The sequence below is a fragment of the Rhodococcus sp. NPDC076796 genome, assembly GCF_040702765.1.
Taxonomy (GTDB): Bacteria; Actinomycetota; Actinomycetes; order Mycobacteriales; family Mycobacteriaceae; genus Rhodococcoides.
Genome location: NZ_JBFBMS010000009.1, coordinates 1 through 54,645 on the forward strand (window position 1 = coordinate 1; position 54,645 = coordinate 54,645).

At 63.0% G+C, this 54,645-nt stretch carries 64 protein-coding genes and 2 pseudogenes (1 of these 66 only partly in view); 12 read left to right on the forward strand and 54 right to left on the reverse strand.

The window, feature by feature from the left end:
- Positions 1-200: 200 nt before the first annotated feature.
- The 20 genes from AB0366_RS21740 to AB0366_RS21835 all read right to left on the reverse strand — a co-directional run bounded on the left by AB0366_RS21740 (position 201) and on the right by AB0366_RS21835 (position 18,486).
- Positions 201-632: a hypothetical protein gene (locus AB0366_RS21740; protein ID WP_366245779.1), complete on the reverse strand. Its 432-nt coding sequence runs from the start codon at positions 630-632 to the stop codon at positions 201-203.
- A 402-nt stretch (positions 633-1,034) separates the two neighbouring features.
- Positions 1,035-1,289: a hypothetical protein gene (locus AB0366_RS21745; RefSeq protein WP_057473058.1), complete on the reverse strand. Its 255-nt coding sequence runs from the start codon at positions 1,287-1,289 to the stop codon at positions 1,035-1,037.
- 130 nt (positions 1,290-1,419) lie between these two features.
- Positions 1,420-2,037, reverse strand: coding sequence for a hypothetical protein (locus AB0366_RS21750; protein WP_366245781.1), 618 nt, complete (start codon positions 2,035-2,037; stop codon positions 1,420-1,422).
- A gap of 111 nt (positions 2,038-2,148) precedes the next feature.
- The gene (locus tag AB0366_RS21755) at positions 2,149-2,856 is read right to left on the reverse strand and encodes a CPBP family intramembrane glutamic endopeptidase (RefSeq protein ID WP_366245782.1); all 708 of its coding nucleotides are present in this window, start codon (positions 2,854-2,856) and stop codon (positions 2,149-2,151) included.
- 68 nt (positions 2,857-2,924) lie between these two features.
- On the reverse strand, positions 2,925-4,961 hold the full coding sequence (locus tag AB0366_RS21760) for a DHH family phosphoesterase (protein WP_366245784.1): 2,037 nt from the start codon (positions 4,959-4,961) through the stop codon (positions 2,925-2,927).
- 214 nt (positions 4,962-5,175) lie between these two features.
- Positions 5,176-6,480: a WGR domain-containing protein gene (locus AB0366_RS21765; RefSeq protein ID WP_366245785.1), complete on the reverse strand. Its 1,305-nt coding sequence runs from the start codon at positions 6,478-6,480 to the stop codon at positions 5,176-5,178.
- The gene (locus AB0366_RS21770) at positions 6,477-6,758 is read right to left on the reverse strand and encodes a hypothetical protein (RefSeq protein ID WP_366245787.1); all 282 of its coding nucleotides are present in this window, start codon (positions 6,756-6,758) and stop codon (positions 6,477-6,479) included. Before AB0366_RS21770 ends, AB0366_RS21765 begins: the two co-directional genes overlap by 4 nt.
- Positions 6,759-6,841: 83 nt before the next feature.
- The gene (locus AB0366_RS21775; protein ID WP_322544904.1) at positions 6,842-7,093 is read right to left on the reverse strand and encodes a hypothetical protein; all 252 of its coding nucleotides are present in this window, start codon (positions 7,091-7,093) and stop codon (positions 6,842-6,844) included.
- A 47-nt stretch (positions 7,094-7,140) separates the two neighbouring features.
- The gene (locus AB0366_RS21780) at positions 7,141-8,181 is read right to left on the reverse strand and encodes a DUF3560 domain-containing protein (protein ID WP_366245788.1); all 1,041 of its coding nucleotides are present in this window, start codon (positions 8,179-8,181) and stop codon (positions 7,141-7,143) included.
- 3,292 nt (positions 8,182-11,473) lie between these two features.
- Positions 11,474-11,839: a hypothetical protein gene (locus AB0366_RS21785; RefSeq protein ID WP_366245789.1), complete on the reverse strand. Its 366-nt coding sequence runs from the start codon at positions 11,837-11,839 to the stop codon at positions 11,474-11,476.
- A 244-nt stretch (positions 11,840-12,083) separates the two neighbouring features.
- Positions 12,084-13,067: a DUF1524 domain-containing protein gene (locus AB0366_RS21790; RefSeq protein ID WP_366245791.1), complete on the reverse strand. Its 984-nt coding sequence runs from the start codon at positions 13,065-13,067 to the stop codon at positions 12,084-12,086.
- A 321-nt stretch (positions 13,068-13,388) separates the two neighbouring features.
- Positions 13,389-13,610 carry a hypothetical protein gene (locus AB0366_RS21795; RefSeq protein WP_366245792.1) on the reverse strand — a complete coding sequence of 74 codons (222 nt, stop codon included), beginning with the start codon at positions 13,608-13,610 and terminating at the stop codon, positions 13,389-13,391.
- Between the two features lie 171 nt (positions 13,611-13,781).
- Complete coding sequence (locus AB0366_RS21800; protein WP_366245793.1) at positions 13,782-14,042, reverse strand: hypothetical protein; 261 nt, start codon at positions 14,040-14,042, stop codon at positions 13,782-13,784.
- Between the two features lie 147 nt (positions 14,043-14,189).
- On the reverse strand, positions 14,190-14,510 hold the full coding sequence (locus AB0366_RS21805; protein ID WP_366245795.1) for a hypothetical protein: 321 nt from the start codon (positions 14,508-14,510) through the stop codon (positions 14,190-14,192).
- Entirely contained in the window at positions 14,503-14,949 is a 447-nt protein-coding gene (locus AB0366_RS21810) for a hypothetical protein (RefSeq protein ID WP_366245797.1), read from the reverse strand. The genes AB0366_RS21805 and AB0366_RS21810 overlap by 8 nt, the downstream gene beginning before the upstream one ends.
- On the reverse strand, positions 14,946-15,236 hold the full coding sequence (locus AB0366_RS21815) for a hypothetical protein (RefSeq protein WP_057472959.1): 291 nt from the start codon (positions 15,234-15,236) through the stop codon (positions 14,946-14,948). Before AB0366_RS21815 ends, AB0366_RS21810 begins: the two co-directional genes overlap by 4 nt.
- A 144-nt stretch (positions 15,237-15,380) precedes the next feature.
- The gene (locus AB0366_RS21820) at positions 15,381-16,016 is read right to left on the reverse strand and encodes an RES family NAD+ phosphorylase (protein ID WP_366245798.1); all 636 of its coding nucleotides are present in this window, start codon (positions 16,014-16,016) and stop codon (positions 15,381-15,383) included.
- The gene (locus AB0366_RS21825) at positions 16,013-16,537 is read right to left on the reverse strand and encodes a hypothetical protein (protein ID WP_057472961.1); all 525 of its coding nucleotides are present in this window, start codon (positions 16,535-16,537) and stop codon (positions 16,013-16,015) included. Before AB0366_RS21825 ends, AB0366_RS21820 begins: the two co-directional genes overlap by 4 nt.
- Before the next feature lie 94 nt (positions 16,538-16,631).
- Positions 16,632-17,222: a TetR family transcriptional regulator gene (locus AB0366_RS21830; RefSeq protein WP_366245799.1), complete on the reverse strand. Its 591-nt coding sequence runs from the start codon at positions 17,220-17,222 to the stop codon at positions 16,632-16,634.
- A 448-nt stretch (positions 17,223-17,670) separates the two neighbouring features.
- Positions 17,671-18,486: a CPBP family intramembrane glutamic endopeptidase gene (locus tag AB0366_RS21835; protein WP_057472963.1), complete on the reverse strand. Its 816-nt coding sequence runs from the start codon at positions 18,484-18,486 to the stop codon at positions 17,671-17,673.
- Positions 18,487-18,583: 97 nt separating this feature from the next.
- Here AB0366_RS21835 and AB0366_RS21840 point away from each other — a divergent pair, with 97 nt between their 5' ends.
- Together AB0366_RS21840 and AB0366_RS21845 are read left to right on the forward strand one after the other, a co-directional pair.
- Positions 18,584-19,018 (forward strand): hypothetical protein, encoded by a 435-nt coding sequence (locus tag AB0366_RS21840; protein ID WP_057472964.1) that lies wholly within the window; start codon positions 18,584-18,586, stop codon positions 19,016-19,018.
- Positions 19,019-19,073: 55 nt separating this feature from the next.
- Positions 19,074-19,349 carry a hypothetical protein gene (locus AB0366_RS21845; RefSeq protein ID WP_162247514.1) on the forward strand — a complete coding sequence of 92 codons (276 nt, stop codon included), beginning with the start codon at positions 19,074-19,076 and terminating at the stop codon, positions 19,347-19,349.
- A gap of 33 nt (positions 19,350-19,382) precedes the next feature.
- Here the strand turns inward: AB0366_RS21845 and AB0366_RS21850 are convergent, their stop codons facing one another.
- From AB0366_RS21850 to AB0366_RS21880, 7 genes are all read right to left on the reverse strand, one after another.
- A complete protein-coding gene (locus AB0366_RS21850) occupies positions 19,383-19,955 on the reverse strand; it encodes a MerR family transcriptional regulator (protein WP_366245901.1) in 573 nt (190 codons plus the stop codon).
- A gap of 522 nt (positions 19,956-20,477) precedes the next feature.
- The gene (locus AB0366_RS21855) at positions 20,478-21,782 is read right to left on the reverse strand and encodes an ISL3 family transposase (RefSeq protein WP_366245800.1); all 1,305 of its coding nucleotides are present in this window, start codon (positions 21,780-21,782) and stop codon (positions 20,478-20,480) included.
- Positions 21,779-22,369 (reverse strand): cadmium resistance transporter, encoded by a 591-nt coding sequence (locus AB0366_RS21860; protein ID WP_047692498.1) that lies wholly within the window; start codon positions 22,367-22,369, stop codon positions 21,779-21,781. The genes AB0366_RS21855 and AB0366_RS21860 overlap by 4 nt, the downstream gene beginning before the upstream one ends.
- 28 nt (positions 22,370-22,397) lie before the next feature.
- Positions 22,398-23,785, reverse strand: a protein-coding gene (locus AB0366_RS21865) for an IS3 family transposase (RefSeq protein ID WP_094067111.1) whose coding sequence is annotated in 2 segments (ribosomal slippage) — positions 22,398-23,443 and positions 23,443-23,785 — 1,389 coding nt in all. Because the reading frame shifts where the segments join, the coding sequence is not laid out codon by codon here.
- Positions 23,786-23,931: 146 nt separating this feature from the next.
- Complete coding sequence (locus tag AB0366_RS21870; protein WP_366245801.1) at positions 23,932-25,848, reverse strand: cation-translocating P-type ATPase; 1,917 nt, start codon at positions 25,846-25,848, stop codon at positions 23,932-23,934.
- On the reverse strand, positions 25,845-26,204 hold the full coding sequence (locus AB0366_RS21875) for a metalloregulator ArsR/SmtB family transcription factor (RefSeq protein WP_366245802.1): 360 nt from the start codon (positions 26,202-26,204) through the stop codon (positions 25,845-25,847). Before AB0366_RS21875 ends, AB0366_RS21870 begins: the two co-directional genes overlap by 4 nt.
- Positions 26,205-26,290: 86 nt before the next feature.
- Positions 26,291-26,446 carry a hypothetical protein gene (locus tag AB0366_RS21880; RefSeq protein WP_193591235.1) on the reverse strand — a complete coding sequence of 52 codons (156 nt, stop codon included), beginning with the start codon at positions 26,444-26,446 and terminating at the stop codon, positions 26,291-26,293.
- 240 nt (positions 26,447-26,686) lie between these two features.
- On the opposite strand from AB0366_RS21880, the pseudogene AB0366_RS21885 reads away from it, so the two are divergent.
- The 3 genes and pseudogenes from AB0366_RS21885 to AB0366_RS21895 form a co-directional block, all read left to right on the forward strand.
- Positions 26,687-26,812: pseudogene (locus tag AB0366_RS21885) on the forward strand (disulfide bond formation protein DsbA); the annotation flags it as partial.
- A 70-nt stretch (positions 26,813-26,882) separates the two neighbouring features.
- A pseudogene (locus AB0366_RS21890) lies at positions 26,883-27,164 on the forward strand (vitamin K epoxide reductase family protein); the annotation flags it as partial.
- Between the two features lie 482 nt (positions 27,165-27,646).
- Complete coding sequence (locus tag AB0366_RS21895; RefSeq protein WP_366245803.1) at positions 27,647-28,036, forward strand: hypothetical protein; 390 nt, start codon at positions 27,647-27,649, stop codon at positions 28,034-28,036.
- A gap of 93 nt (positions 28,037-28,129) precedes the next feature.
- On the opposite strand, the gene AB0366_RS21900 is transcribed toward AB0366_RS21895, so the two are convergent.
- The 10 genes from AB0366_RS21900 to AB0366_RS21945 form a co-directional block, all read right to left on the reverse strand.
- The gene (locus tag AB0366_RS21900; protein ID WP_057472968.1) at positions 28,130-28,474 is read right to left on the reverse strand and encodes a hypothetical protein; all 345 of its coding nucleotides are present in this window, start codon (positions 28,472-28,474) and stop codon (positions 28,130-28,132) included.
- On the reverse strand, positions 28,471-28,635 hold the full coding sequence (locus AB0366_RS21905; RefSeq protein ID WP_156394464.1) for a hypothetical protein: 165 nt from the start codon (positions 28,633-28,635) through the stop codon (positions 28,471-28,473). The genes AB0366_RS21900 and AB0366_RS21905 overlap by 4 nt, the downstream gene beginning before the upstream one ends.
- Before the next feature lie 59 nt (positions 28,636-28,694).
- A complete protein-coding gene (locus AB0366_RS21910) occupies positions 28,695-29,279 on the reverse strand; it encodes a DnaB-like helicase N-terminal domain-containing protein (protein WP_082519173.1) in 585 nt (194 codons plus the stop codon).
- A 192-nt stretch (positions 29,280-29,471) separates the two neighbouring features.
- Positions 29,472-29,891: a hypothetical protein gene (locus tag AB0366_RS21915; protein WP_366245805.1), complete on the reverse strand. Its 420-nt coding sequence runs from the start codon at positions 29,889-29,891 to the stop codon at positions 29,472-29,474.
- A 266-nt stretch (positions 29,892-30,157) separates the two neighbouring features.
- Positions 30,158-30,346 carry a hypothetical protein gene (locus tag AB0366_RS21920; protein WP_057472971.1) on the reverse strand — a complete coding sequence of 63 codons (189 nt, stop codon included), beginning with the start codon at positions 30,344-30,346 and terminating at the stop codon, positions 30,158-30,160.
- A 78-nt stretch (positions 30,347-30,424) separates the two neighbouring features.
- Positions 30,425-30,658, reverse strand: a complete 234-nt coding sequence (locus tag AB0366_RS21925; RefSeq protein ID WP_155288633.1) for a hypothetical protein — start codon at positions 30,656-30,658, stop codon at positions 30,425-30,427.
- Positions 30,655-30,876, reverse strand: a complete 222-nt coding sequence (locus AB0366_RS21930) for a hypothetical protein (protein ID WP_057472972.1) — start codon at positions 30,874-30,876, stop codon at positions 30,655-30,657. The genes AB0366_RS21925 and AB0366_RS21930 overlap by 4 nt, the downstream gene beginning before the upstream one ends.
- Positions 30,873-31,256 carry a hypothetical protein gene (locus tag AB0366_RS21935; RefSeq protein WP_057472973.1) on the reverse strand — a complete coding sequence of 128 codons (384 nt, stop codon included), beginning with the start codon at positions 31,254-31,256 and terminating at the stop codon, positions 30,873-30,875. Before AB0366_RS21935 ends, AB0366_RS21930 begins: the two co-directional genes overlap by 4 nt.
- A gap of 95 nt (positions 31,257-31,351) precedes the next feature.
- Positions 31,352-32,095, reverse strand: a complete 744-nt coding sequence (locus AB0366_RS21940; protein ID WP_366245806.1) for a hypothetical protein — start codon at positions 32,093-32,095, stop codon at positions 31,352-31,354.
- Positions 32,067-33,344 (reverse strand): hypothetical protein, encoded by a 1,278-nt coding sequence (locus tag AB0366_RS21945; RefSeq protein ID WP_366245807.1) that lies wholly within the window; start codon positions 33,342-33,344, stop codon positions 32,067-32,069. The genes AB0366_RS21940 and AB0366_RS21945 overlap by 29 nt, the downstream gene beginning before the upstream one ends.
- Positions 33,345-34,015: 671 nt before the next feature.
- Here AB0366_RS21945 and AB0366_RS21950 point away from each other — a divergent pair.
- The 4 genes from AB0366_RS21950 (at position 34,016) to AB0366_RS21965 (ending at position 37,679) form a co-directional block, all read left to right on the forward strand.
- Positions 34,016-34,933, forward strand: coding sequence for a ParA family protein (locus AB0366_RS21950; RefSeq protein ID WP_307848892.1), 918 nt, complete (start codon positions 34,016-34,018; stop codon positions 34,931-34,933).
- A 212-nt stretch (positions 34,934-35,145) separates the two neighbouring features.
- The gene (locus AB0366_RS21955; RefSeq protein WP_366245809.1) at positions 35,146-35,475 is read left to right on the forward strand and encodes a hypothetical protein; all 330 of its coding nucleotides are present in this window, start codon (positions 35,146-35,148) and stop codon (positions 35,473-35,475) included.
- Between the two features lie 336 nt (positions 35,476-35,811).
- Positions 35,812-36,231, forward strand: coding sequence for a hypothetical protein (locus AB0366_RS21960; RefSeq protein WP_155289494.1), 420 nt, complete (start codon positions 35,812-35,814; stop codon positions 36,229-36,231).
- A 68-nt stretch (positions 36,232-36,299) separates the two neighbouring features.
- Complete coding sequence (locus AB0366_RS21965; RefSeq protein ID WP_057472977.1) at positions 36,300-37,679, forward strand: hypothetical protein; 1,380 nt, start codon at positions 36,300-36,302, stop codon at positions 37,677-37,679.
- A 120-nt stretch (positions 37,680-37,799) separates the two neighbouring features.
- Here the strand turns inward: AB0366_RS21965 and AB0366_RS21970 are convergent, their stop codons facing one another.
- Positions 37,800-39,635, reverse strand: a complete 1,836-nt coding sequence (locus tag AB0366_RS21970; RefSeq protein WP_366245810.1) for a hypothetical protein — start codon at positions 39,633-39,635, stop codon at positions 37,800-37,802.
- A 307-nt stretch (positions 39,636-39,942) separates the two neighbouring features.
- Positions 39,943-40,149, reverse strand: a complete 207-nt coding sequence (locus tag AB0366_RS21975) for a hypothetical protein (protein ID WP_032373290.1) — start codon at positions 40,147-40,149, stop codon at positions 39,943-39,945.
- A 295-nt stretch (positions 40,150-40,444) separates the two neighbouring features.
- On the opposite strand from AB0366_RS21975, the gene AB0366_RS21980 reads away from it, so the two are divergent.
- Both AB0366_RS21980 and AB0366_RS21985 read left to right on the forward strand, forming a co-directional pair.
- Positions 40,445-40,921 (forward strand): ImmA/IrrE family metallo-endopeptidase, encoded by a 477-nt coding sequence (locus tag AB0366_RS21980; protein ID WP_162247515.1) that lies wholly within the window; start codon positions 40,445-40,447, stop codon positions 40,919-40,921.
- A complete protein-coding gene (locus tag AB0366_RS21985; protein WP_366245812.1) occupies positions 40,918-43,446 on the forward strand; it encodes a cytochrome P450 in 2,529 nt (842 codons plus the stop codon). Before AB0366_RS21980 ends, AB0366_RS21985 begins: the two co-directional genes overlap by 4 nt.
- Here AB0366_RS21985 and AB0366_RS21990 read toward each other — a convergent pair.
- Both AB0366_RS21990 and AB0366_RS21995 read right to left on the reverse strand, forming a co-directional pair.
- Positions 43,425-43,856 (reverse strand): hypothetical protein, encoded by a 432-nt coding sequence (locus AB0366_RS21990; RefSeq protein ID WP_155289493.1) that lies wholly within the window; start codon positions 43,854-43,856, stop codon positions 43,425-43,427. The genes AB0366_RS21985 and AB0366_RS21990 overlap by 22 nt on opposite strands.
- Complete coding sequence (locus tag AB0366_RS21995; RefSeq protein WP_155289492.1) at positions 43,829-44,503, reverse strand: helix-turn-helix domain-containing protein; 675 nt, start codon at positions 44,501-44,503, stop codon at positions 43,829-43,831. Before AB0366_RS21995 ends, AB0366_RS21990 begins: the two co-directional genes overlap by 28 nt.
- A gap of 347 nt (positions 44,504-44,850) precedes the next feature.
- Here AB0366_RS21995 and AB0366_RS22000 point away from each other — a divergent pair, with 347 nt between their 5' ends.
- Positions 44,851-45,162 (forward strand): hypothetical protein, encoded by a 312-nt coding sequence (locus AB0366_RS22000; protein WP_322544924.1) that lies wholly within the window; start codon positions 44,851-44,853, stop codon positions 45,160-45,162.
- A gap of 377 nt (positions 45,163-45,539) precedes the next feature.
- Here AB0366_RS22000 and AB0366_RS22005 read toward each other — a convergent pair whose 3' ends face one another.
- From AB0366_RS22005 to AB0366_RS22065, 13 genes are all read right to left on the reverse strand, one after another.
- Positions 45,540-46,277, reverse strand: a complete 738-nt coding sequence (locus AB0366_RS22005; RefSeq protein ID WP_209912228.1) for a hypothetical protein — start codon at positions 46,275-46,277, stop codon at positions 45,540-45,542.
- A 221-nt stretch (positions 46,278-46,498) separates the two neighbouring features.
- Entirely contained in the window at positions 46,499-46,819 is a 321-nt protein-coding gene (locus AB0366_RS22010) for a hypothetical protein (protein ID WP_366245814.1), read from the reverse strand.
- A gap of 850 nt (positions 46,820-47,669) precedes the next feature.
- Positions 47,670-47,912 carry a hypothetical protein gene (locus AB0366_RS22015; protein ID WP_209912219.1) on the reverse strand — a complete coding sequence of 81 codons (243 nt, stop codon included), beginning with the start codon at positions 47,910-47,912 and terminating at the stop codon, positions 47,670-47,672.
- Positions 47,913-48,608: 696 nt separating this feature from the next.
- Entirely contained in the window at positions 48,609-49,007 is a 399-nt protein-coding gene (locus AB0366_RS22020; protein WP_366245815.1) for a hypothetical protein, read from the reverse strand.
- 94 nt (positions 49,008-49,101) lie between these two features.
- A complete protein-coding gene (locus AB0366_RS22025; RefSeq protein ID WP_052061393.1) occupies positions 49,102-49,446 on the reverse strand; it encodes a hypothetical protein in 345 nt (114 codons plus the stop codon).
- Positions 49,446-49,667 (reverse strand): hypothetical protein, encoded by a 222-nt coding sequence (locus AB0366_RS22030; RefSeq protein WP_209912212.1) that lies wholly within the window; start codon positions 49,665-49,667, stop codon positions 49,446-49,448. Before AB0366_RS22030 ends, AB0366_RS22025 begins: the two co-directional genes overlap by 1 nt.
- A 94-nt stretch (positions 49,668-49,761) precedes the next feature.
- Positions 49,762-50,217 (reverse strand): hypothetical protein, encoded by a 456-nt coding sequence (locus AB0366_RS22035; protein WP_032399774.1) that lies wholly within the window; start codon positions 50,215-50,217, stop codon positions 49,762-49,764.
- 64 nt (positions 50,218-50,281) lie between these two features.
- Complete coding sequence (locus tag AB0366_RS22040; RefSeq protein ID WP_209912210.1) at positions 50,282-50,527, reverse strand: hypothetical protein; 246 nt, start codon at positions 50,525-50,527, stop codon at positions 50,282-50,284.
- Positions 50,528-50,585: 58 nt separating this feature from the next.
- On the reverse strand, positions 50,586-51,029 hold the full coding sequence (locus AB0366_RS22045; protein WP_366245816.1) for a hypothetical protein: 444 nt from the start codon (positions 51,027-51,029) through the stop codon (positions 50,586-50,588).
- A 98-nt stretch (positions 51,030-51,127) separates the two neighbouring features.
- Positions 51,128-52,183, reverse strand: coding sequence for an ATP-grasp domain-containing protein (locus tag AB0366_RS22050; RefSeq protein ID WP_366245817.1), 1,056 nt, complete (start codon positions 52,181-52,183; stop codon positions 51,128-51,130).
- Positions 52,184-52,198: 15 nt separating this feature from the next.
- On the reverse strand, positions 52,199-52,696 hold the full coding sequence (locus AB0366_RS22055) for a hypothetical protein (RefSeq protein ID WP_366245818.1): 498 nt from the start codon (positions 52,694-52,696) through the stop codon (positions 52,199-52,201).
- Positions 52,697-52,794: 98 nt separating this feature from the next.
- Complete coding sequence (locus AB0366_RS22060) at positions 52,795-53,784, reverse strand: DNA cytosine methyltransferase (RefSeq protein ID WP_057472993.1); 990 nt, start codon at positions 53,782-53,784, stop codon at positions 52,795-52,797.
- Positions 53,785-54,308: 524 nt separating this feature from the next.
- Positions 54,309-54,645: the 3' portion of a hypothetical protein gene (locus AB0366_RS22065; RefSeq protein WP_366245819.1), read on the reverse strand. The gene runs 68 nt beyond the window's last position; 337 of the gene's 405 nt are visible here — the last part of the coding sequence; its start codon lies off the right edge, out of view; the stop codon is at positions 54,309-54,311.

Genomic DNA, 54,645 nt, shown 5'->3' on the forward strand with positions numbered 1-54,645 from the left:
TCCACGCCGCCTCACCCGTGCCCGCTGAAATCAACGAGCTCATCGCCCGAATCAAGCAAGCCTGAGTTCCGCACTAAATTGAGCCAAGTCGGGAATGACCCCGCGCACTGAGTTGCGCGGGGTCATTGCTTTTGAAACGCGCGGTACCTATGCCGAATCCATGCTCGGCAGAGGTGAACTCGTCCGACGCGGCGTGACGATCAGGTCCTGTCGTTGATCCGGGTCAATGTGAAGGTGTCTGGCGAGTCTTCGCCGGGGATCACGGTGTAGTCGAAGACCAATTCGGTTTCGAACTCGCCGGCTACCTCCACGTAGTGCTCGTTCAAGTCCGGATCGATCACGGTCCACTGAACGTCGTCAGGCGCGCCGTAATAGGTCGGTTTGTACACTGGTCCACTCCATTGGACGACAGCTGACACACGCACTTCACCGATGGACGTGCCGTCTTCGTACTTTTCCGCTTCGTTGTAATCCATTGTGGATGCGTCGATGTCGACATCATCGATGACAATGGGCCCTTCCTCGATTTCAGGCCCGAGGTTGACATAGAAATCGCTGGGGCCGGTGTCGAGACTGATCTCGAGCTCGTGACTGAGCAACTGTTTGTCACCCTCGACAGCGGCCTTCAGCACTTCGTACACAGTGAGGGGGAGGGGATACGGGCTACCAGTTCCCGCCGACGGGCCGGTGACCGTACTGCCTGTGCTCGGGACGGCGGTGCGTCGCAGAGCCGCGGGGTAGGTGATACCGGGGTTCGCGCTCTTGTACGCGCGAGCAGGCTTCTTACGGTTGTTGTTTCGTGTCATTACAGGATCCATCCACTGGTGGTGGCGACGTCCCGCATCCATCGCACACGGACTCAGTGCACGAACATTTCCTGCTTCGCAGATCCGAACTTCTGAGGACCTTGCCCTCCGGCGTTGTGTCTGTGCGGTGATGCGGGCACCTGATACAACTCGGGGTCAGCCATGCGATACGGCTCTGGGTAAAGCGTACCGCATGCGTAGGTCGGCGGATCGAATCCGAGACCGAGTTCAGACACCCCAGATCAGCAGAAAGACCGACAGCCCACCCAGTAGCACCGCGGCGGTGCCGAGCACGGCTGCGGACAGGCGAGTGTCACCGAACCTGAGATCCTGCGACTTGGCCGCCAGACCGAGAGCTGCGGCGGCGATGGCTGCAACCAGAAGGACCCACCAGACGGGATCGAGATTGCCGACGATGTGTTTGAAGCGTTCTACGAGAGGCGGGGGAGCGACGGGGGTTACGGTGATCTGGGTGCGAATCATGTTTAATGTCAACGGTTTGTCCTCTGGTGGGGTTGAGCTTCATAGCGTATCGAGCGGGCGTCAGTTCGTGTCGACGCACTTACTGACGGATCCGTGATGCCGGCACCGGAACGTATTCTGAACTGCGCCCTCAGGCGGGCCGACTGCGACCCGCCCATACCTCGTACATGGGGTGAAGTGCGCGAAGATGTTCGGGCGCAGTCCGATACAGATCAGTATGTACAAGCATGGTGCCCCCGATGACCTGAGCCACCGTTGTTCCGCGGCGGTAGACCCGGCGAGGCGAGAGACCGTCGAGATGCCCGAGGGCGAAGACACGGCGGGATCCTGGTCCCCACTGCCGCGTCTGGTGGTCCCATAACTCTTGGTAGAGCGGTAGCAGTTCGGCCAGCATCCCCTCGTCCGGGGAGACCACCCAGGGCTGCGGCCGTGGGTGAAGAGCGTTCGCTTTTGTGGGCGACTCTGCTACCTCGTAGATGCAGGGAAAGGCCTCGGGCAGAGTGATTTTCGTCCGCTGACGGAGAATTTCGGCGCGGAGGCGATCTTCCCAGTCGGGGGACTGTGCGAGAGCAGGTAGATCGGCCATCGTGGCCGCGCTCACCCAGTCTTCGGCGAAGCCGCCACGTTCGTCCAGGCGATAGTCTCCGGAATCGATACCTACCGTGTTGGGTTCGTAACGTAGGTCGCGAGGGTGATTCGGGGAACGTTCACGCGCTCCGTCTGCGGGATAAAACCGTTTGTCGTTCATGGCGGATAGGTCTCCTTGTCGGTTGCTGTGGCAGGACCATGGACAGCTCCGGGGACTGCGCACTGGGTAGATGCAACTCCCGATGCGAAGCTCGGTTCGATGAAAGTTTGTTCAACGTCTCCTAAGAGCTGCAGATCGCGCGGCGGCGCTGATCAGCAGTAGGAAAACGACGAGCAGGGCGAGTACAGGGACGGCGGCCGAGCCGTGAGCCAGAGCAGATACCGCGGCCGACGGTACGAGCATCGAAGCTGTGTTCATGGCGACGTGCACCAGAATCGGTGCCGTCATCGTCTCGAACACCTCCCTGGTGATGCCGCCAAGCAAGCCAATGGCGCAAGCCATCACGACATCTCGCGTGTGCGGATGCACGAGAGCGAAGACCGCCGTGGTCAGGGATACCGAGAGAGCAACGGGGGAGACACGGTTCAGCGCACCCTGCAGAAGGCCGCGGTAGAGGATCTCCTCGGTAACCGGGGCTATGGCGAGCACGAACAGCAGTGTGAGCAGGTACGGCTCGACTCCGAGCCGTTGAGTGGAGTTCTCGCCATCGGTGATGAGGAGTCGGGCGACTATGGCACCTATCGACCAGAGACAGACACCGGCGAGCACAGCGGCGGCCACGAGGATTCCCGAGGGTTTGTGGGCATAGCCGGACCGTCGAGCAGGATAAATCCGGAGTGCAGGCGCGTAGTGCCCGATGGCGAGGGAGAGAGCAATCATGCAGGTAGAGGTGGCGATCACCGGACTCACACCGACGCCGCGTAGCAGCAGCTGGGGAACCGTCAAGGACACGCCGACGCCGACGACGGCGACAACCACCAGGCTCCAAGCAGACAACCCCCGGCGGACCGAAGTCCGTCGAGGGTTGCTGTCACGGTGAATGCTCACTAGCTGTTCTGCACGGACGGACCGGAGTGAATCTCCAGGGACGAGACGATCGCCTGAGGTCGGATATTTCCCATGAATTGATTCGTCGACAGGGTGATTGTCGCAGTGACCAGCGCAGCGTCCATGAGCGTTTGATACTGATCCGCCTTGTTCCACCACAGCAGGTCGAGGCCGTGCCCGGTCGTGATCTTCACGTGCTTGTAGTCCGCTGGGTCAGGCTCGACACCCTTTTCCAGTTCGCCGGCCTCCTCCTTCCGGCTCATCAACTTCACCGCCGCGTTGACCGGCTGGAACGTGACCCGAATGTCTGCAGCGGGAAAGCCCTGGCCGAAGGGCGCGAGTTCGCTCAGGCACTTCGCCAGATCGACGAGCTCAGTGGCCATGGGTACCGGAATGTCGGGCTGCAGCCGTAGGAGAGTGTCGGCTGACGCCACATCCAGCCTGGCAAGGGACTCGATGTCCATCATGTGCAGGTCTGCCCGCAGATCCGCCGGGTCCGGCTCGGGGAGTGAACGAACGTAGCCGTCGATGGCCGAGATCAGACCTTCCAACGCCTCGAGCTCGGTCGCTCCGACACCACACGCTTGATGGTGTCCGAGAGCATGGAGGCGAGAGTCGTTCATGTCGGCGACGAATCCGAGCACGTCGAACCATTCTGGAGCCCGCGCGGATCCGGAGAGCGTGTGCGGGTTGACGACCATCGTCGGCATCCCCGTCTCTGTGAGCAGGTTGGATGCGAGCAGTCCGAGCACACCAGGCTTCGCCTCGGAGAACCACAGGTAGGGCGCGTAGGGCTGCTCGGCGAGGTGAATGTCCTCCATAGCGGCCTTGGTCAATTCCTTGCGGTTCTCGTTGTTGAGGAGCAACGTGTCTGCCGCGATGCGGCGGGCCTTCTCGATCTCGGAGTCTGAGGCAAATACATGGGGCATGTAGTCGGGCCGGGAGGCCCGGACAGCCTCCGGGACGAACACCATGAACGAGTCGGCCATGTCAGCGTCGACGCGGCGGGTGGCGTTGAACATCGGTGTCAGTGTGAAGCCGAGGAACGAGACGTCGAGACTGTCGACAGAGCTGACCTTGCCGGCAGCAATCAGTCGAGCCAGTAGCAGCGAAAGACCTCGTAGAGCCTGGCGGTATCGCCGGTCGTGATCTTGTCCGTTGACGATCCGCATGAGAGTGGAGGTGTCGGGATCGATGCGATCCGGCTCTTCGAGGTTCCACTCACCGATCTTGTAGCGCTTGATCGGATTGTCCTCACGAAGAGAATCCTGCTTGGTGTAGACCGGCACCTCGGGCAGGGCCAGCACCAACAGTCCGAGCGCCCGGCGCACCAACGCACGGGTCTGTCCGCGCAACGGCATCACATCGGCGAGACCTCCGATGCCGCCGAAGACCGAGAGCATCGCGATCGCTGGTGACTTCGTCGGATAGTGGGCGCGGGCGTACGCGTCGAGAATGTGGAGCGCGACCTGCGAGCCGCAGATGTCCGGCTCGGGATAGGTGCATCCTGTCCGGTTCGGGTCGACCACAGCGTCGGCCCGGCACGCATCGACGGTCTGGATGTGGTGGTCGGTCACGATGACCTCGATCCCGCGCTGGTGGGCCCGGTCGATTCCGTCGTTGGAGTTGATGCCGACGTCGCAGGTGATGATCAGCGAGGTGGTGGGGTATTGGGCGACCGCCTGGTCGACCTTCTCGGCGGTTATTTCGCGCGGGCCCTCGTAGTGCGGGACGACGAGCTCGACCTGCGCGCCGAGCTCGGCCAGGCCAGCGTAGGTGAGGATGCCGGCAGCAACCCCGTCCATGTCGTAGTCGGTGAGCACAGTGATGGTCCGACCTTGGGTGATAGCGGCATGAATGAGTGCCACGCTGCGTTCCAGGTCGGGCAGAGGCTCGTCGGTGCCGAGTTCGATCTGCTCGATCGCGGCAGTGTCCCAGCCCCGTCGCTCACGAATGATGTCGAAGGGGCGGCGCTTGGAGAAGTTGCGCGCCACGGAGATGACGCTGTCGAGCACGTGTTCGGCCGGAGTGGTCATGGCAGATGATCCGTTCGTTCGATCCGGCGGTACACGTCACGCACGGAAGAGATTTGATGGTCGTGACACGAGTTTAGCATTGTCCGAAAGTTATTGTAATTACCACTTGAGCTGCTGATCTACCGGCTAAAAAAATAGTCGACATGTTTCTCTCAGGAGACGAGGCCCCGGGACGCGATCATGCGTTCCGGGGCCTCGTCGCATGAGCGATGGGTCAGACGATCCGACTGGTGCCGGCTGCAACGAATTGGTCGAGTTGACACTGGGCAGCGGGTTTGTCCGTGCGCTGACGAACGAGCCGCGGTTGCACCAGGCGGGGGTGGCTGGGGTCGGTGACGTACAGGAATGTCACCACCCACACCTCACCAGGGGACAGACTCCCCTTACCGATCGTCGACGCGGAACCGACCTCGACAAGAGTTCCGTGCTCGTCGTGAACCGAGAGGGTCGCGGACTCCTTGGTGGCATGAAGGCCGGAGATGACGACGTCGACGTCCTTGACCAGCTTGTGCTTGAGTAAGCCCGTCGAACGACGTCCCTGCTCGTAAGTTCCGGCCCCTCGACGTGCGATGAGACCTTCTCGCTGCTGCAGTACCGCGTCGGCGAGCATCAGAGTCTTCGCCTCGGGACTTGAGGCGACCGGTGCCAGCACCACGGGCGAGCCTGCGATTCGGTCCGGCACCGGGATCACGAGAAGGTCGGCGATGACCTGCAGCGCCTGATAGCGAGCGATGAAGGGGTCACTCTCGGTGACCCAGGTCCGCAACCCGGATGCGAATGCAAGGTCGAACAGCACGAGAGTGCGGCCTACGACTTCTCCGTCGAACACCCACCGACCCCGACGTAGCGCTGTGAACGGCAACAACTGAGCACGACCTACGTTACGAATCTTGTTTTCGCCCTGCCGATTCAGCACATTGATCCGGCCATCGGTGACCTCGATGAGGACACGGTCCCCGTCGTACTTGAACTGAGTGACCCAGGTATCGGAGTCCATCACCTCGTCGAGATGATCGGGAGACAACGTCGCGGCCAGCATGGGCCGTAGAGGTAAGCCCACTCCAGCTACTGGGTCGGCGGCCGACCCAGTGACGACGGCGGCGAGAGCGGAATCCACGGCAACAGTCAGATCTGGCAGCGTTTCGGGGCCCAGATCGACAGCCGCGGCGGGTGCTTGGGAAACGCCGGCCGCAGCCTTGTCCCTCGAAACGGGTAGCTGCTGCGCCAGCTCGTCGAGAACCCCGAGATCGTCTGGACCCACAGGTCGATCAAGCGTCAGCGAACCGGCCTTGTAGGGGACGTAGCCCTTCTTGACCTTCGAGGTGAACTTGGCGGCAGCAGCTTTCGCGGCAGCGTCCTCGGATGCGACTTCGATCAGCTTGGTGAATGTACCGATGGTGCCGTTGCGTCCGTACTGCGTCACCCAGGTCGATCCCAGGACGTACGTCCGGTAGAACTTGTCGTTGCCCGCTCGCGGGTCGATGTACTGGGCTTCGGTGATGTGAATTGTGGTGCTCATAACAGTCCGTCCCGCATGTGCTGCTCGAAGTCGGCGTTGCTGAGTCCGGCGATGTGGTGCAAAGAGGGCGGTGTGACGGGAACGATGTCGAATTCGTTCTCGGCGAGCACAGAGGTGCGTTCGGCTGGGCTGGCGGGTTGATCCCATTCGACGACGTACTTGCGCACGCCGTTGCTGTACCCAGCGAATCGGGCGACAGTGCCATAACTGGACTCGTGGTCCAGTTGGCTACGGAACGCGATACGCGTGCCGTTGTCGATGATGAGCAAGTCTGTCATCGGAGTCTCAATTCATATTTCAGGATGTTCGAGGGCTTTGAGCGGGGGCTCAAGGCTGTGGGTGACACGAATCGGAGGCGAGCTCAGCCGAAGGAGAAGGTCTCGCCGACGAGATGAGCGTGGTCGGCGCAGTCGACGACTGTGACCTCGTGAATGCCGTCGATGTTGGCGTAGATGGCGTCGCCTTGACCGGTGAACGGAGACAGCTCATCGGCTGCCCAGTCCTCGAGGTCGTCGGTACCAGGAGGCGGAGGGTTGACGGTGACGGTCTCAGTACGGGGCGCGAACTCGTCGCCGTTGGCGTAGGTGTCCTCGATTGTGATGGTGATCTGCATGGGTGGGCTCTTTCAGTTCGGGTGTGGTGGGGGAAGGTCGCCGCCGGTCAGGGCGTCACGGCGGGCTCGTCGGCGGCTTCGTCACCGATGACGCGTGCTCCGTCGACGACGCGGACGGGGACGGCCTCAGCGGTTCGCAGAGCCCGAATTTCCGTGTATGGGATCCGGTCGGTCCAGCTGCCGCCGACGATGGAGCGGATGGCGACGGTCTTCGCGTTGACGCGTACGACCTCGTTCCACTTGCCGATGTAGTAGACGTGGTCACCCTTGGTCACGACGTCTCGATTGAAGGCGGTGACCTTGCCGTCTGCGATGTGCTGAGCTCGGACACCCTCCCAGTAGGCGAGGTCGTCGGTGGTGCGCTCGATTTCTGCAAGAACACGATCGCGGTGGGCGCCCTCTGCCGGAGCGTGTGACTCGAGGTGCTTCTCTCCGGTTTGACTGTTGGTGAACAAGGTGCGGGTGTGGCCGTCGCGGGCACGCTCGTGACCGCGAAGTTCAGCGGCGAGCTTCGCGATTCGGCGGGCTACCGACACCGGGGCGTAGCGGGAATCCGTGGTCCCGGCCGCGGCGTCGGCCCGGCCACGCGCCCGGGCGGCCTCACGTTCGGAGAGCACGGCCTTGCCGAGCTTGTTCCAAGCCTTGTCGACAGCGTTGCGGTGCCGACTCTCGCTGTGGTGGCCGATTTTGATCGGTTCGCCACCCTCCGGCAGTGCGGCATACGCAGCCCGCTCGGCATCCCAAGCAGCCTCGGCTACGCCTGCCTTGCGCTCAGCCTTCGCACCGAGCGCCTCGACGCGACCTTCCTGGCGGGTGATCTTGTCCGACTCGACCTCGGCCGTTGGCCGGTACGTGTCGTCGATCGTGATCTCTACCTCGAACTCGGCGCTGCGCAGCGCCGAAGCCGTCGCGTTGATCTGCGGAAGTTTGGCCAGGCGGTCTCGCGAATGCGGGATGTACCAGGAGCCGAGATTCCTGGACCAGCGCCAGCGCTGCGCTTTCAAGATGTCCGAAGAGCCGTCGCCTCGAACTGTGCCCTCGATGAGGGTGCCTTCGGCATGGGTGTGGGTGATGGTCAGTGAAGTCACGTGAACGTTCCTTTCGGTGAGTGGGGGTCCAGCGAGCGAGCGCGAGAGCAGCACTCCATCCGGGCCGCGTACTAGCGGCCGATTAGGCGATGTCAGTTTGTGGAGAATAAAAACCCGATAATCGAAACGGCTATCTCTTAGTGGACTTCTACGACGCCTTTTGCAGGGCCTAGTTCGCCGTTCTCATGTCGTTGAACACGAGGTTTGGGTCACATCGGTGGCTAAACCACCGACCCTCCGGCAACGGCTCGTTGAACGACGCCACTATTAATCGACAAACCCACGTATAGAGCCTCGCTATAAATGTTCGGGAGTAACTTCGGGGCCCGATGTGCCTCCGCCCGAAGTCGGTACCTCGTCGTCCGGCGACCAGGTACCCACGGGTCCTCCGTGCCGGGCGTGAGCGACCATCCCGTGCCCGTCTCGACTCGGGTCTCGGGCACCGGCCACGGCCGGGGTCCGAGACCGCCGGATGCGGCTGGCCGACTCAATGCCATGAAGCGGAAGGTCGACACGCTCGCTCGGATTTCGGCCACGGCCGGGCCATGCAACGGGAGGGATACGTGGTGTCGGCGGGCTTCCCGCAGCACCCTTCGGGTGCCGGCCACCGGGCTGCCCCGATCGTGCGCTTCCGACCCCAGCGAGGTTGCTTGCGACCTGACACACGGAGGTGGAAATCCCACTCTCTGGCTGCTGCCCAATGAAGCGCGAGCGGAGCCCGTGACGTCACATCTACAGGTCACAGACAGACCTCATTCTCCGATTCGAGCTGTCCCAAGCCGCGCGGTGCAAGAGGTGGTGCAGGACGGCTCCGAGTCCGGTGTGGGCCGCGACCCGAATCGGACACGATGCTCCTCGGCGGCGGCATTTCTGCAATCTCGGATTCCGCAATCACGGTTTGCGAGGTGTCGGAACATCCGACGCTCAGGCCGGTCCGGCCGACACGAACTGGTCACTCCGCGGGTGCCGCGGGCGGCAGCAGCGGTCTCGATTCCGGCCCCACCCGTCACAGCAGCGCGCGCCAGGGGCGCGATACGGGCCGGCAGGACGCAGCAGCAGTCACAGGACACGAGCGAGCGAGTGACCGCCCCGGAACGGGCCGCAGGCGCGCCAGCGCCGAGCACCGCCGGCTACGGAAGCAGCAGCGTCCCCAGGGCACCCCGCAGGGGTCGACGTAGGTGAACGAGGGAGGGCGCGCCAGCGGCCGGAGGAGAGAGCCGAAGGCGATGAGGACCCGAGCGCAGCGAGTGGCGACGAGGCGCCAGCCGAGGAGGTCGTCCCGGCTCTGCCGGGCAAACAAGGGTGTAGTGAGCGAAGCGAACGGAACCCGCCGTGCGTCACGACTCCTTATGCCCTTTTAGTGTGGAGCCACAGCAACCGACCCAGAGCGTTAGCGGCGGGAGGTTGCGGCCGTGGCGATCTGGGGAAACATAGCAGAATCTCCGTCCTTGCGACCGGTCGCAGACCGGCGACAGCCGCCCGGAACGGGTGGTCGCAAGGACGGTATCGATGTCGTGTTTCCCCAGCATGGAGCGGTGACGCCTTGCGCCCTGTGAGCCAGGAGCCTGACGCAGACGGCGCAAACCCCGTTTTTGGGTTTGTGGCGGTCTCAGAGCCGCTGGGAGCGCAGCGACTGGCGGGGCTGCACCCATGGTGGCGTCAGGGTCACACGGGCCGCGCCAGCGGTCCGTCTCAGCACGGTGACGCCGTGCCCGCGGCGTCAGCCGCGGTCCCCCGGTGGGTCTCTATCTCAGAGCAGCAGGCGGCCTCGGCCGCCGTCCCCACCGTCCGCGCAGGTGCAGTGGTCTCGTGGGTCCGATGCCCGCGCGTCAGCGCGCCCGAGAGAGTAGATGGCATCGGTGAGGGCCCCACGAGAACACGGAACCGGAGCGGTCCCGGCGCGAACAGGCCTCGGTGGCCGAAGGCCACTTCGACCCTCGCCGGGTCGGTGAAGTCCCTGTCGTTCCCCCGGTGTGGCGGAGAGTCTCGACCGCGCGTGAGCGCCGGCGGTGCCGCCCTCGGCAACCGCCTCGGGCACAGGCCTGCCGCAGCTCTTCGCGGCAGACCGTCACGGGCGCGCAGCCGCCCGGCCGCAGGCATCTCCCAGACGTGTCACTGCCCCGCTCGACGGGCTCCGAAGCCTCGCCGCAGGCGGCTTCGAGGGGTGATCCGGCCGCCCGGTGACGTCACAGCGTCGGCGGCCGTCCACGGTTCGGCCGCCCGCCTCAGCGGGTGGCGTGATCAGGGCTGCGAACGGTCGCTCCGAGTGGGATCTGACGGCCCGGCAGGGCCGCTCCACAGACTCGTCGAGACCCCGTGCGGCCTGCCAGCTTGACCGGCCGGCCGCACGACAGCAAGGTTGGGTCGGTCTCGCTTCTCGGGGCTGTCGCAGCCATCGGGCTGCGGGGGTCGGCTGCGGCCACAGGCCGCGGACGGAACGGTCACAGGCGGGCTTCTCCGGCGCACGTGGGTGGCGGCCGCAGCGCATTTCTGCGGACGACGGTGGCCCCCGGGCCGCCGGCCAGATCACCGGTATCGCATCGAATATCTGGTGCCCACGTGCGCCGGAGAAGTCTGTTTTATCGGTGTCGCGGAGTATCTCGTCTGTCCGCTTCGACTCGGTTTATCTCGCGTGACTCAGAGACGTCAGTGAAACCTCTTTATGGGTCATAATCGGCAAACTGAGCCGCTCTTATTGGAGTCCGAACATTCACATTCAGTGCGAGAACATGTACTGCTTTTCGGTATTGGACAGTTGTCCGAAATCGAGCGCTCCTATCCGCTGAAAATTCGGTCTCGACTATCTTGGAACAGTATTTTTGTGCGTGCTGCGGGGCGTTGGTGGCGATTCTGGACGTGACGAACGGCCAGGTCAGCGGCTTACGGCATGGGAATCGGCCATGCCTTGCTTCGGTGGGCAGCCTTAAGTCGGAGTGACCGTGCTGTAGCCGGTGTATATCCGTAGTCCCGCCGCTCTACATCCACAGTGCGTCCGTAGCGCCGCCGCACGTGGGCGAGAGCCTGTGGATATCCGTTGTATATCCGTAGTACCGGCTGTTGCACGGAAATACAGCGGCACAGATCGAGTTTGTCGCCGACACGGCGGTGCTTGTCGGCTGTCACCAGTGCGGCCACTGCGTTCGGCGGATATCCGGACTGTGTGGGAAAAAACAGAACCCGCACTCTGCCGGGGGCAGAGTGCGGGTTCGTGCGGTGGACGTGGTCCTTCGATCGGGTTCGTTGTGCTCCGTGAACGTCAGTGTGCGATCTGGTCGAGTTCGTTCACGCCCATTCAGGCGTACACGGGTACGGCGACCGAGACGAGGCGTTCGAGCTGTGTGAGCACGCCGGCTGTACTTTCCAGCGCCATGCCGCCGTCGCCGAGCACCCAGGACATGGCGTCCAGGTCGGTGCCACTCAACGTGACGGTGGTGTTGTGCTGCTCCGGATCCGCGAATTCGACTCCCACGATGGCGAGCTGGTCCGGCGTGATGTCGTTGAGCCAGGCCACGGCATGGAGTGCGTCGCCGATCTCTGCAGCGGATTCTCCGAGATCGATGAGGTAGGCCTGCCACAGGTTGTCGACCGGAAGCGTTCGTGCGGGGAGGACCAGCAAGGTCAGTGCTGCGCGGTCGATCGTGGTGAGGGTGACAGTCATGGCGTTTCTCCTGCTCGGACGGCTCTGTGACGACGGCGGGGGTGCCTGATCGCGTCGATGTTGCTTCGAGGTCGGCTTCGCCGACTCTGACGTCTGGCAGACGAACGGCGATGGCTGCGGCCATCGAAATTGCGGCTGCGCCGTCTGCTGGCGCAGCCGGCGAAAAAGAAGACCCGCACCTGCCGTGGAGGCAGAGTGCGGGTTCTGGGTGAGAGTTCGGTCAAGAACGGTGTCGCCACCGACGCTATTCGCAGCCGACACCGTCGCCGTCACCGTCGAACTTGGTGCTGAAGCCGGGTTCTCCGACGCGAATCGGTGCGGCTCCAGCGGCACGAACAGCAGCGCAGTTCTTGTAGGTGACGTTCGACGGTGCGGGTGCCGGCGGTGCCTCGACCGGAGCCGGCGCAGGAGCCGCCGGTGTCGGCTCAGTGGACGGGGCCGCTTCCGCGACTGCGGCGGCATTGCCGCCGCAGTCGCCGAGAACCCGAACGATGGCATCGTGTTCGGGCGGGGTGACCCACAGCCCGTAGGCGGCTTTGACCTCGACCTGCCGCGACACGTAGGTGCACCGGTACGACTTGTTGCTCGGCAGCCAGGTTGCGGCGTCGCCGTCACTCTTCTGTTGATTCGCGGGGCCGTCGACGGCCTGCAGATTACGGGGATCGTTCGCGAAGTTCTGTCGTGTGGCAGAATCGAGTTGCTGCGCACCGGTTTGCCACGAATTGCTCAGCGACACAACATGATCCAGTTGAACAGCCATCGAGGTATCAGCTCCTCGAACGAAGTCGATGATGGTGCCGGTGTAGGTGTCGGCCAGGGTGCCGGTCAGCACCACGCATCCATTGGATCCTGGCTTGAGGGTGATGTCCGTGAGGTCACGACGAAGCAGATCGTTTCGCTGGTCACAGCCATTCCTCCCAAATTCGACGTCGACATCGTCGGTCCAGGATTGGCCGAACAAGTCACGGTCATAGCCGGTTTTCGGCGCACGCCCCTTGATCGGCAGGGTTGCAAGCATGCCGAGAGCGGCTTGAGCATCGGGCCAGATTTCGGCTGCCGACGCGGGGGTGGGCGCGGGGGCCACAGATACAGCATCGGTACTGGACGCAGGAGGTGAGGCGCTGGTCGCTGTGTCGGTTGCGGAGGAAGCACTCTCGGCGGCAGACGTGGCGTCGCTGGCCGTCGTGGGGTCCACGCAACCGACGATGAGCAGACCGGACAGGGCCATCCCGGTGATCCATGGCCACCGGTGACGACTCCTCGATACGGGTGGTGCAAGCGGCAGGTCGCCGGAATCAGACACAGTGAATCTCCAAGATCGTGAATCGACGAGTCGGTCGACATCGTAGTTGGGCAGTTGTTCAGGAACCGGCTCAGTGGAATGGCCTGTGTTGCTTACTGTTTCGGAGTTTCGAGCTGGCAGCGAGGAATCCGCGCCTACCAGGGAGGTGGGTGCGGGTTCTGGAGTGGAGCGGGCCCCACGTCCACAGGTACTGCGACTGACCGGCGTGATCAAGAGCGGCGAGGACGCCAGCGGTTCTTGTCGGCGTCAGTCTTCCGACGCGAGCCTGCGCCGCACGCGACCGACCGCGTAGATAGCCGCGGCCGCGAGGATCGCCAGCGCTGCGATCAGCTCGCCCCTCAGGTCCATGCCGCGACCGACAACCGGCAACACGAACGCAATGAGCGCGACGAGGAACACCATCCCGAGACCGGGCCCACCGAAGAATGCGCGTGTCCGCGTGTCGAGGGAACGAAGTAAATCAGTCATTACCTTTGCTTATCACGATGCGGAGGTTCTGTCAGTGCCGCCACACGTCGTTGGCAGTGCAGAAGAGGTGTCCCACGGACGGGAGAACCCGCACCTGCCGTGGCAGGTGCGGGTTCTGTGATGGACCGAGATCGAAAGCTCAGCGGATCCGTGTCCGCTGTTCCTACAGCGTCACATCCACCGAATGGTGCTGAAGGTCCATTTCCCGTACTGGAACTTGCACGGGGTAACCGTCGTGCCGCTTCCCTGGAACTGACCACGCGGCTTGGCGGTAGCAGCGGCGCGTCTTACCGCAGCGTCGCGATTGGAGTTGCACGACGACTGCGACGAGAAGACGTACCTCGTGTCGGCGGAAGCAGTTGTTGCCGATGCCAGCGAAATCCCGCTGATGATCGCCCCCGCGGTCAGCACCGATGCGATGGTCCGCTTCATGGTTCTGTTCTTCACATTTCCCCCTGCTATTCGGCCATCCGATCGGGTGGCCCTGACGATGAACGGGGCAAGCATTACACAGCTGAACACTGTTGTATTCCTACAGTTTTCAACTGTTCTCGTGGCGGCATCGCTTCGTTGTATCGCTCACGATGTCCTGCCCTCGGTGGCCGCTATGGCGGCGAGGAGACGGGCCGCGAGAGAGCGTGCCCCTTCGGCGTTCGTGACGACTTCTCCGCTGTGCCGGATCGGGTAACGCTCCATGTCGGTCAGCTCGACCGGGTTACGGAAACCAGGCGGCGCGGGCCACACGCCGGGTTCGGCCGGTGTCGGCAGTTCGACGATGCGGTAGCCGAGATGCACCAGTCGGCCCACGACGATATTCGCTACGACGTCGTGGCTCCGAACCGCCGATGTGTCGCGTAGTGCCTGGGCTACGACCGATTCGATTCGTGCCCGCTCAGACATTGGCGTTCTTCTCCGTTGACGCCGCGGAATGCGGAATCGGGTGGGAGTCCAGGTGGATCGTGTAGCCGTCATTCCGAAGTGATTGGACGGGATCGTCCCGATCGACGGGGTCGAAGTTCAAGACCAGGCAGTCGATGGCCGATTGCTCGCTCGTATGGAGACTGGATGTGGTCGGGGAGGTTCGGTCGTCGACAACCAAGACCCAGATGTCTCCGGCGTGGTCACGATCCTGCGAAGCTCCGAGCGGGAGCGTTTCGACGTGTCGAGCCAGCTGCTCGGCAGCATCGAGCGCGCGACTGGCGTACATCCCGTAGTCGTTGATCTCTGTTGCGCTGCCGGCGAGTTCGGCGTTGGTTCGTACGGTGGCGATCAGGGCCGCCGTGTCCAGCACGGATTTCTCACCCAGAGTCACCGGTGGAAGGGAGTTCGACGAGTTCACGATTGCCGGACCTCTCGGTTGTCATCGGTCTCGCGCTCGGGATGCTCTTTGCGGAGAAGCGATGCAAGGGCGTTTCCGTACTCACCGAGGGCGTTTTCGACAGCGGCCTGTTCCATGAACGTGTGCCGTTCGTCGGACAGGTGTGCGTCGTCGAGAGCGATGATCGCACTCGCCAGTCTCAACCGAGCCTGAGCTTCGGCTCGCTTGAGTTCGGGGCATGATTTGCTGTGCATGGCCAAGCGAAAGGTGGCCTGGATCAGGCCTTCGCCCTCGGGTTGTGAGCTCACGGGTAACTCCTTGTTGTGTAGGTCCTCACGGCCGGCGTGCGAGGTAGCCGATCCCCGAACCTTCGACGTTGGCTTCGCCAACGAAAAGATCCCCGCCAGCAGAGCTGGCGGGGATCGAGGGCGATCAGGTCGGGGATCGCAATGTCACGACGGTTTCGTGGCACCGCCGGGTGTCGGCACGATGCGAACCGATCGCGGCGGGGTCGCCACGGTGAAGCCGTGTCGACGCGCCGCAGTGGTGAATGGCTCCGGATCCGGATCGACCGGCCAGGGCTGCTCCCCCGCGTCGGCGAACAGGGCTACGGCGTTCGGGTTCGGTCCGGTGGTGAACCGTGTCTGGTACTGGATTCCATCGAAGGCGGCATCGAAGGTCGAGGCCCACTCGTGCGGAACCGAGTACGGGGTCATGGACACCAGTTCCCTGGTCAGGCCGTAGTTCGCGGCGTCGTCCGAGCACGTGTCGGCCAGGTGATGATCGTGGGGCACAGTCAGGGCGGACAGGTGCCGCTTCGAGGCGAACTCGGCGCTGATCACTCCGGTTGCGGCCAGTGGAGCACCGACGGTTTCCCGGATCGCGGTGAGCTCGTCGTAGGCGAGGTAGCAGGTGCCGCGCGGTGGGGTGAGGTCGAAGCGTCCACCTCCGGAGGACGCGAACCACCATGGCCCGTTACCGATGCTGTGTCCGCGGTGCAGTGATTGCGCTGCGGTGAGCTCACGGGTGGGGAATCCGTCGAGTGGCCTCGACGGCGGACCGAGTGCGATGTGGTCGCGGCCGCTCACGCCGCCCACCGTCGGGCGTCGGCGCGTGCGAGCTCGAGCACTGGCTCGATGGGGCGCCCTTCGGCGACCCATTGCGCTGCGCTGCGGTCGTCGAGGTCGGCGAGGGGACTGCGCAGCCAGGTTGCGCAGGTCCAGGCATCGGCTGCAGCACGCAACGTCGACCATAAGGTGAGCAGGTCCGGGTACACCGTGCCTGAGTCGGTGAACTGCCAGGTCGGATAGACCCATCCGCCGCCGTCGAGCCGGCAGGCGATCAGCGTGCCGGTGGACGATGCCTTCGCGACGGCCTGCCGGCTCACGCCCCACCACTGGGTCAGACCCGAGGTGTCGTAGAACGGGCCGACGAGCTGGTCGTAGATATGGCTTGTCGGTAGTGCCGACGTCATCGATCGGACAATGGACTCGACGTCGGCGAAGACATCAGCGGGGACACCGGAGGCGCGGGCATCGGCGAATGTCCGGTGGACCGAGTGGGTGAGCAGGTCGAGCAGCTTGCGTTCCTGTTCGGCGAGAGTGCTCATGAGAAGTCCTTTCACGGTCAACCAAGTCAACCCAATTGTGATCATATGCGTCAATGCTGTCAACCCGCATGGGGTTGGCCAGGGCATGACGCTGTCAGATTTGCGACACGTCCTTCACTGTCGCTGCGGCGAGAATGGCTTCCAGCGCCTCGGCGTATCCGCTTCGGATGTCGACATCGACAGCCAAGTGCGCAGTGAGGCGGTGACCGGCGAGAGATGCGGTGAGGAGGCGAAGGAATTTGTCCGTGGCGAACCCCTCGTGAAAGTCGCCTGCGGCAACTGCCTCTTTCGCCAGGTGGAGTGCAGTTGCGTTCCAGACCGCGAGGGTGCGACCAGTGTTGAGTTCCGGTTCGACAGCCAAACGGGCCTCGGCACGTAGCGACACGTCGTCGATGAAGGCTCGTGCGGTGTCGTCGACCAACCCCCTGAGGGCATCGAGCGGGCGGGTGCCGTCTGTGGTCATCCAGCGTTCTGCGACTCCCCCGTAGCCAGCGGCGGCCGTATCGAGGACTGCATCCGCCATTTCTCGTTTGGAAGAGAAGTGGAAATACATTGCACCTTTGGTGGACGCGGTGTTCTCCAAGATCCGGATGACCGACGACGCCGCGTAGCCGTGGCGAGCGAACTCTGTCGCGGCTCCCGTCAGCAGAGCAGCGCGTGTCCGAAGAGCGCGTTGTTGGGTCATCGAACCGCACCGCCGATCACAAGGGTGCGATCGACGTCGGTGCTGGTGCGCGTATCGGCTTTGTTCATTGGTGTGGATTCCTTTTCGCTCGGCGGCTGATCCCGGTGTAGGTCAACCGCGCGGTAGCGCGGCCCGGGTTGCTTCGAGTTGTCCCGATGTTGGCTCCGCCAACTGGTCGGGCAACCTCCACTCGAATTGCGCGTGGTCCGTTACAGGTCTTCGGTCGCTGCAACCTTGGCTGCGCCGACAACACCGCAGATCGCGCAGGGAACGGGGTTCGGTGCTGTTCCACCGTCCACCAGCAGGCTTTGTAGATGAGCTGAGCAGGTTGGTGTCGCGGTCGGATGCACTGCGTGCCCGCACGGCCATGCAGTGGTTACGCCGACGGTGACTGGGCCGTGACATTCGCCGCGCCAGCCACATTCGACGATCCGCGACCGCCGACGCTTCACCAGCCGCCCGCGAGGACGTTGTTGACGCTGTGCCCCACGACGCCAGGTAGCAAGGATCTGGTCCAGATGGCGAGCGCACCCCATACGATCCCGTCGAGGAACGTCGTGGCGAAGTTCAGTGCCGAGAACTGCTCGTGACCGGATGCGAAGCCGTACACGGAGATTCCGGCCCACACGCAGATGACGGCTGCGATGAGGAGCACTTGCTCCCATCGAGGGACCACGACTCCCGGTCGACGTAGTCGTCGCAGCGCGATGGTCGACGCCACGATGACCGGTGTTCTGAAGATCAGCTCTTCGACGATGACGTTGGCTGTCATCGTCACCCCGGTGATGTGCCCGGGGAAGGGCAGATCGTGCATCGCTTCGCGCGCATCCCAGGCTTGTTGCTGCGCACCGGCTTCGGAGGTCGGAAAGTACTCCACCAGCATGCGGAGGACGGGGCCGCTTGCGCGGACGAAGGTGTAGACGAGAACAACGACGATCGCGGCAGCCAGACACCACCAGCGGCGACGGGAAGTGCCGGCGCACCATCGGACTCCGATAAGAGCCAGTGGTTCTCGGAGCATCGACAAGTGTGGCCGGGGACGATCGGGGCCAGAATGACTGAACCACATCAGAAATGCGGCATACGCGGCTGCGAACAGGGCCACTACCGACAAGCCGCAGACTGTCGCTATCTGGATGATGGCCGACTTGCCGTTCGCCACAGTGGAGGTCAGAAGGCTGGGGATCGCGAACAAGATGAACAGCGCCACCCAGAGAGAGAGGCCTGCGAAGAAGGTTTCCGAGGTGAACGTGCGCTCTGGCATGACTACCTTTCTGTATCAGGGAGATTCGGAATGTGAGGGGGGTCGACTCTCGATGGCAGTGGGCGGGCCGAGGGAGCGAGGAATACGATCCCGGGATATGGGCTATTTCAGAGATGCCACTGCAGACGAGATCGAACGCGGAGAAGCGACGAACTGGAGCCTGAAGACTCCAGAGGACGCCATCGATCTCCCCATCGATGAGCGCTTCCGCAGAACAACCGAGGCGGATCTGCGATACAACCACCAAGTGTGGGTCGGCGAACCTGCGGACGATTGGGTCACCGCCGAGGAACTGGTCGCTCAGGGGTTCAGGCCCGAGGCGCTCACGACGCTGTTCGGGCCCGTCTCCGACGGGCCTGACGGCATCAGAGGCTGGTTGGTCGAACACGTCGACACCGTCGAGGAAACGGTCATCGAGACGGCAGCCAAGCTGCTCAAAGACAATGTGGACATGGAATACATCGAAGCCTTGTTTCAACGGATCCCGGATCGCGACCTAACCCCTGACGAGAAGCCGCCGGCCCGAAACTAGCTACGTGATCAGCCGTGACGTCGCCGATCACGGCTTACGATGAGTGATGCAATTCATGGACAAGATCATCAGAGCAATAGAGTTCCTCGAGCAACGTCGCGACCAGCCGGACGAGGGTATGGCCATGGCCGGCGGTCCAGGTTCCGCGCAGGAGACTCCGCCGTCCCGCAGTGAGCGCGATCGGATCGAGAGCGATCTGGACGAGTTGTTCGCGATCAAGGTTGCTGTCGAGCCGCCCAATTCGGTCATGCCAGAGAAGGCGTTACGTCAGAGACTGTGGGACGTTCAGGATCATTGGGGCCTACATGATCCGGCCGAGCTCAGACCGTGAAATAGAGGCCGTGATCAGTGGAGCGGCGGGTAGTCATGCGCTGCGACGCGCACGGCGCACGCTCAGATCATCAAGGAAGTCCTCGGCGGCATCTTTGCTGTGACGGCGGGTTACGTCGTCAGCGACGGTGTCAGCGGCCTTTACGAAGGGTAGGTGGCGAACGACGGCCGCCACATCGGTCGCGGTGTGCCCGATAGCGATCCCGAACACGCCCTGTCCCCCACGCAACAGGTCGACGATCTCTTCATCGGTCGTGCATTCGTAGACGGACACTCCGTCGCAGACCAGCGTGAGTGTCGCGAGGTCGTCCTGACCGCGAGCGCGTAAGTGGTCGACCGCGATCCGGACGTTCTGCAGGCTCACCCCGGTGTCGAGTAGCCGTTTGATCACTCGAACCGTCACGACGTCGGTGAACGAGTACAGGCGCTGAGATCCGCTACCGGCTGCGCTGCGGATGGACGGCTCTATCAGTCCCGTTCGCGCCCAATAGTCGAGCTGGCGGTAGGTCACACCGGCTGCCTGCTGCACCGCCGGGGCACGGTAACCGAGGCCGGCGTCGACGCCGGCGTAGCTGGTGGTTATTGGAACGGTGAACGCCTCGGGCATCCACTCGTCGAACGAGGTCTGTCCGTCTGCCGAGTCTGCCGTCACGATCTCTCCCCCGTTGTCACCTGGCTGCACAGTCGATGATCGTAACGCCCGGAATCGTGGGAGCGGAGGTGCTCAGTGTCGAGGTGCGCTGGGCTGGTGCCCTGAGCTGCTGCTCAGGTCGAAGTTGCCGGTCTGCGGGCGCGGAGCTGGCCTAGAAGCAAGAGCGTCTGCGACGAGCTTTTCCAGGCGCGGATTCGGGCGGCCCGGGCTGTACGCTGCGGTGTCGCACGAGCTGGCCACGCTCATGACGTTTTGGTCCGGACGATGCGGTTTGCCGGTCTCCTCGGTACGGGCGAGCGCGTCGGCGGTTGCGTGCTCACGCAGGCGCCGTGCATGGGCGGCCCAGTCGATACCAGCCACGCAGGACCCCTCTTTTTGATCTGACACGATTCCGTCGCAGCCGGCAAACGTCCCGGCCGAAGCCCATCGGAGCCTCCGGCGTCCAGAATAGCAATAATCGAACATGCGTGGCGCTCCTTACGTTTGTGTGGGTAGTTTGACCTCGATTCCACCGAGATTCAGGTAGATCATTGCTTTGAGTGATTCGGCGGAATGGTGGCCGTAACCGCGGGCATTGATCAGTCTGATTTTCGAGTTGATCCCCTCGATGAGGGCATTGGAAATTCCCAACTCAATTGCTGCACATATCTGTTCGTACTTGTTGTCGATCATGCGAGCCAGTTGTTCGAAGGCTGCGATCCCGCAGGTTCGTGCTTCCTCGATCCAACGCCGCAGGTACCGGGCCGCGTTCGAAGGTGCGATCTTGCGGTAGAGATCTCGGAACTGCTCTTTCAGGCGCCATGCCGTCCCGACCTCGGTATCGGCAGCGGTCACCGTCCGCAGCAGTGACTTGTGCTTTTTGGTGAGCCGATTCTTGCCGAGCCGCAGCACTGTTCGAGCTTTACGCCACTCCGGCGCTTGCATCGACAAGGTTCGACGTATAGACGCCGCGTCGGAGAACACCCGATCCAAGGCCCGGTTCACCCACTGCATCACATGAAAGGGATCCATGCACTGCCGAGCCTGCGGGACGTGATGCTCTGCAGCGACACGGAACGCGGGAGAGCCGTCCATCGACACCACCTGCACCTTGTCGCGTTCGGTCGCGGACTGTTGCTCGAAGAACTCCGCAAACGAGTCCCGCCCGCGACCCTCGGTGATGTAGACGACCTTGCCGCTCTCGTGATCACCGACGATGGTGAGGTACTTGTGTGGGTGTCGATAGCAGATTTCGTCGACGCCGATCCGATACAAATTCTCCAGACGGCGTGAGTCGATCAACGCATCGACTGCTCGCGTGACGATGGAGGTGACCGTCCGCCACGCGCAGCGCATGAGTTCCGACACCGAGGTCCGATCGGTGCGTGTGACCAGCCACAACACCATGTCCTCGAAGTCGCGGAAGAGCCGGTCGCCGGTGTGCGAGGCGGCGGCTCCACCGAGCGCACCGATCACGATCGCCCACCTAGGTCGCCGGACACGCAAGGCGAAGACGACCGCGGTGACCGTAGCAACGACGGCCGCCAGAGCGAACACCGGGGTGGAGCCTTCGCCGAAGGAGAAGGCCGCGCCGGGATTGTAGGCAAGTTGCAAACCCAACAGGTTGCCGATCAAAGGGACGCGTTCGCCCTCGGTAAGTGTGGCTTCGGCCCAAGTTTTGGTCCCCTGGTCGACGAGGACTACCAACGCGCCGAGCGTGAACGCTCCCACGGTGAGTTGCCAGCGCCGCGGCGGGGGAACTTCTCGTGCTTCGGGCTCGTGGCCGGTCTCGCGCGACGTCATGCGAAGACCTCCGAGAGCCGGAGGACGACGCCGGACTCGATCAGGATGAACAGCCCCAGTCCGATGAACACTGCGGGGACAAGCCAATGCTCGACCCGTTCCAACGCATCGGTGACGGCCTCGTGCGTTCCGATCAGCCGTCCCGCGCCGCACCAGACGGCCACGAGGAGGAGGAACACTCCAATCATGACCACGACGTCAGCGGGTGCGCTGGTGCGAAAGATCGGCGTGTAGAGGGAGATGTTGTCGGCACCATTGGCGATCGTGATCCCGGCGACGCCCCACAACCCGACTGCAGTGATCTTTGCTTCACCATCGTCATCAGCCTGGTTGCGGCGTAGCCCCCGCGCGAGCGTCCAGATGCCGATGGTTAGAGGGATCAGCCCAAGGAGCCCGACCCAGGAGTCTGGGATGATCGTCAAGCCCAAAGCGGCCACCACGCTGACCACGACGAGGGTGATGAACCCGAGGTACTGCCCCGCGACGATCTGCCATGGTCTTGGCTTTCCCCGACGAGAGGCGAGGAACAGCACCACGAGCACGACGATGTCGTCAATGTTGGTGGCGGCGAACAGGCCGATCGGAATTTGTCAAGGTAGTTGAGGCCGGTGGGTGTTAGGCGGCTAGCTCGATGCCGGTGTTGTCGGCGGGTTGGTTGATCCAGGCCGTCGGTGGGATGGCCAGGATCTTCGGATCGCGGTTGGTGGCGAATCGTTCGGGGTTGCGGGCGCGGGCGGCGGCCAGGACGAGAGCCCGCTCGCCAGCCTTCGCCGCGGCGAGGCCGTAGTGGACGTCAGCGGGGGTGTTCAGTCCGATGCCGGTGTGGTGGTGGTGATGGTTGTAGCCGGCGACGAAGTCGGCCATGAACGACCGGGCGTCAGTCAGGGAGCCGAAGCGTTCGGGGAACACGGGCGCGAACTTCAACGTCTTGAACCACGCTTCGGAGTAGGGGTTGTCGTTGCTCACCCGGGGCCGGCTGTGTGACTTGGTGACCTCCAGGTCCGCCAGGAGCGCCGCGACGGTCTTGGACGTCATGGACGTGCCCCGGTCGGCGTGCACGACCTGCGGGATGCCGTGGACCCCGAAGATCTCCTTCATCATCTCGGCCGCCAGGACGGCGGACTCGGCCGCGTGCACGTGCGCGCCGACGATGTAGCGGGAGTAGATGTCGATCATCACGTAGGCGTCGAAGTAGGTGCCCTTGATGGGCCCGGCGAGCTTGGTGATGTCCCACGAGTAGACCTGCCCGGGGGCGGTGGCGACGAGCTCGGGGATGGTCCGGGCCGGGTGGCGGGCCAACCGGCGGCGCTCCTTGATCTGCGCGTTCGCGGTCAACACCCGGTAGATCGTGGAGATCGACCCCAGATACACGCCCTCGTCGAGCAGGTGGGCGTAGATCTGGATCGGGGGCAGGTCCACGAACCTGGGGCTGTTCACGACCGCCAGGACCTCGGCCCGTTCCGCGTCGGTGAGCTTGTTCACCGGCACCCGGGCCCTGGTCACCACCGGGGTGCGGGGGCGGCGGGTCGCGGTCGCCCGCGACACCCCGACCAGGATCGCCGCGGCCCGGGTCGGGACCCCCGCACCGGTCAGCTCACGGTAGGTAGCCATCAACGCGTGGTGTGCTCGGAGTCGTCCCGCGATCTCTTGGTAAGCACGTCCAAGAGATCGTGTGCTTTTCCCATGATCACCAGCGCCGCCTCGGTCGTCACCAACCTCCGCTCGGCCTTGTCGAGCTGACGGCGCAACCGGGCGATCTCCGCCTGCTCGGCCGACAGCCGCCCGATCTTCTCCCCAGGTTGTTTCCCCGCGAGGACCCCTGCGTCACGCATCCGGCGCCACTCGCTGACCAGCGAGGAGTACAACCCGTGCTCGCGCAGGTACGCACCGCCCAGGCCGCTGGCGACGGCCACCTCGTAGGCGGCCAGGTGGTCAAGCTTCTGCGCCGAGGAGAACGACCTCCGCGAGGTCGGACCCCCCGAACGAGGTCCGGGACTGGGCATACGACCATCGTCGCGCACCGCGATCAAAGACGAACTCATGATGATTGGACTCCTGGTTCACGCCCCACGCTGGCGGACTTGCTATGAACCACCGGCCTCAACTCATCCTGACCCGTAGGGGATCGCCGACCCGATGGTCGCAAGCATCAGCTGCCGATCTGCGGCGTATGGGTTCGGGCGGCGCGCAGGCCGTTGAGGATCACGATGACCTCGGCGACTTCGTGAACCAGGACCACGGCAGCGAGCCCCAGGACACCGAAGAGGGCGAGTGGGAGCAGCGCGGTGATGATCAACAGAGACAGGATGATGTTCTGGTTGATGATGCGGCGACCCCGACGGGCGTGGTCAAACGCTCTGGGGATGAGACGCAGGTCGTGGCCGGTGAACGCGATGTCGGCGGACTCGATCGCGGCGTCCGATCCGGTCGCGCCCATCGCGATGCCGATGTCGGCTGCCGCGAGAGCGGGCGCGTCGTTGATGCCATCGCCGATCATCGCGACCGGTCCTGCCTCGGAGAACGCTCCGATCGCGGCGGCCTTGTCTTCAGGGCGCAGTTCTGCGCGGACGTCGACGATCCCCGCCTGGGCGGCAAGGGCCTGCGCTGTGCGGGTGTTGTCGCCGGTGAGCATCGTCATTCCGACCCCCTGGCTTGCGAGGGTACGGACGACCTCGGGGACCTCGGGGCGTAGTTCATCTCGGACGCCGATCGCGCCGACTGGCGCTCCGTCTCGGTGCACGATCACGACGGTCATGCCTTGCTCTTCCAGTCCCTCGACCCGGTCGCCGAGCTCACCGGCGTCGAGCCAGCGCGGGCTGCCGACGGTGATCGTCGAACCATCGGCGGTGCCTTCGATGCCGTGCCCCGCCTGCTCAGTCACATCCGCCGCTGCCGTGACGCCCGGGGCGGCGGCGGTGATCGCCGCGGCGAGAGGATGAGTGCTGTGGTGCTCCAGCGCAGCGGCCCATGCGAGCACCTGTGCCTCGGTCAGGCCGTCGACGGTGAGGACCGCGGTGACGGCAGGCTCGTTGCGGGTGAGAGTGCCGGTCTTGTCAACGGCCACGTGCCGGACGGTGCCGAAACGCTCGAAGACCGCTCCAGATTTGATGATCACTCCGAACTTGCTCGCCGCGCCGATGCCGGCGACGACTGTCAGCGGGACGGAGATCGCTAGTGCGCAGGGCGAGGCTGCCACCAGCACCACGAGGGCGCGCGTTGTCCACAGCTCTGGATCGCCCAGCAGCGAGCCGATGATTGCGACCAACGCAGCAAGAATCAGGACACCAGGGACGAGCGGTCGGGCGATCTTGTCGGCTAGGCGGGCACGTTCGCCCTTCTCGGTCTGCGCCTTCTCGACCAGCTCCACGATCGTGGTGAGCGAGTTGTCGGTGCCCGCCGCGGTCGCCTCGACTTCCAGTGCGCCGGTGCTGTTGATTGCGCCAGCCGAGACTGCGTCACCGGGCTCGACCTCGACCGGGATCGATTCGCCCGTGATCGCCGAGGTGTCCAGGCTGGAGCGTCCCGCCCGGACGACGCCATCGGTCGCGATCCGCTCTCCCGGGCGGATCACCATGAGCTGGCCGACGGTCAGGTCTTTCGCCGCGACCTCGACGGAGGCTCCGTCGCGCAGCACGGTCGCGGTGTCCGGCACGAGCTTCAGCAGCGCCCGCAGACCACCGCGGGCGCGATCCACCGCCTTGTCTTCTAGCGCCTCGGCGATGGAGTACAGGAACGCGAGTGCGGCCGCTTCCTCGACGTAGCCGAGGATGACCGCGCCGATCGCACTGATCGTCATCAGCAACCCGATGCCGATCCTGCCCTTGAAGAGCCTGCGGACCGCGCCAGGTGTGAAGGTCGACGCGCCCAGCAGCAGGCCGATCCAGAACAAGACCAGAGCCACGGTCTCAGCCCCGGACCGCTCAGAGATCAGACCACTGAGAAAGGCGACACCGGAGAAGATCGGAACCAAGACACCGCGGTCCTTCCACCATGGCCGCTCCGCGCCCTCAACCTCCTCGCCCGTCGGCGTCGCACTCTCGTGCTCGCACCCACACGCCGCGCTCATGCACCCGCTCCAGTCCCGCAGCAGCCCGGCACCGTGCACGTCGAGTCCACGCAGGGAGCCTGCTCGTCCACGGCGAGTGTCACGTCCACCAGAGCGACGAGGGCCGCAGCGAGATGTGGGTCGGCGATCTCGTAACGAGTCTGCCGTCCTTCGGGCTCTGCGACGACGATCCCGCAGTCTCGCAAGCACGTCAGATGGTTCGACACGTTCGAGCGAGTCAGCTCCAGCTCGTGCGACAGCACAGCCGGGCAGCTCGGGCTATCAAGGAGGGTCATCAGGATCCGGGAGCGCGTCGGGTCCGCCATGGCCCGGCCGAGCCGGTTCATGACGTCGAGGCGCGAAGCAATAGTCAGCATGTGCTGAACTATACAGTGCTCGCTGACCTTTTGTCAGTCTGGCTATCCGCCACGGAACACGCGAGAGGTCGCAACTTCAGCTGCGCTCAGGCGACCGACGACTCCGCCCTGGCAAGGTCGACGCAGCACACCGAGGGCGTGTCGAGCCTGTCTGGGTTGTCCAGGCCTCGCAGATGGCGACGGGTCTGCCCGTGCTCACCGCGCACGTGGTGGTCGATGCCGCGTGCTTCTACGACTGGCACGTCACTTCCGAATCCCTCGGTATAGTTCAGCGAACGTTGACCTATGGGCCTGGCAGAACGCCGGGAACCAGACCTGGAGGCCACTCTGACTCGCAGTCGGCAGATCTCTCTTGCACTCATCGCGGCGGCCTGATCGCTCTCGTCGTCGCTGTACTGCTCACCCGACCGGACTCTTCGTCGCCCGGCGCGGACGCTCCCCAGGGTTCACTCGAGAATCTGGTCCGTCCCGACAGCCCACGCATGACCGATGGTGATCAGGTTCAGCTGGTGGAGTTCCTCGACTTCGAGTGCGAGGCGTGCATCGCCCTGTACCCCCATGTGGAGGACATCAAGGACCGGTACGGCGACCGTGTCGAGTTCGTCGTGAGGTACATGCCTCTTCACGTGAGCTCGGTCAATGCTGCCTTGGCCGCTGAGGCTGCAGGCCGGGGTTACTCTCGCCGCCATCTTCGTCCACTGGCTCATCTGGGTGAGCCTGTATCGGATCGGCGCGTTGTGCCCGTACTGCATGGCCGTGTGGGCGGTCGCCATCCCACTGTTCGTGATCGTCACCCAACGAAACCTGCGCCTGCTGCCAGGCCAGACCGGCTCACGACGGGCCTGTACGGGCACGTGGGTCCACGCCTACCAGACTCCAGCCCTGGTCGGTTGGTTCCTCCTGGTCGCCGCGTTGAGCGCGGTGCGCTTCTGGGACTACTGGATCACACTCCTCGCCTGATCGAGGTCCTTCCTCACGTCCGACATGTCGATGTCCACGTACGTCGAGGTCAACGCGTGCTGCGGGCCGCCGACCTCACTCCAGAGCTCGTCGACGCTGCCACAGAAGCCCTCCTCATGAGCCACCGAAAGTTCTCAGAAACACGCCTCGAAGCGATGCGATTCACACGGCCGCACCCCGGAACTATCTGATTAGCTTCGTGTCCTACCCCAATACGAAGCACATATGTGAAACTATCTCCCCATGACGACAAGTGACGCAGCGGTCCTCACTCCCGAGCAATGGCGCGAGCGTTACCTGTCTCGATATCCCCTAGTAACGGACGACCTGGACTTGGGGGTGTGGCGTGAGCGCCGGGAACGCGCACTCACGCGGCAATACGTCGAGTCAAGCCCGCGCGCCTTAGTAGCTGCCGTGGTGATCGACGTGGACCGCCCGAACGCCGTTCTGCGGGCCTATGAGCGGCCTAGTGGGGGTAGCCGGTGAACGTCTTCAACCTCGCGAACACAGCAAACGCCAAGACTGACATGCGTCGGCTACGAAGCCAACTCATCTCCAACTACACCCGAGAAGACGCGGAACGGTTTCTACACGCAGTCCGCAACTTCCGAATCCAACGGGCCATCGCTCTCAAATACGTCTTCGCGTTCAGCTGCGGCATTTTTGCTGCCGCAGCCGTCGCCAACGCCAACAAGCTACTGACGGGGCGACACCCGTCGATCCTTCTGGTGCTCGCCCTGGGTGTAGCCGCACTCGCAGTCGCTGTCAGCGCCCACACTATGTGGCGGAACCGCAGGGACGGGAGATTCGAGAACACTCTCATCGCAGGAGACAGGGAACTCCGAACAACAGATGACGAGGGCAACCCATAGCCCCTTCTCTGCTGGAACATGCTTCGCCGGGCGGGCGCGCTGCGATGTTGGTCGAGGACGCGGCGCTGGTATGGAGATACCTCGACTGTGAAGTTAAAAAATGGACAGTTGCGCCGGATCGGACTGTGCTCGCCGACGCGTCCGCACAGTGCTGGTGGCGCGGTGACGCTCCGGGGCAGCGGGATCCGCAACCCCCGCGCGTTTGGCGATGAGCGCCCGAAGTTCGGCGCGGCGAGCGCTGCGGAGAACGCGGGTGAGCTCGTCCGGATTGTGAAAGCGACTGCGCCACTGGGGTGTGCCTGGGGCAGGTATCCCCAGCACAGTGTCGGTGACGCGATCGAGGAGCAGATCGAGTTTTTCGCGCACCATCTCCGCAGCCTGTGCGATCGCGGCTTCTTCACCGGTCGCTGCGAGGTCGCGGGTGGTGTGGCCGGTCATGGCAGCAGACCGTCGTCCGCTGCAGGAGCAAAGGTGGAGTGTTCGCGTTGCTCCGCCTCGGCGGCGCCGGTACACGTCATGTGCGCGAGCAGGATCGCACGCACCGTGTCGCGCGCGATCTCGTGCGGGAGCGGTGGGCCGTCGACTGTGCGTATTCGCATATCACGCATCGTGCACTGACCTACCGACAGAGAGTTCCGGTGGACCTGTTCGACGACGCTTACACCTGCGACCCTCCTGCTCGAAAAGTGTTGAGCCGCTTCCATGCTGCCCGCTGAGCAGTACCGAGCTGAACCATGTAGTCGAACAATTCGTCCTCGGGCCCCTGCTCGGCCGCCTGCATGAGTCGCTGCCCAGCGATGTGGAAACTCCGGCGGTAGGCCTGGGACAGGACGATGTCGGCGTAGTGCACTGCGGACACGGCTGGTGCGTCGGCGGTGACTACGTTCGCAAGCGCGCGGCGCAGTGGAGCGTCCTTCTGCCCACCTCCGCCGGATCGGTGCATGACTGCAGCGACCGAAGCCGGGTCGTGCGGTTGACCATCGGTGACCAGCGCGGCGATGAGTGTGAACAGTTCGGCGTAGGCCGGCTCCGTGAAGTCTCCAGGCACCAGCGCCTCGGTGACGCGCGCATCGGCGGCGGGATCAGTGCTCCACATGAGTGCGCAGAGTGTCAGAGACTCGGGATCTGTTCTCGGATGCAAACTGATGACATCGGCGACGGGATCGTCGCCGACTGGATCGGGTACCAAGTCGACGCCGTAGGGCGTTTGATCATCACCGGGGACGGCTCTCAACACGGTCATACCTCCCCACCTTGCCCGCTGATGATCTGGCTGGTGTTCGCCACACGTGCCATAACAGTGCCCCTTCGTGGTGCAAGCAGTCCGCTGCCTGCGGACTCGATGCTCTCTCGCGATGTTCCGACCAGTATTGCGCTGAAGATGGAAAGACCGCACCCCGCCGATGAAGGCAGGGTGCAGTCTTGATCGTCGGTCTCAGCAGTTGGTGGCGATCAGAACCTCGCCCCGGTGGTCGAGAACCACCAGTTCTGCGGCGATCGCCGCTTCGATCAAAGCTTCACTGAGACCGACCGCGAACGCGATCGCACATGCCACTGCGGCCTCCTCGACCGTACCGAGCACTTTCACAAAATGGGACTGCTCGATCATGCCGACACCGGGCACGGTGGCGATCAGGTGGATTGCTCCGGCGAACTCGTCGTCCGGGCCCACCCCGATCAGTGCACGCACGTGGGCGCGCCTCTCGCCCTCGACATCGACGGCGATGGCCGCTTCGTCGGCGACGAACAACGCCGTGGGCAAACTGGTGAGGTTTGCCAGGTCAGAACAGAGTGTGTCCGGGCGGGGGCTGTTGCGGCGGCGGCCGGGCAGAGTCGGTTGCACGGTGATCTTCACGGTCTTCTCCATCGATGGGTGTCGGGTCGAGTCGACGCCGCTCCGCCGTTGGCTCCGCCAATCGCTGCATGCTCACCGCAGTCGGCGGGAGCCATGCCTAAAAGAAGAACCCGGACCCTGCCCTATCGAGGCCGAGTGCGGGTTCTGGCGCATTACTGCGTGCATTACGACATGCATCACAGTGTGCAGTACGAGCAGTGTTAATTTGAGGAGGTCGCAAACAAGAGTGGTCGGGAATCGGTGGTGGCTGACGCGTTGTCATGCGCCTAGCCTCGGTCGATCGATGCACGGCGGCCGCCGGATCGGCCACCCTTCCCCACACCCTTGCGAGCGTCACGATGCCGATTGCGGTGCGGCCGAGCCGCATTGGACTGCCGAAGTTCGAGTCGACGCCGCAGAACCTCGGGAGCTGCCGGCGACGATGTGGTCCCGGTGGTGAGTCGAGAGTTCTGCATGGTGTGTCTCCTCAAGAAAGGCCGGTCATTGTCCTGTCTCTGCCGCAGTCGGCTCCGTCGATCGCAGGGCTGGCTCGCTCAACGACCGTTAGGTGCGTCGTGATCCTGCGAGGAGTTCACCACGTCGTCAGTGCGGCGGATCCCCGAGAACGTTGCCGTACCAGTGTTCAGGTCCACGGTCAGGTGATCCGTAACGTCGGAGTCATCGTGGTGGTGGATGTGGTGACTGTGTCCGGCCTCGGTCACCTGGTCGAGGTTGTGGGTTGCGCCGAGGCCGGTCCCCAGGCTTCCGTCTCCGCCTGATTCGGTCATGATGTGTCGCCTTTCTGGGGAGTTGTGTAGGGCTGCGTTCCACGCAGTGCAGGTGCAACCTTGATCGCTCGAACGGTAAACGACGACCGACTGCGATCGTGCCAGACGCCGCCGGGCGCAGTCCGGTGATCTAGTTCGTACTCGGCGGCGAACCGGGATCCGTAGGCATCCGACACCAGGTTGTCGCCCTCGTGGATGCCGTACTCGGTGTTGGTCACCGCGCCTTCACCAGCTCGGCTCTGGCGACGACGAGCAGCTTTCTCGCGGCGGCGACTGTGAAGTCCTCCATGCTCGGATGGATTTGATGGAGAACCAAGAGTTCGTCGAACAACGCAAGGAACGCGTCCCGCTTCAGATCGGTCAAGCGATGCTCGTTCAGAACCATGCTCTGGCCGCGGTACTCCGAACCGCCGACTGCGTTTTCGTCGGAAGTGTCCAGAGTGTAGGACGCGAGCAATTCCTGATCTGCGGCCAGATCGAGCGCAATGATCGGCCGGCCGACAACACAGATCAGTCTCACTTCGATCGAGGCTCTGTCGTCGACGTAGGTCGAGATCTTTCGGGTGAGGTACTTGGTCGAGCTTGGAGTAGCAGACATCGGAGGCTCCGTTCATGGGAGATGTTGGGTGGGGCGTGTCTGTTGCTTCGGCCGCCGGAGCTCCGCTCTCGGATCACTGTCGTGCACTCACCACGTCACAACACCCACTCCCCGGCGGCGTTGTCGAAGTAGGCGACCGGGGCATGCCACGGAGGCGTCTGCCCTACCGCGGCAACGATGTGCATGGGGTCAGCTTTCTCAGCACCCCGCAGACCGTAGTTCCAAGGCGAGCCCCGATCGCTGGTCCCCAGTGCGAAGCTCAACGTCAGGTCATCACTGGTGTCACAGTGACGTTTCTCGGCCATGTCGGCGTATGCGTAGTTGTGGGCGGTGAATCGGTAGCTGACCGCTGCAGGGATGTCTGGAAGCGCCTGTCCTGAAGCACTATGGAAGCCGTACCTGTTGATCTGTTGCGTCACGCTCCACCCGATCTTCGCTGCTGCGATCGCCATCTCGACGTGGTCGCTCGGGATACTGACTTGAGAACCGGCGGATTGAACGTCGCGTGGTGCTTCGATCCACGCTGCGATCTCTTCGGCGTTCCAGTACCGCGGTTCACCGCCGAGTGGATCGGTCCCGAGATAGGCGGTCGGTTCAGGACTGTTCACCTGGGCGCTGACGAGAAGGATCGAAGGGGCGTCGTCGATCGCATTCGGCGGTGTGGTGGCGAACTTCAGTTCCGGTGCGACCTTGGTCATGTACAGAAACCAGCCGATCGGGGCATAGAAGTCGTAGCCCATACCCTCGAACACGAGGCTGACGTCGTCGATGTTTCCACCAGCCAGAGCGGCCGTCATAAGCTCGACCAGTTCAGCTGGCATGTCTCTCTTGATGGTCATTGAGATGCAGTCCTCTCGATGTGTGGTGCTTCAGTTCGGTTGCCGCCGTGCCGAGTTCGGCCCAGCGTTCGTCGAAGCGTGCTCTTTCTTTGTTGGGAGCCAACGCTGGTGCGACAACGAAGAACCGCTCGAGTGTGGGGAACACGGAGCCGCGTTGGCGTTGGTAGAGACGCATCATTCCGTCCTCACCGACGACGGTTGTGGTGAGCCCCTTCGCAGCACCGTCCGCTGCGAGATGATCGAGATGCGCTTGGAGCACGTCGCGGGTTCCCCTGCTGCGAACTCGAAGCGAACGCTCGACATTGCCGGACACCAAGCTGTCGCCCTTCCGTGCCGAGATGATGCGGCGTACGTCGTAGATGGCGTGCGTCTGCTCCCTCAGGAGCTCGTCGAACGCCTCCATGACATGAACCGTGTTCTCGCTTCGGACCAGGTCGATCAGCCGCTTACCGCCGATCAGGCCCTGCTTGGGGTTGAGTGTTAGGGCGAGGTGCTCCATGAGCAAGGCGTGGGCGGCCGTCACCGGTTCGGTGGAGTACCGCTCCAACATGTACGCGCGGCCCGCTTTGCTGCCAAAACTGAAGGGACAGAACGTGCAAGCGGACTTTCCAACGCTCGTCCCGATGACGGAAGTTGTGTACTCGATGGCGTCGTTGCGGAACCAGCCCCACTCGATCAGTGGGTACTCCCCCGTTCGCAGCGCTGTGTTGTAGTTCTGGTCCTTGAGTGCGCGTCGTGCCTCGCCGGCCTCGAAGCCAATGACGTGCCGGTATGGCTGTCCGCGGGTGATCGCAGCGATCACCGGATCCAGAACGTCTCCCTTCGCGTGTACGGAGCACATTCGTGCGCCGCCGCTTTGCGGAATCGTGCCCGCTTCGGTCATCTCGTCCCAGAGTGTGTACGAGCCGTCGAGATGCAGCGTAGTCGGAACGCGGGAGTCGTCGAGGATGACGACGCCGTCACCGGCCTTGGTGACGTGCCGACGCGAGCGCGCGGCCTGGATGAAGCGGACGCCAGCGGTTGCCATTCGCGGCAGAATCAAGGCCTCGACTGCGGTTCGAGTGCTCTCCCACTCGTTGCCGGTCATCGCCGTGATGACGGCGAGATCCGACAGATCGAAGTCCCGAGAGGATGAATCTTCGAGCCAGCGCAGAAGAACGGCGGTGCTATCGGTGCCAAGTCCGAAGCTCATGACGACCTTCGGAGTAGGTTCGGCAGCGTTCAGATTCATGAATTTCGAGGTCGTCACGGGGCTGTCTCCGGTCTGTGGGATGGATGCTTCAACCGCAGTCCGGCGGTGGCTACGCCAGCGAATCTCACTATGGTCGCGCGGTGCGAGGTTGCCTCGATTGTGGGTGCCGAGCAGAATCGTTGGTAACCCATTTGGGTGTCGCAAGGCTCTGACCTGCGGTGACATTGCTCGAGACGTCACTACATACTTTAGATTTGGTAGTGACGCCAAGAGTCAAACGGAGGGTACGGTGTGTAGTACGGCAGGGTGTGCCGCATCGTGCAATGTGTGCACTAGCGAGACAGTCACTTCTGTGCGTGCGGTCTGATGTAACACCGCCTGTAATGCATGCAGTAGTGCACACAGTAGAAGCAGGATCACTGCGTGATGTAGTACAGAACGTAGTGTCGACATTGACCGTTTAGTTACGGTTAACGTCACGCCATACACTGCTATATGTTGTGCGAGTGTCAGTGCTGCAGACAGCACTGCACCACGTACGAAATGCGGCACGACGACCACCAATACGCGCCGTAGCAACTGCAATGCGGCACGCACTACAGTTGGCGTCGTAACATTCATTAACACACCACGCACGCCGCCAATCAACGCATGCACTGAGGAACACAGTGCGCCTGGTCGTACTGCATGCAGTGCGCGACCAAGTAATGACGAGAGGAGACCCTGTAGTGAGTGAAGCAGTAGCAGATGCATTGACCCGGGTAGTCACGTTCGCCAACGGCAAGGGGGGTGCAGGCAAGACCTCCACGGCAGTCAACGTCGCTGGCCTCGCAGCGGCGGGCGGCTGGCGAACCCTGCTGATCGACCTCGACCCACAGGGCAACGCAGGGCACGATCTCGGCTACTACTGGGACGGACGAGGCGACTCCGGTCAACTTCTATGCAACGCGCTGGGTACCGGCTCCGCGCTCACACCTGTCGTAGCCGACATTCGCCCCGGCCTCGACGTCATCAGCGGCGGCGACGCGTTGGACGATCTCGAGTCCATCATCACTGGCCGCGCGCAACGATCGCGGCCGTTTCGATCCATGCTCGCCGAGGCGCTGGCACCCATAGCCCCCGATTACGACCTGATAGTGCTGGACACTCCACCTACTAGGCCGAATCTGCTGCAGCTCGCCTTGTGCGCAACACGATGGATCGTGGTGCCCACCCGCGCAGACCGCGCAAGCATCGAAGGCCTGCGCGTACTCGCTCATCAGATCGAGACCGCACGCGATGTTAATCCAGCAGTGGAACTCCTCGGTGCCGTGTTGTTCGATGTCTCGACCTCAGCAAAAGTTGTTCGACGCAACGCATCTGCCGACATCGAGTCGGCGCTCAACGGTGCGGCCCCCCTCTTGGAGTCGATCATCAGACACGGAGAGAGTTCGGCCGTCAACGCACGGGAAAGGGGAGTGCTGGTGCACGAGCTTGCGGAAAAGGCCGAGTCCGCAGAGCCGTTCTGGAAGGCGCTGCGAGAGGGCCGTAAGCCCGACCGGATACCGGGTAGCGCCTCGGCGCTGGCCGAGGACTACCTCATGCTCTGCCAGGAGGTTCTGGAGCGAATTCAGACCGCCGAGCAAGCTGCTGAGGTGCTGGCATGAGTGAACGTCCAGGTTTCCCTCCGGTCGACGGTCTCGCGAAGCGCACGGGCTCGATCCCCCCACCTCCACCGCGGCCGGCGCGAGCTGTTCCTTCACCTGCAGCAAAGGCCCCCACTGCGCAGCCGGTACGCACAGCACCCGCCGCGACGAAGAAAGTCCGAACAGTGGCCCCGGCTGACACGACAGAGCGCGCCGAAACCGCACCTGTGACCTTGTCCCTGCCAACCGCACTGGCAGAGGCGACAACGACCTTCGCGAAGAAAAACTCGGTCTCGTACCCCGATCTCGTGATGGACGCGATCGTGGCGTCGCACGATGAGCTGCCTGCGCTCATTGCTCAGGCCAACAACAAGGCCGAATCCGATGGGCTGTTCGTTCGCACGCACCGCAGTGCCGCCGGTCCGAGGTCGACGAGGTCCTTTCGAATGCGGCGGGACAACCTCGAGGTGATCGATCAGCTTGCAGAGAAGGTCGAAGCCGAGTCCCGATCACAGCTGTGCAGGGTGGCGCTGGAACGGTTCCTCGAGTCCAGCTCCAACTGACATCTCGGTCGCGGCGGGAGTGAGGCCCGGGGCCTCTCCGATATCGGAACGTCTCGGTCACTCCATCGCTTCGGCCGACGCGCCGCACTCCCGCCGCACTCCCGCCGCACTCCCGCCGCACTCCCGCCGCGCCACATCCGCTATATATCCGCACAGGGTCCGCGCATTGCCGCCAAGAGAGACATTTCACCTCCTGGCATATATAGTTGCCATAGTTCTGACATAGAACGGATATACAGCGGACACAGGACGGACTGGCTGTGGCGGTTCGCCAGTCGGGTGTCCTCACACTGAAGTTCGTATGGCGTGACGGGGCACGGAGAGGCCGAAATCGAGATGAGTTCGAAAACCAGTGACAACGAGTCGTTGTCGCCCAAGAAGCATCCATTGCGTCTGCAGTTACCTGCCGACGATGCGATCGTCGACGCCTTCATGGCCGCACAGGGAGCGCGTTTTCAGTCACAGGCGATCGTCATGTTGATCCGAATGTGGGTCAACGAGTTCGGTGCGACCAATGTCATGGAACAGACCATGGGTGCTCTGACTACCAGCTCACTCAAGGAGCGCGTTTCGGCGACCCAGGCGACCGCCGCGCAGCTTGTGACCGCGCCGAAGCAGCCCGAGGTACCCGAGCCCCGTGTCCCGGCGAAACCGACACCGCCACCGACTCGCCCAGCCTCGTCTCCGCCCACCCCTCCGACATCCGCGTCACCGAGCGACGATTTCGAAGACTTGTTTCGCAAGAGGAACAGCTAGATGAACACCGCCGCAACGGGTTTCGCACCAAGACCACTTACGACTGACACAAGAAACGGGATTACATCATGAGCAGTGACCCTCAGGCCGGACTCTTCGAGTACACCGCAGGTCTCGACATCGGCAACGGATACGTCAAGGGCGTCATCGAAGATCGCGGCAGCGACACCGCCGCCAAAGAGTCGGACGTGGCGGTCGACATCATCGACATGCCCAGCGTCGCGGCGACTCTGATCCGCCCGAACCTCCTCCAGACCCCGGACGCCGACGCTCCGCAGGTGTTGGCTGGCGGCCAGGAGTGGTTCGACAACGCTGACATGGTGTTCAGCTCCAATCTGGTGCCGGACACTTATCGGCGCGTCATCGGCCGTCGCGCCCTCGCGACCAAGGCATCGAGCGTGGACGCGTTCGACCTGGTCGGTCACAAGTCCAAGGCCGAACAGCCACTGTCGAAGGTACTGGTTTTGGGCATTCTCGCTGCGAAGGCGCTTCGTGACTACGTCGCCGTCTCCGGCATGCTTCCGAGCCCCAACAACGCCGACAGCTCAGTCACCTCACTCACTGTTCGCGCAGTACTTGCTCTCGCGCTACCCATCAGCGAGTACGAGTCGCATCGCGGTAGCTACTCCGCAGGCTTCGTCGGCACCGCCGCCGAACCCCTCGTACACCAGGTTCGAATCAACAACTTCGTCACGCCGATCACCGTCAGCATCGTCTTCGACAACGTGCTGGTCGTACCGGAGGGGGCGAGTGCGCAGTACGCGATCAACTTCTTCGGTGAGCCACTGATGGAACGACTGCTCTCCGACGTGCGCAGCCATGGCGTAGTGCTCGAGGGTGTGGAGGCGAAGCACCTGCTGGCCGCGACGGACACCATTGGAGTCGATGTGGGGGAGGGGACCGTGAACTTCCCTGTATTCACCGGCGGCCGCTTCAATGCAGACGCATCGCGCACTCTCACCTCGGGTTACGGAACGGTGCTCGAAAATGCCATCGAGTCGATGACGGAGAAGGGCGATGCGCACGGTTTCGCCGGCCGCAAGCAGTTGGCGGACTTCCTCCAGCTCGACGTCAACCCACTCAAAGCCAAGTTCCACGGCCGTGTCGTGGAAGAGACCGAGGTGGCCTCGGAGTTCTTCGTCCGCGAAGTGGCCATGGAGCTCTCGCGAGTCCTCGATCTGGTCGGTGCAGCAACGCAGGCGATCTACGTCTACGGCGGGGGATCAGGTCCACTGCGCGAATTCCTGCACAAGGCACTGCTCGAGAAAGTGGTCGAGATGAACGGTGAAGACGCCGCGCCGGTGCTCTACCTCGATTCGACATATTCGCGAGGCCTCAACCGTGAAGGCCTCATCATCGCGGCACGCAACCGCGCGGCCTCGCTTGCGGAGGCAACCACGCCGCCGTCCGTCACGAAGACCTCACGCAAAGCAGCAGCCGCAAAGTAACCCGATCTCGACGTCAGGCCCGGACCTCAATGCGAGCTCCGGGCCTGACGTGCACCTCGGGTCGACCATGACGGCCGAGATCGATCTCGCGCCACCATGAATGATCGCCAGCGCCCACCCCTATCGCTGTGGTTCTCGGACGATCACAGCGCCCAACTCATGGGCGAGTAGGTCGAGGGCGTCCAGCATCGGATCCGTAGGCGGTGGGCCTGTCGCCATCAGAGCAGCCCACAGTTGTTCGGAATCTCGCTCACCCGGCCCGGAGGGCACCAGGGTCGGGTACTCGGGGGCGTCCATGTCGGGAGCTGCCGGCGTTGCAAACCTGTTGTCGAGCCAGAGTTGCCACAGCAACCGTTCTGCACGATGTCGCACGATACGGTCGGCAGCCACGATTTCGAGCCCGTGTGAGGCCGCTACGTCGTCGAGAGAGCGGGTTCCTACCCGCAAGGTCGATCCGTGTCGCTCGATCAGTCCAGCGATCGTCAGGTCGGCGATGATGTCGTATCCGTTGGAGGGTCGCAGCCGCGCACCTGCAAGAACGTCCTCGATGTTCGTGGCATGCCCGGCGGAGACAAGTTCGTAAGCGGTGCGGCCGCGCAGTCCGAGAACACTCCACGCTGGATGCACAGGTTCGACGCGGGCTCGCTCGATGCGCGTTCTGTTCGGTTTGTCGATCGCGGGGGTGGTCAAGGCGTATCGGTCGGCGTCGCGCCCGGCCCCACGGGCCACGAGCAACACTGGCGATCCGGGGGTGTCCCTGAGAACGCGCAGAGCAGTCCACACAGAGTCTTCTGACATCAGGCCTGCGGCGTGGGACAAACTGCGTCCTCCGACGGCCACCACGGGCACACCCTCGACCAGTTCTCCCGCTAAGGCCGAGCTGTACGCCAGAGCCTGGACTACGGCGAGTAGGACAGGCCGATGTCGGGTACCAACGAATTCTCGATCGATCCACAGCTGGGCGTGTGCCAGCCAGTCGCGACGAACACGGTCTTTCAGGTAGGAGCTATTGCCCCCTGTGTGCTTGTTCTTGTGCTGTGGTTCGCGGAATTGGTGGGCAATCCCAGCTGCCCACGTCAGGGCGTTGGCGACATCACGTTGCAAGGCCGTCGTGGCATGCCTGCCGTACTTGTCGAGGTACGAGTGGCGGATCCCTACCCACTCTTTGGTGGCCATGGCCGTCTCGATGTCTGCGGCGCTGCAACCCCGTAGGACTGCATGGCTGATAACGGACTGACGTGCTTCCGAGGGCGATTCCCACAGAGCTTTGAGGGGTTTGGTCAATTTCCCGGTGGCCGCGTATGTCACGACGGCCTCCGGGACGCGTGAGCTGCGGTGAAAACGAGGATCCAAGCGTCTATGCCGACCGACGCCGACAAGGCGCTCGTCCTGCGTGAGGGACGCGGCCACCGCGGCCACTGGTGTGCGGTGCCGAGTCGGAGACATGCCGCCGAGCAGCGCCATCAGACGTGCAGCAGCACCACGGTCGGATCGAGTAACGAACGTGTCGATCGCGACGTCCAGAGCGCCATCGAGACGGCGGTAGCCGCCTTCGCGAGTTGGTGAGCCCGGGGGAGTGATGCAGCCCTGAGCTGCATTGAGCATGGGATCGCAGTCGAGGGTGATCAGGCGTGCAGCGAGGAGCTTCATCAGAACTCTGACGTCGTCGACTCGCATAGGACTGTCGGTCGCCAAAGGAACCAGGACGTGGCGGCCGCCGCTTGTCGAACGATCGGTCACGACGCGTGCGCCGCACTCGTGAAGCCACTCGAGCGCGCGCTCGACGTCAGCGTCGACTTGCTCGGGCGTGTGGTGCTTTGCGTCGAAATCGAGCGCTAGCAGGGTCGTGCGGCCGCGCGCATATATCGGCACTGCGGCCGGTACCCGCGGCAGACGCTTTGTCCAGTTCTGCGCTTCGTCGTTGAACAGCCCGGTGTCGGGATTCCACAGCCGCATGGAGCGCCGCGCACGCACGAATGGTGACAGACGTCTCCATACGAGGTCGGGTGTCGACATCGACGACGCGACACGAGCATCAAATCTTGAACCTTCATCAGGGCAGGATGTACCCTGAGACCTGTCTGGCACGACAGTCCCTTTCATTGGGAAACCGCAGAATCGAGAATCGAGTTGGTACCTCGCTTCTCACCAACCTCGAAAACCCTCGTTCTTCGCTACAAGAGCGGGGGTTTTTCGATGGCTGGGGCCGACTCTGCGTGAGTTACAACCGTGGTCGGGTTCCGTCACGACCAGGCGTTCACGCCTATGCAGTCAGAGGCAAGACCTCCTGTGAATTGTTGAGCTCGCGCGCGAGGTCAGGCCGCCCGACATGAATAGCCAGCACGTCGGAGACGTACTGGCTGAAAGACGATGTGCCGGCTTCCATGCGGCCTTGCTGCAGCTTCTCAATGACCTCCTCGGGCAACCGGATGGTGGGTGCTCGACGTGAACCCTTGCTTTGTGGAGCCATCACGATTCCTTTCCTGGCGAGCTCAACGGTCAACCGCGGTGCATGCGGTCGGTGCTCATGGTGACTCAGAATCACCTAGAACAGTGCGCGACACGCGGTGCGGCATAGAATCAGCACAGTTAACACGAAGAAACGTATCAAATCATTCGAAGCTGACTCTGCATTGTGATGTGGCTCCTCGTCAGCAGGGCCATTCACCGGTAGGTTGTCGGGGTCACAAGACACGGGGGTCTTACTGACGGGTAACCGGGAAGGTGTCATGCATCTACGACGTCGGGTAGCGAAGCGAACGTCCTTGGCAACCATCATGGATTCGATACCGTTGACTCCACCCTGGACGGTTGAGGAGTTCGTCCTGTGGTTGTCGGACTTCAAGGGCAAGCCGGTCACGCTCAAGGAACGTTCGTCGATAGCGTCTCGGATCCTGACGTGCGGGACTTTGTACGTGATGGATGACGGTCTGACCATCATGTACAGCCCAGAGCACTCGAAGCGGCACCAGCGCCAACAGATTTTCCACGAAATCGCGCACATTCTCTGCGATCACCGGGGAAGCGACGTCTATGACGTTCCGGCCTCTGTCCTCACCGACGGCATCGACGAGGCGAAGGTACGGGAGATTCTTTATCGCGGATCCTTCGGCACAGCTACGGAAGCTGAGGCCGAGCTGGTGGGCACGCAGCTCGCGGTCCTCAGCCGTGGCAGCATCACCAACGACATGGACGGCAGCCTGCATCGAAGCGCGTCGCTGATCGAGTTCCCGCATAGATGACGTCGAGTGAACTACTGACCCGGGAGGCGACCAGCAGTCTTCCGGTGGCGGTGAGTTGGGCACTGATCATCTGGATCGCAGCTGTCATAACAGTCCGGCAGTTCGTCCTGGTGGACAAACGACCGGTCGACACAGCCGCGCACGCGCTCATCGGGTTTCTATTGATCAGCGCGCTGCTACGTCAGGCTTCGGTGCAGTCCGTACTGGGAGAGTTGGGACTCTCCCTCGGAACGATAAGGGTCTTGACGCACACCTCGGCAATAGGTTCTGCGGCCTGCGTATTGGTGGTTGGCCTTCTGTGGAAGCGGAAGGAAACCATGAACTTGCGGAAGGCCATTCCGCTGTTGTCCGCGGGAGTCCTGGCATGCGGCAGCGCTCTTTACGTCATCGCGTGGCCGGCTACGTCGAGCGGTCTGGCTGTCGAGGAATTACTGTCCTGGCGAACCGGAATGTACATGGTGGTCTACAGCCTTCCGACCCCTCTAGCAGCCCTTGTGACCGGGCAAACGGCGCTTGCACATGTACGCCGGCATGTGTCGTGGAACAGGACGATGTTCGGTCTTGTGGTGCTGTTGTGCATCACGGGTAGTTTCCTCGACCACGGCACACGGATGGTGTCGGGCCTGATGCTGTCGACAGGTGTACAGAACGCGTTCACCGAAGCGCGCACACACTCCAACGACCTGTTCTTTCTTCCTGTCGTGGCGGTAATGGTGTGCATAGCAATTCCGTCGATCGTCTCCTCGATCCGCGTACGGCGGGGCCGTGACTCCGCGGCGCATCACGCTCGAACCCTCGAACCCATATGGACCAACCTCAGCGAGACCGTCAGTGAAGTCGGAGTGCCGGCGAGTCACGATATTCCGGTCGATTCGTCGTTCACCGAGTGGCGAATGCTCATCGATATCGAGGACGCCATTCATGCTCTCCTGCCTCACTTTCCCCGTGAACAGGGCGACTCGCCGCAGGATCACGCTCGCGACATCCGTATAGCGGTCCAGAGATACCAGAGCAACCAGGACCCTCTTCACCACAGAGCGTTTGCACCGTCCTGGCTGAACGAAAGACCACGATTGCTCGCGGTCGCCGCGGCATGGAACGAACAAGACGAACAACCAGATTGGGATAGGACTATGACCGAAAGCAGTTCGGCTGTCACCGCTCGTCCATCGAAGAAGATGCCGCACCCCCCGCGTCGGGTCCCTATTCTGGGAGACATCCTCGGAATGGATTCCGAGCGACCAAATCAGCGGACGTTGGAGCAGATGGACAGGCTCGGTCCGCTGTACCGCCGTAGTTTTATCGGTGGGGCGAAGCTGACGTTCGTCGGTTCGGCAGCGTTGCTGCGCGAGGTAGCCGACGAAGCACGCTGGGAGCGGTTCGCGGGTCGGCCCATCCAGCGACTGAAGGTATTGGGCGGTGAGGGCCTGTTCACGACGGCGAACGACTCGGCCGAGTGGGCGGTGGGGCACGAAGCCCTCATGCCCGGGTTCACCAAAGAGGCGATGGTCCGCTACCACGCGGCTATGCAGTCGGTCGCTGACGAAGCCTCATCGACGTTGGCCCAGCGGTCGGAGATCGACGACGTAGCGGCGTTCATGGGAAACGTCGCACTCGAGGTCATCGGGCTCTGCGGGTTCGGGTACTCATTCGAACCCTTCACCAGAACCGATCGTCACCCATTCGCAGAAGCACTCACCCGAACCCTGGCCTACACCCAGCAGTCGGCAATTCCAGTGATCGGCGCGTTGACCGGCCGCGCCCGCGCGAAGCAAGCTGCTGCCGACAGGGAGTTCCTGCGCGCAACCGTTCGTGAGGTGGTCGAAGATCGGCAACGTTCGGGCGAACGGAAGCCTGATCTTCTCGACCTCATGCTGCACAGCGACGGAACGCCGATGGACAGCACGCTGATCGCCGATCAAGTCATCACTTTTCTGGTTGCCGGCCACGAAACGACTGGAAATGTTCTCGCGTTCGCTGCGCACTACATTGCTCAGGATCGGGAGATCTCCCGGCGGATACGCGAAGAAGTCTCTGCCGTCTCCGGCGATGGGTCGATCGCCCACGGCGACGTGAGCAAGTTGCGATACACGCGCGCTGTCGTCTCGGAGGCCTTGAGGCTATGGCCGACCGCTCCGGGATTCTTCCGAGCAGCTCGGGTCGACACAACGCTGGGCGGCTACGCGATCGAGAAGGGGGAGTGGGTATTCACCTTGCTGCTGGGCGTACATCGCGATCCGAGCGTGTGGGGAGACAATGCTGACGAGTTCGACCCCGAACGCTTCATGGGTCGAGCCCCCGATGCGAGCCAATACAAGCCCTTCGGTACGGGGCCACGAGCCTGCATCGGACGGGCATTCGCTCTTCACGAGGCAGTGCTCGTGATCGCCACACTTGTCCAGGCACTCGACTTCGAGACCGACTCCAGTTCGCTCGACGTCGAAGAAAACCTGACCCTGCGTCCACGCGGACTACGGATGCGCTTCAACCGTCATGAGCACGCTCACGCAGCCGGCAGCGCCTGAACTTCCGCGATGAGGGCCTCGAACTCGACTCGCGTGAGTCCGTTCGCACGAGCTGCGAAGTAGTCGAGGCCCTTATCGCGGACGATGATCCACAGCCTCAGTCGCTGGTCGATATCGATGTCTCGACCGGAGGTTTCGGTCAGGTATGCCTGGTCGACGCCGAAGAACGCGCAGAGGGCATTCCGAAGCTGTTGGTCGACCTCGTTTTGCGAGATCGAGCCCTTACGCATCTCCGACAGGTAGTCGGGATCGATCTGTCGGTCGAGCTTCTGACCCAGCACCACAGCCACCGACTGCACATCGACCTGGGGCTCGCCTCGGCGATGGTAGAAATCGAAAAGCCTGTTCACCTTGTGAGCCAGGCTGATCTTGAGGTAGTCCATCAGTACTCCGATCTGATCGCGTTCCAACGCTGCTCGTAAGTGTGTATCCGGTCCGGCGACAAGTCGTCGGCCCTGCCTAGTAACCATTGCAGGTAACTGAGTTCGGTTTCGTCCTCGGCGGTAGCCGGTGTCGACGCCCGACTCAGATAGTCCTTCAAGAACATGTCGATCATAAAGTCGTTTTGCAGGTCGTCACCGCCGCACAGCCGCGTCTCGACCTGGACGATGATCCATGCTCGCATGACTCGATCCACATGCAGATCGAGTTCGGCCGATGCATCCTTCAATTCAGCCGACGCGGTCTTCGAGCTCGCGATTCGCTCGATTCTTTGTGCTGCCGTGAGCAGATCCCCCACTGTCCGCATCGACACTGTGACGGAGTCAGGATTCGGTCCACGTGATTGCGACGGTCGATGTCTGTTGCGGACCTCTTCGAGCGCCTCGGGCTCCTGGCCGTCGAAAGCGCGAGCTGCGGACCCCGACTTCCATTTGAGAACTTCGTCGAGCTTCGTGAAGGTCGCGAAGTGGGGTCGGTTCGTCGTCCCCTGCTCGATGTTGCTGACCGTCACCTGGCTCGGGCCGCCGCTTGCTGCCACGTCATCGAGTGATAGGCCCAGTTCGCGCCGTCGCTTGTTGACGATGGCCCCGAAGCGGGCCATATCAGGTCTACTCACGCAGGTCACCTTAGTTGTGACCACGGGGAGAACTGACGACCGGACCGTCAAGTCCGATAATTCGGGTCGGTTGGTGGATGATTTCTGGGACTTTCTATGTGTCTACTGAGTCGCATCGTTGCAGAACTGCAGCTCCGGCCGGTTGAAACTATGGCAACTCTATGTCTATTCTGAGGGTGAGCAGTTTCACCGGTCAGCGTCGCCCGGGAAATGTCCTGTGCAGCGTCAAACAGAGGCACACCCTCAGTGCCACCGTTCGATTTGAGGTCTTCGACGGCACTGAGGTCGCTCTTTCGCGATCCAACGACCAACTACCGATCTAGGCGAAGACGGGCTGCAACCCGCTCATGCCGCAAGACGAACTGCACTCGGTTCGGAGGACGACCATGACATCTTCTTACCCAGGCACAGTGTTACATCGCGAGTCCGACCGTAAACCCCTGCTGTGCCAGGCGGTGAACATTTCGGTCCCTGGTTTTGCTGTCTGTTCGTTGCGTGAGGGCACGCACGATGTGCATCAACTTCGGTGCGAGGCGACCGGCGAGCTCCTCGGTGAATGGACCGACGCGGACACGACGTTCCGCGAGCCCACCAACGAAATTCAGCGCTATATCGAGTTCAGCAGCACACCGATGCATGAGATCGGCGACGTCGCCTGATTCCCCAATCTCGACTGGTGTCACCCAGTGACCCCGGTCGTGAGTTGCAGGACCCCCTACTTCCTGCAACTCGACGATGGACCGGCGCGAGGATCGCACAGTGACGCTTCACTCATCATGTGCCGAACTGCGCGATCCCGCCGGGACATCAACCATTCACTCAAAGTTGAACTGATAGAGAGGAATTCACCCATGCCCTGGATCTTCACGCAGCTGTGGTTCTGGCTCAGCCTCCTGGGCTGACATCTGAAATGCGATGCGCCCGCCGGGTCGGCGGGCGCATCGCACAGATAGTGCACAACCGGCAACATGTCTCCGCCCGTCAAGGGTCGAGACATGTTGCCGAACTCGTTTCGGCAGCGGTCGCAGAGTTGGCTTCAGCTGCTCCGCACTGAGCCCGCCATACGCGCCTGCAGCTCCTCCAGGTCGGCGGCGAGCGCAGTGATGTGTTCGGCGTCCGCGACTGGGTCGAGGACCGAGATGTTCGCACGCAGGTTCCGTACTTGAACGGACCGCTCGGCGGCCATGCGGTCGGTGTCGGAGATGTCCGCTGCATGGGTCACACGCAGCACCGTTGCGTTCCGCATCGGCTCGATCGTTCCGCGGAGATCGGCCGCGAGCTGCTCGGCAATGCGGTGTGCATCCTCGGGGGCGTATGCGCCGACCTCGGTGTGCGAGTTGGGGATCGGGCCGGGCCGGGTGGAGTACACCTCCACATCGAGAACCTCGACCGCGGTAGGACCGTCGATCGCCGAATCGGGTAGCGGCGGTGACGCTTCTACGATGGCGGCTACTGCGGCGGTGACATCTTGGGGTGCGGAGATGACGGTGCCCAGCACACCGTTCTTGTATGCAGGCAGTGCCGTCAGCGCGGCCGCGAGTTCGCCAGGAGTGCCGATGAAGTCGACATCACGGTGTGAGCTGCCTTCGGACACGGCGTCGATGACGACGGAGACGGTGTCGACTTCGCGTGTATCCGACAATGCAGCCGCTTGCGTGAGTGCGAACTGCCCGGCTGAGCGGGAGGTGTAGAACGCGCCGCGGAAAAGGACGAGACCGGGGTCGCCGTGCTCGTTGATGAAGGCGACTTCGACGTTGAATTTGGGCTGAGCCATCAGAGGTGTCCTTCGAAGGTTGTGGGCGTGGGGGGTCCCCGGGATCGGGGAGAGATCGGTGACTGTGAGCCTACGAGGTCAGCAGTATCGATGCTGGTCGGTCGAAGTGACCATCCCGCCGACCAGCCACAGCAGGAAAGAGGCCTCGCTGCAGAAACGAGTTGTTGCGAAAATAGAAAGCCCCGACCCCCTGCGGGAGGATTCGGGGCCAGCGGTGAGCTCTACTTGCGTTCGTAGATCAGAAAGCCTGTCTGCGCGCCGAGCCCAACGAACCTGAACTCGTCGGATCCGAACGCCGCTCGGGCAACTGAGCTACCCAGAGCAGGTGGCACGGTCCCGTCGACGTGCACGCGATCGTCGCGCAGCAGTACTCGGGGCAATTCCAGAGCGACCTGCTCGAGGGTGACGCCGCACGCTATCTCGGTGTCGGTCAACTTGTGTTTGTAGATGTTCATGGTGCCTTCCGATTGGGAGCCGGGATTGTCTATGCGCTCACGCCGCCTGTTCGAGACGAATCTCCTGGCGTGCTCGTCGTCGGTCACGCCGGTTGGCACCGGTCTTCAGGTTCTTGAGTTCGCCGGCGCGCCAGTTGTGTGCGCGACGATTGCCCGCAAATGCGTCAAACTCGCTTCCCCCGACTGTCTTTCGCTTGGCCATAATGTCCACCTTTGCTATCGCAGTGATCGGTGTTGCTCGTGGGCGTTCTCGATGGCAGCTCCGCTGCCGCCTTCCGGGAGCTCGGCCGGCGGGGTCGGATCAGGTTCGAGAAAGCGACACCCCGAACCTCGCGGGGAGGTTTCGGGGTGTGGGCGGCGAGCAGGGAGACTCACGCAGCGCAGAGATCGACCAGCAGGTCGCGGTATCCGCATGCAGGGCAGATGCAGGCAGGCTTGTGGTTCTGGTCGAAACCGGTTTCCAGCTCGAAGGAAACGTCGGAGCCGTCGACACAACCGTTGGGGCAGATAGGCATGATGTTTCCTTCGTTCGGAGTGATCTGATTTCTTCGATGTGGCTTCCGACAGCAGCTCCGCTGATGTCTCTTTGTCCCGAAAACACCCCTGCCGCAGGTCGATCGATCACCGCGAGTCGACCAGAGTCAGATCTGCAGTCGACGCTTTCCGTCACGGTTTACAGCCCCGGGGGGATCGACCTCCCCGACGATTGCGGCACTGCAGTAACACCTGAGTCCGCACGACGCCCTGCGGATGCGCCAGGTGCGTCCCGTGTTCACATCGGTCATCACGGCACTTTCGGCACTTTTCCGTTCGATCGTGTCGTACCGAGCGACATCGTCGAACGACACCGCCAGCTGGACGCGACCCTGCGAGTCGCGTTCGAGCCCGGTGAGCTGGTCATCGTCGTAAGGGCTGAAATTCAAGACGTTCGGCGCGGTCACCATGTGTTGACGCCGTTCTCGAGCACCGCTGCGGTTTCGCCGTTGTAGTCGACGTCGATCACGACGCCGTCCCGGTGGTGGCCATCTACCTCGATGACGAGTCGGCCGGTCTGACGATCGACCCACACCTCGACAGTCGCCAGCGGGTCGCCGTCTGCGGTGGAGGTGGCGAACGCGCGGTGTTGCAGTTTGCGACTGTCGTGGGGGACGACATCGACGGTGGACTGTTGACCAGTCATGGGCTGATTCCTTTCTAGGAGTGTGGCTTTGAGATGCTGCGGATGTGTGTGGTGCAGCCGCGCAACGGGGGCTATCCGGCTTCGATTCCGGAAGCAACGTCGTGCTCCAGGGGTTGCTGACAGCTCGGCGACCACGAAATGGTGGGATCGAGAGCGCGAGCAATTTCGATGATGCGCCCGCGCCGCAGTTCGGACTCAGAGCAACAGATGTCTTCGCCACCAACGGGGTAGCTGGGGTGATCACTGGCCACGATGCGGCAATCCCAGCTGCTGTCGTGGCAGCTGGGCACGCAGGAGTCGGTAGGTCCGGGGTGCCGCGTCACTGGCAAGACCACGATGCGGTAGTCGGCTGCGCAGTCGGGATGCCCTCCACCGTTCCGACCAGGAGCTTTGTGGACTTTGCGCGCGGGTAGCTCGATGAGGTGGTGTCGCGCCGGGTACGGAAGGGTGACAGGAAGCAGCGAAAGGCCGTGATCGATGGAACCGATCGGCGCTTGAGCGAGCCTCGATGCCTCTTCGGCATCGGATTCGAATAATTGGATGCCTTGGAAGATCATGGTGTGCTCCGCTCGGTGAGGTTCTCGATTGTGATCGGGCCGGTCTCTGCGCGGCGATGTCACTGTTGTCATCGGCGCTGCAGATGTTTTGTCCGGCAGCGCTGTTCGTCGAAACGACCGATCGACGAACAGCGCTGCGTCACACCTCCAGAACCCGACCGCGACGCAGCTCGGACTCCGAGATGGAAAGGTCATGACCACCGACCGAGTAACTGGAATGATCGCTGGCCATGACGCGGCAACCCCAGTAGTCGTCGTAACGGCGGGGCAAGCTCTCGTCGGTGCTGCGTCTACTGCGTTTGAGCGGAATCACCACCAGACGGTGACCACCGTCGCACTCGTGACCGAGGCCGCCGGTCGTACCCGAGCAAGGATGAATCTCCCTCCAGGGCAGTTCGATCAGTTGATGCTCATTGGGATGGGAGTTGGTGACCGGCAGCAGCGACAAGCTGTGGCTTGTGGAGCCGACGGGAGCCTGCGCGAGCCGGCCGGATTCCTCGTCGTCGGTCTCGAAGAACTGAATACCTTTGAAGGTCATGATTACTCCGATGTCGGGTGTGAGTGATTGCTCGTCGTGTCGAGGGGTCTTCTGTCAGCGGCTACGCCGCCGAATCAGTAGTTGAGTGAGGGGGTCACCGATCGTCGATTCGAGGTTCACACCGTGGGGACCCGGGCTCGGGTAGGGCATGTTCGGTATCGCCGAAGAACCAACCTTGATCAGCAGAGGACGCCGATGAACCCCGATAATCCAACGGCCGGCCGGCCACCGTCCAGCACGCGTAATGCCAGACGGTGGCATCGAGTCCGACTGCGTCCGCGCCGTCGAGCGCGCCGTAGCCGTCGTACGAGCCGGCGTGGATGCTTCCCTGGGGTCCGATCGCAACACCGTTGTTCATCCATCGATTGACCGGTGATGTTGCGGCCAAGGACAGCAACGGGTGCCCGCAGTCGACACAGTCCTCACTGAAGAACCCCATTACCGATCACCTTCGGTCGTCGAAAGGCGAACCTGAGCAGGGTCAGTTGGGGACAGAGAGGCAACGCCGGCATCGCTCACGCGGTAGCTCAGGCCTGCGAGAGCGGAGAGATTGTCGATGATCGTTGCAATCGTGTCGACATCTTCGTCACCGCGGTGGTGGTCGGTCAGCAGTGCCTCGGTTTCCGCGACGACCTCGGATCGCGTTGTACGTATGGGCATTACGGGTCTCCTTCGGTATGGACAATCGGGTTCGGATCGAAAGAAAAAGCCGCAACAACCCAAGTCGGGATGTCGCGGCCTTCTTGATGAGAGGTCAGCTCTTGAGCGCGATGGCGAGAGACTTCGCCGTGCGGTCGGTCACTCCCGAGTACACACGCGCGGATCCTTCGCCGCCGGTGATTCCCCAGCGGATCTTGGTCCGTGCGGAGCCGGCAGCCCGACGGACGATGCCCTCGCCGCCGGCGCGGACCACGTTCTCGTTCAGGTTGCGCAGGTTGCGCAGCTCAGCGAGGAGATCACGGGCCGTGTAGCTCGGGAGTCCGGTGACGGCCGGATTCTCCAGTGCGTCTAGGTGTACAGCGAGATCCTCGACGTAGGCACCGAAGGCAGTGACGGTGGCGGAGTCATTGGCGGCCACGAACGCGTTGTAGCGGTCACCGCGAGCGTTCCATTCGGTGACGATGGTGCGCTGTTCGGCGACCCAGGCGTTGAGGTTCAGGCCCAGGGCCAGAGTGAGCTGTTCCGGTGCGGTGGCGGTGAGTGTGGTCATGATGTACCCCTGTCGTGAAAGTCTGGAGGACGGTGGTTCGACCGGGTGTGGTCGCCGATCCTGTTCAGGCATTTCTCCGCAGGGCTGCTCTGCTGCCCCGTAGTTGCTCGTCCTGTCCGTAATGGAATCCACCGGACAGCCGCGTTGTTGGTGAAGCCGTCGACGACGTTGGCACGTTCTGTTGGGCATTGCTGACGGCATGGATGACGTCGAGAGCTGAGGTGGCGACCGGATCGAGCCGAAGGCTCTCGCACAGCAGAACCCAGTTGAGAGCGTTGCTTTCGAGCGGAGTGAGAGCGCTGGCGGTCATGGATGTGCTCCGTTGTGTCGGCGGGCGTGCGGGTAGCGGTGTGAGGAAGAGCCCTGGGTTACTCGAATCGGTCGTGTACCGAAATGATGTTCTGGGGGTAGCCGGTGAGATGTTCGAGCAGTTCGGGTAGCCGGCTGTCGGTGGTGCCCGCGTAGTTGCCGCTGGCCATACCTCGGCGTATGCCCGCTTCGACGGGAGCAAGGTGCATCTTCCGTGGTCTGCGGGAATCCAGGGACGCGCTGTAGCGCAGAACGACGGCCGGGGCGCTAGAGGTGGGTGCGAATACTCGGGACTGTTCGGGTAGTGCGGTGACGCGCATTCCGACGAGTGGGTAGAACAGCATGTTGTCGTCTTCGTCGGCGTCGGTCTCGATCCCGATGAGAGTGACCCGCTCGTGGCGGCCGGTGAGCCCTCCGAGTGTGAAGTCGGTGGCCAGCTGCGCATCCCGATACACGGAGAGGATCAAACCCTTTCCTTCGTTGGCGATAGCGTTTTTCGACATGATTCGTCTTTCTGTATGGAACTGGAATGGAATCAGGCCGTTTCGAGCGAAACGGCCTCCTGTGCAACAGGCTTCGGGACATCTGCGTCGAGGTGCGGTCAGGCCGGCGATGCGTAGTCGTAGTAGCCCTTGTCATCGCTCCGGATGAGCGCATCGGCCAATCTCTGTGCGTCGCAGGCATAGAGGCCGGAGTTGGGAAGAGTGTTGAATTCGATCACGACCGAGCGCCCCTGGTCGGGCACGTGAGCCAGGTCCACGACGTACGTTCGCAGTCCGATGGACGCGAGGTGCTCGATAACGGGCCCAGCTGCGACGAGATGAGCCGCGACGGTGGCCGGATCGTCGGTCACGGGACTGTCGGCCGCGGCCGCGATGCGGTTGCCTCGCCGGACCCGCATTGCGGTGTCGAATGGAGTCGGGCCGCTGTGATCGAGCGGTGTGTACTCCTCGATACACGCGGCACCGGTGATGGGCCGGCCGTCCACGACGAAGATCCTGTACTCGCAGGTCATGTCGATCCACGGGCTGACAAGGAAGGCGTCGGCCTGGCCGTCGAGACGGACCATCGACCAGTCGAATGCCTCGTGGAGACGGTCTTCGACGGTGCGGTGATCCGCGTCGAGTTCGATGCGAGCAATACCCAGTTTGTGGCCGGCGATCTTGACCACTGCTGCGACGTGACCGGCGGCGTGCAAGGCAAGGAGATGCGGGATCAGGTGACTCGCGGGCGGATCGGCGATTTCGCTGTCGTGCATGCACGACGCGAAAGAGCGGCCGGTCATGCTGTGAGGCAGTGCCGCGAGCACCCGTTCGAAGTCATCGACGGTGTGCGATCCGCCTTGCTCTCGTCGCGTGAGCGGGCCGGTCCGGTGTGCGAGATCTGCCCGTGACCAGTCCGACGTGCCGGATCGGCGTTCGGTCTTCAGACCGGCGGCCATAGCGGCGCGGCGAGTGGTTGCGATTCGTATGGCGTCTTCCCAGAAGTCTTCGACGTCACCCTGCTCGTCGACGGGCCCGATGTCGATGCCGGCGGCCTGGACGTCGGCGAGGATCGCGTTCATCAGTTCGAGGCGAGAGCCTTGGGCGGGTAGACCGTCTCTGGTGATCAGACCGGGGAAGGGTCGGAGCCCATGACTCATGAACAGGGTGGACATACGTGATCGATCCCTTCAGTCGGTGAGCGATGTCGAGGCGTCTGTATCGGCCTGATCGGTGTCGTCTTCTCGCGCGACGATCTGTCCGGTTGCCCACATCCAGTAGCCGAGATCGGTGTCGCCGTTCTTGACCTCGGAAACCCAGTCGATGCGTGGGAAGTCGACCACGTCGCCGTGATAGCCGTGATCGGCAATCAGTTCGACCATCCGCTCGGCAGCGGCCACGGGGTGGCGTTGATCGTCGATCCCGGAGCGGTTGGCCTCGCGCACCCGGTCGTCGAAGAAGTCGCTCCGAAGAAAATCCTCGTCCGCGTGCGCCTTCCTCGGCCAACCCACGACCTCGAAATATGGTGCAGCGGTGACGTCGTCCTCGCAGTTGCGGACGCCGCCGGTCAGATCATCCCCGTCCTGCGTGAGGTACGAGATATAGGCCTCGGCCTCTGCGGCCGAGCGAGCGTTGATGAGGGTTGTTGTGGTGGTGGTTTGAACGTGGGTGATGTTGTAGGTCTTCATGATTGGCCTCTCTCGATGGGGGGTTACGAAGCAGTAGCGATCCGTCGGGTGCGTCGCGGTAGGGGAACACCCCACAGGACCCGGTAGGACGTGATGTCCTACAACAGTGCAGCTTTGACTCGACCACCGATCCATCGCGCGGCATCGACGGACACTGCGTTACCGATCTGCTTCTTCACTTCGTCGACCTTCCCGGTGAACTCGTAGGTATCCGAGAACCCCTGTCCGCGTGCACATTCACGGTTGCTCAGCATGCGGAATCGGGGCCCTTCATCGGTCAATGTGGCGACGCCGTGATGGTTGCCGCCAGCGGTGATGGTGGCCAGCGGGTGCGCGTCTGCGCGGCGAGCCTTCGCATTGCGGCGGTAGGTCACCAGGTGTGGGGTGTCGAAGTGGGTGATCTGATCGATCTGGTCGGAGACGTACAGCTTCCGTGTCACGAGCTTGCCCGGGTCGGGGTCCAGAATGCTCAGTGCGGTGGTCCGTTTCGGCTCCCTGAGAGTGAGGTCGACGTTCCCGTCACGTGTGAAGATGGCGAAGTACCGGATCCGGCGCTGGGCCGCTCCGACGTCCGCCGCATCGAGGATGATGACCTGATGGCAGTACCCAAGAGCTCGCATCCCGGCAAGCCACCATGAGTACAGCGACCAGGCTTGGAATTCGACCACGTTCTCCACGATCACCGCGTCGTAGCTATGTACTTCCGTCGCAGCGATGACAGCGAACGCCGTAGCTCGATCGACGGATCCGGCGTCGGCACGGCGCATCTCCTCCAGGACGGGAGGCTGTGTGCGGCCACCCGAGCGGGCGTGCCAGACGCAGGAGGGTGACGCCCAGAGAACGTTGGTCGACGGGAAGGCCCGCCAGTCCACCTCCGAGAGATTCGCAAGGATGTGCTCGGTGCCAGGGTGGTTCTTCTGATGCGTAGCGATGGCGACAGGGGAATGATTCGCGGCCGCGGCGACGTGGAATCCGGCTTGGGTCATCCCTTCCGAGCTGCCTCCGGCTCCGCTGAACGCGTCCGTCATGGTGAGTGTGACGCCGCGCGTAGTGTGCTTTCGGCGCGGTTGGGCGCGTGTGCTGATCATCGGTGAGCTCCTGGGTGGTGTTGCGGCGCGGCGGTCCCAAACCGCTCGACGACGAGGTGCGAGCCGAATCGAGGGTGTGTTCGGGTCATATCTGTCGCCGCAGGGCTGCTTCGCTGCCCGTATTGCTCGACTGATCAAGATGCCATCAGGGCTGCTCGCGAGAAAAAAGGAGGGACCGCAACGCGGTGTAGCACGCGTTGCGGTCCCGATTCCGGATCGACGAGGTCCGGGGTGAAGTTCATCCGCAGCGCACCCCCGGTAGCGAGGGAGGGTGCGCTGCGGAGTAGGAGGGCGCGTGTCAGGTCGCGCTTGCACGCGGTGCCTGAACGCACCCTCTTCGCATGACGGCGCTCAGGCCGTCCGGTTCTTGGTGGCGGAATTGGTTTGCGTGACTGCTTGTTTCACGCTGACCATTCCACTCACTGCTTTTCCGGTGGGCGCTGTGCGCCCATCCGCGTGTTGCGAGCAAAGCTCGTGCCCGACAGGGCCCTAGCTGTACTACTCAGGTTTGTGGTCGCACGCAGTTACGGGCTCGGAGTCGGTCGACGCTGCGCACCATCGAGCTGGTCGAGTCGGACTTGTGCCGCGGCCGCAGCCGCCTGGGACGCCTCCAGTTCCTTCAGAGCCGCCACCCGTGCTTCTGCGAGTTGCGCTTCGGTCAGCTCCTCGACCAGGGTCGACAGTGCCGGGTTCTCGCTCTCGTCGATCTCGAGGACGACGGTGATCCGCGTCTTCATGTCGCCGTAGCCTGCCGCGTTGGGGTCTATGAATGTCGTGGCGTTTCGATAGTCCTTCCGGTTGTACGTTCGCGCGACCTCGAATGTGTCGAAGGAATGCCACGCAGTGTTGAGCTCGGCGAGG

Excerpts from the sequence above, each read along its gene's own strand:
- AB0366_RS21745 (WP_057473058.1), bottom strand. The coding sequence starts at position 1,289 with ATGATTCGCACCCAGATCACCGTAACCCCCGTCGCTCCCCCGCCTCTC.
- AB0366_RS21750 (WP_366245781.1), bottom strand. The coding sequence starts at position 2,037 with ATGAACGACAAACGGTTTTATCCCGCAGACGGAGCGCGTGAACGTTCC.
- AB0366_RS21760 (WP_366245784.1), bottom strand. The coding sequence starts at position 4,961 with ATGACCACTCCGGCCGAACACGTGCTCGACAGCGTCATCTCCGTGGCG.
- AB0366_RS21765 (WP_366245785.1), bottom strand. The coding sequence starts at position 6,480 with ATGAGCACCACAATTCACATCACCGAAGCCCAGTACATCGACCCGCGA.
- AB0366_RS21770 (WP_366245787.1), bottom strand. The coding sequence starts at position 6,758 with ATGACAGACTTGCTCATCATCGACAACGGCACGCGTATCGCGTTCCGT.
- AB0366_RS21775 (WP_322544904.1), bottom strand. The coding sequence starts at position 7,093 with ATGCAGATCACCATCACAATCGAGGACACCTACGCCAACGGCGACGAG.
- AB0366_RS21785 (WP_366245789.1), bottom strand. The coding sequence starts at position 11,839 with ATGACTGTCACCCTCACCACGATCGACCGCGCAGCACTGACCTTGCTG.
- AB0366_RS21790 (WP_366245791.1), bottom strand. The coding sequence starts at position 13,067 with ATGGCCCTGTCCGGTCTGCTCATCGTCGGTTGCGTGGACCCCACGACG.
- AB0366_RS21795 (WP_366245792.1), bottom strand. The coding sequence starts at position 13,610 with ATGACTGATTTACTTCGTTCCCTCGACACGCGGACACGCGCATTCTTC.
- AB0366_RS21800 (WP_366245793.1), bottom strand. The coding sequence starts at position 14,042 with ATGAAGCGGACCATCGCATCGGTGCTGACCGCGGGGGCGATCATCAGC.
- AB0366_RS21805 (WP_366245795.1), bottom strand. The coding sequence starts at position 14,510 with ATGTCTGAGCGGGCACGAATCGAATCGGTCGTAGCCCAGGCACTACGC.
- AB0366_RS21825 (WP_057472961.1), bottom strand. The coding sequence starts at position 16,537 with ATGAGCACTCTCGCCGAACAGGAACGCAAGCTGCTCGACCTGCTCACC.
- AB0366_RS21830 (WP_366245799.1), bottom strand. The coding sequence starts at position 17,222 with ATGACCCAACAACGCGCTCTTCGGACACGCGCTGCTCTGCTGACGGGA.
- AB0366_RS21835 (WP_057472963.1), bottom strand. The coding sequence starts at position 18,486 with ATGCCAGAGCGCACGTTCACCTCGGAAACCTTCTTCGCAGGCCTCTCT.
- AB0366_RS21840 (WP_057472964.1), top strand. The coding sequence starts at position 18,584 with ATGGGCTATTTCAGAGATGCCACTGCAGACGAGATCGAACGCGGAGAA.
- AB0366_RS21845 (WP_162247514.1), top strand. The coding sequence starts at position 19,074 with ATGGACAAGATCATCAGAGCAATAGAGTTCCTCGAGCAACGTCGCGAC.
- AB0366_RS21850 (WP_366245901.1), bottom strand. The coding sequence starts at position 19,955 with ATGCCCGAGGCGTTCACCGTTCCAATAACCACCAGCTACGCCGGCGTC.
- AB0366_RS21855 (WP_366245800.1), bottom strand. The coding sequence starts at position 21,782 with ATGACGTCGCGCGAGACCGGCCACGAGCCCGAAGCACGAGAAGTTCCC.
- AB0366_RS21870 (WP_366245801.1), bottom strand. The coding sequence starts at position 25,848 with ATGAGCGCGGCGTGTGGGTGCGAGCACGAGAGTGCGACGCCGACGGGC.
- AB0366_RS21875 (WP_366245802.1), bottom strand. The coding sequence starts at position 26,204 with ATGCTGACTATTGCTTCGCGCCTCGACGTCATGAACCGGCTCGGCCGG.
- AB0366_RS21900 (WP_057472968.1), bottom strand. The coding sequence starts at position 28,474 with ATGACCGGCCACACCACCCGCGACCTCGCAGCGACCGGTGAAGAAGCC.
- AB0366_RS21905 (WP_156394464.1), bottom strand. The coding sequence starts at position 28,635 with ATGCGAATACGCACAGTCGACGGCCCACCGCTCCCGCACGAGATCGCG.
- AB0366_RS21910 (WP_082519173.1), bottom strand. The coding sequence starts at position 29,279 with ATGACCGTGTTGAGAGCCGTCCCCGGTGATGATCAAACGCCCTACGGC.
- AB0366_RS21920 (WP_057472971.1), bottom strand. The coding sequence starts at position 30,346 with ATGCAGAACTCTCGACTCACCACCGGGACCACATCGTCGCCGGCAGCT.
- AB0366_RS21925 (WP_155288633.1), bottom strand. The coding sequence starts at position 30,658 with ATGACCGAATCAGGCGGAGACGGAAGCCTGGGGACCGGCCTCGGCGCA.
- AB0366_RS21935 (WP_057472973.1), bottom strand. The coding sequence starts at position 31,256 with ATGTCTGCTACTCCAAGCTCGACCAAGTACCTCACCCGAAAGATCTCG.
- AB0366_RS21940 (WP_366245806.1), bottom strand. The coding sequence starts at position 32,095 with ATGACCATCAAGAGAGACATGCCAGCTGAACTGGTCGAGCTTATGACG.
- AB0366_RS21960 (WP_155289494.1), top strand. The coding sequence starts at position 35,812 with ATGAGTTCGAAAACCAGTGACAACGAGTCGTTGTCGCCCAAGAAGCAT.
- AB0366_RS21965 (WP_057472977.1), top strand. The coding sequence starts at position 36,300 with ATGAGCAGTGACCCTCAGGCCGGACTCTTCGAGTACACCGCAGGTCTC.
- AB0366_RS21970 (WP_366245810.1), bottom strand. The coding sequence starts at position 39,635 with ATGCGGCTGTGGAATCCCGACACCGGGCTGTTCAACGACGAAGCGCAG.
- AB0366_RS21975 (WP_032373290.1), bottom strand. The coding sequence starts at position 40,149 with ATGGCTCCACAAAGCAAGGGTTCACGTCGAGCACCCACCATCCGGTTG.
- AB0366_RS21985 (WP_366245812.1), top strand. The coding sequence starts at position 40,918 with ATGACGTCGAGTGAACTACTGACCCGGGAGGCGACCAGCAGTCTTCCG.
- AB0366_RS22000 (WP_322544924.1), top strand. The coding sequence starts at position 44,851 with ATGCCGCAAGACGAACTGCACTCGGTTCGGAGGACGACCATGACATCT.
- AB0366_RS22005 (WP_209912228.1), bottom strand. The coding sequence starts at position 46,277 with ATGGCTCAGCCCAAATTCAACGTCGAAGTCGCCTTCATCAACGAGCAC.
- AB0366_RS22015 (WP_209912219.1), bottom strand. The coding sequence starts at position 47,912 with ATGACTGGTCAACAGTCCACCGTCGATGTCGTCCCCCACGACAGTCGC.
- AB0366_RS22020 (WP_366245815.1), bottom strand. The coding sequence starts at position 49,007 with ATGACCTTCAAAGGTATTCAGTTCTTCGAGACCGACGACGAGGAATCC.
- AB0366_RS22025 (WP_052061393.1), bottom strand. The coding sequence starts at position 49,446 with ATGGGGTTCTTCAGTGAGGACTGTGTCGACTGCGGGCACCCGTTGCTG.
- AB0366_RS22030 (WP_209912212.1), bottom strand. The coding sequence starts at position 49,667 with ATGCCCATACGTACAACGCGATCCGAGGTCGTCGCGGAAACCGAGGCA.
- AB0366_RS22035 (WP_032399774.1), bottom strand. The coding sequence starts at position 50,217 with ATGACCACACTCACCGCCACCGCACCGGAACAGCTCACTCTGGCCCTG.
- AB0366_RS22040 (WP_209912210.1), bottom strand. The coding sequence starts at position 50,527 with ATGACCGCCAGCGCTCTCACTCCGCTCGAAAGCAACGCTCTCAACTGG.
- AB0366_RS22045 (WP_366245816.1), bottom strand. The coding sequence starts at position 51,029 with ATGTCGAAAAACGCTATCGCCAACGAAGGAAAGGGTTTGATCCTCTCC.
- AB0366_RS22050 (WP_366245817.1), bottom strand. The coding sequence starts at position 52,183 with ATGTCCACCCTGTTCATGAGTCATGGGCTCCGACCCTTCCCCGGTCTG.
- AB0366_RS22055 (WP_366245818.1), bottom strand. The coding sequence starts at position 52,696 with ATGAAGACCTACAACATCACCCACGTTCAAACCACCACCACAACAACC.
- AB0366_RS22060 (WP_057472993.1), bottom strand. The coding sequence starts at position 53,784 with ATGATCAGCACACGCGCCCAACCGCGCCGAAAGCACACTACGCGCGGC.